Source organism: Marinococcus sp. LNHM5E3-2.1 (assembly GCF_056034365.1).
In genome coordinates, this window is sequence record NZ_JBQLIB010000011.1 from 1 (window position 1) to 56739 (window position 56739).

The following is a 56739-nucleotide window of genomic DNA, read 5'->3' on the forward strand; positions in this document are numbered from 1 at the left end:
GGAGGCTTCTTTCTCCCTCAATGGCACAAACAAAGGCCTCCGAAATTCATTTTCGGAGGCCTTTGTCTACAATCTGAAACATTGTTATAAATGTTTTTTTACATTGATTATGATACCGCCCCTTCGGCACCACTAAAGGAAAAAGCGATACAGGATCCTCGATGACAGCTCAGTCCAGATCGTAAATATTTTTCATCATGCCTGTCGCGATGACTTCAGACGGCGTTCACTTGTCACTGGTCGCCTGAGAGCTCTTCAATGTTCTGGCCCAATGTTCATCGTCTCCGCGAGTGCCTGATAGTCCTTCAGGATCCACCCTTTCAAAAACGGCTGGCGGGGACTTCGGCGGCAGTTCCAGTGTTCGTATCATAATGAAAGTAAATGAATTTAATCTAACAATTTTAACAAGCGGCAATCCGAGCAGCTCGGATTGCCGCTTGTTATTTTATAAATTTCGATAAGATTAAAATGTCTCCTTAACTCTTGATTGCTAAATAACTATTCATACCAACTTGAAGTATTCCATTTTCTATACAATGGAATCTGCTTAATAATCGTGATTAGATATGATAGACTCCCAATGCCTGCAACAATGCTAATTAAACTGATATAATTTAAACTCATGGAAGCGCTGAGAACAGCAGAATCCAAGAAAAACTTTGCTATTAAGAAGCCTGGCACTATGCAAAGCATCACTATAACAGAAGCCTTTACAGATCTTTTTAAACAAAACAGTAAAAATGACAATGAAACTGGTACTATACATTTTTTATTTCCTAAAGCATATTGAAAAATGCTATAGCATAAAGTCATGCCAATAATCTTCAAAGCACTTATAATAACTTTATACCAATGTTCTTTAATAAATATAATGCTTTCCATACTAAACGTGTTTAGTATCAATAAACCGAAAACACTAACTCCTGCAATGAAACCGGTTAAGGTCAATGTCTGTTTCAAAATGATTCGAATAGCGTCGAACATACACTACAGCTCTCCTTAAATCAATAACAAAAGCAGTAAAGGGATAGTAAAAATGCTGCTGAGCGTTGTTATTAAAGTAACTGCCGATACATGATGAGGATCTGTTTGAAACTGCACAGCATACAAAGTGGTATTCGCTGCTGAAGGCGCAGCAGCCATAACTATCATAATATTGCTTGTCAAAGTACTTACTGGAAGTACCGCTACCAGCAGCCATGCCACAGCAGGAGAAATGATTAACCTGACTAACACCGCGCTTATCATTCTCGAAACGTTTATATGAACAAAAGATATATTTGCCAACTGCATACCTAAAAGCAGCATTATGACTGGTATCGCCGCGTCAGCTATCGAATTAATACTTCCCGTCATTTCCTTTGGCAGTGTCACAGAACTAATGTTAAACATAAAGCCTACAAGGGCTGCATATAAAAGAGGTAGCTTCAATACTTTCCAAATCACGCTCCGGCCTTCAGCCACTTCAATAGGAGATCCTTTCGCAGCAAAATAAACCCCCACCGAGCTCATTAATAACTGCTGCAGCACCATTAGCATTACGGCAATATTCAGAGCTTGATCTCCAAATATTGCCAACACTAAAGGGACTCCAAAATTGCCATTATTCATAAAAGCCGAAGATAAAATAAAACCGTAATGTTTTTCTTTATCTTTATTACAAAAATAAGAAAAAAAAGAACCGACGAAAACCAGTAATAAACATAAAGCACCGACAAAGACTGCATAATAAATAATTTCTTTATTAATGCCTTCCTGGTAAAATGTCCTGAATGCAAGAAATGGCACCAGCAAATAAATTGTGAACGTAGACAATGGCGCCAGTTCTATATTTAAAAAACGTTGAGCAGTAAAACCCACCATAAAAACTGCTATCACTGGCCAGACAATATTGAAAATGTCCATACTGTATCTTCTTTCTTAATTAGTAAATGACTGTTATTTAGTCCAGACGATAAGCTTCTCCTCTGTCATTTCTTCGATGGCATATTTCGGACCTTCTTTACCTGTGCCGCTATTTTTCACTCCGCCATAAGGCATATGGTCCACTCTGTAGCCTGGCGTATCGTTGATAATTATCCCGCCCACTTCTATATCTTCCGCTGCCTGCAAAGCAAAACTCAAATCGTTCGTAAAAATACCTGCCTGCAGCCCATATTCAGAGTTATTCACTTTTTGTATAGATTCTTCTGCCTCTTCATAAGATTCTATGCATACTACGGGGCCGAATACTTCATCGTAAGATACCCGCATTTTCTCAGTAACATTTGTGAGCACAGTCGGATAAAAAACAGCCTCTTTCCGCCGGCCTCCAACTTGAACTTCTGCCCCTTCCTGTACTGCTTCTGATACCCAATCTTCTACACGTTGTGCCGCTTCTTTTGAAATCATCGGGCCAACATCAGTAGTTTCTTTTCCCGGGTCGCCGACTTGTATACTATCAGTTGCTGCCTTCAAATGTTGGACAAATTCATCATGAATAGAGTGGTGTACAAAAACTCTTTGAACAGAAATACAAACTTGCCCTGCATTATTAAAACTTTTCTGAGCTATAGCTTTAGCAGCGGCTTGAATATCTGTATCATGGTGAACAATGGAAGCTGAGTTATTCCCAAGCTCTAATGCGACTTTTCTAAGCCCTGCATTTTGTTTAATATACTTTCCTACACTTGCACTGCCTGTGAATGTAAACATATTAATTTTATTATTTTCTAAAAGCCAGTTTCCAATTTCCGCTCCATTTCCGGTCAACACCTGAAGCCTGCCGCTTGGCAACCCAGATTCTTTAAGTATTTCAGCTAACTTCAAAGCAACCAGTGGAGCAGCATCTGAAGGCTTCAATACAACGCAGTTTCCCGATGCTAATGCCGGTCCGATTTTATGGCAAACTAAATTCAATGGCACGTTAAATGGGGTTATCGCTGCTATTACGCCTACCGGCTTCCGAACAGTATAAGCCCGTCTGTTTTCAGATCCAGGGGCTGCTTCAATGGGTACCCCTTCTCCAGCTACACGCTTTCCTTCTTCCGCAGCGATCTCCAAAGTTAATGCCGAACGGGAGACCTCTCCCCGAGCTTCATTGATTGGTTTTCCTACTTCTTTTACCAGCAAATCAGCAAACGTTTCTTGCTCCTCTCTTAACCTCGCAGCCGCTTTTTGGAGTATTTTATATCTCTCATAAGGGCTAAGGGGGCTCGTAAAAGCTTCTAACGCGCCTTGGACAGCTTCTTCAACATCTTTTTTACCCGCGTAAGCTACTTGTGCTATTGGCTTCAAGCTGTATTTGTCTAAAATATTTAGTTTTTGCTCAGTATCCTTGATTTTATTATTAATAAAGAGCCCAAATTCTTTCTGCTGTTCAAAAGTTTGCATTAAAATACCTCCCAATTCATCGTAATGTTACTACCTTTTCATTTTCGAAAAATGCTTTCGCATAGTTTTGACTGCCGAATACACGGATTTTTTCTGCAACTTTCTTTTTTAATTTCTCTTTGCCTGCTTGGGTAGCGTTTGCTAATACGATGTCGTTACTGTTAGTTTTCCAATAATCCCGCATGCCATTGATAAATGCATGCCTAAGCTCTGTATCGACGTTTATTTTTGAAACTCCTAACTGAACGGATCTTTGTACTTGCTCATCCGGAACATCGGATCCACCATGAAGAACAATTGGCCGGGAAACTTCTTCAGCTATTTCTGTTAATCTTTCAAATCGAATATTAGGAGTTTGTTGATACATACCGTGAGCAGTACCTATAGATATAGCCAAATAATCTACATTTGTAGCTTCAGCAAACGTTTTGGCTTCTTCGACGGAAGTAATAAGCGCATCTTTTTCATCTACGGTGATATCATCTTCCGTTCCACCTATTTTGCCAATTTCCCCTTCAGACCCAATGCCTAATTCTTTTGCCATTAAGGCTATGTGGGCGGTTTTTTCAATGTTTTCTTCGACCGGCAGCGAGGAGCCATCAAACATTACGGACTGAAAACCCAACTGAATCGCTCGCGCTGTTTGTTTTAACTCCCGACTGTGATCCAAATGAATCGCAATTGGTATACTTGCTTCTTTGCCGTACCAGTCAATCAATGCTTTCATTGGTTCCAACCCTACAGTTTGGATAACTTTTTGGCCAACCTGAATCATAATCGGGGCCTGCATTTCTTCACCTGCTTCGATGATGGCCTGGATAGTTTCTACATTATGGGCACTAAAGGCTCCTACACCATAATTGTTTTTAAATGCATGTTCAAGCATGGTCTTCCCATCAATAAACGCCATTCTTTCGGCCTCCTTACCGTTCTAAATCAATATCGTAATGATACTGATCGCTTCGGTATCTAGTTTTTGTATATTCTATTGGTCGGTCATGTATGCCAAAACTAAGCCTGGTCATTTTTAATAATGCTTCACCTGCCCGAATACCGAGCAAGTCTGCCTCATCGATCGTAGCATTGATAGCTATAATACTTTCATTAGCTTTTTTTAGATAAATACTGTGCCTTTCCAGAATTTCATAGTATTTGGCTTGGTTTAAATCCTCATTCATCAACAATTCACCAAGATCTTTGGGCCAGCATGTACGCTCTAAAGCTACAGGAATATTATCTGCAAAGCGTATACGCTCAAGCAAAAGTATCTCTTCTTCAAACCCTACCTTCAACATGCTTTTTTCATGGTATAAATCATCACGAAATTCCGCTCGTATCAGTCGGGAAGTTGGAATTTGGCCTTTTTCAATGACTTCTTCTGCGAAGCCTTTAAGCCTCCCTAAACTGCCCACCAATTTTTGTGGCTTAACAATTGTGCCTTTACCCTGTCGTCTTTCTAAAAGGCCAGTCTGGACAAGAATAGAGATTGCCTGGCGGATCGTTGTCCGGCTAACATCGAATTCTTTCATTAATTCTTGTTCGGTTGGAATTAAGTTATTCTCCTGCCAAATATGGCGGTCTATTCTATCAACTAAGACATTTTTCACCTGTAAATAGAGAGCTTCTGGTTTACTTTGATCTATCGATGGATGAGGCATAAATATTGTCTTCCTTTCTTAAAGGAGGGGGATAAGAGAGGGCATCGCCGATTAATGGGCGAAGCCATTCATAATACAGCTTTCGGTCATTAATGAATTTTACTGGCAATACTCTTTCCCCTTCCTTTATCACGTTTTTAAATGAAGTAGTATTTATTTTAACATGATAAGGAAGATTACTAATGCGTTCTATGCAAACCATCTGACCACTGATATTTTCATTTATTAAATGAGCAGCTTTCACACCAATTTCTATTGCTTCTTGCTTATCTGATTCAGAAACGTACAGGGAAGAAGAGCGTTGGTTCATGCCCAACACCTCAGCTCTTGCACTAATTTTAAAATATTCCTCTAAGCTGGATTTAATTTGAGCAGAAACCCCTCCCAGTACGGCTCTGCCATTTTTTTGTTCGGCATTCAGGCTGTCTTTCCACAGCATGCCCTCACTCACTACGAGTAACGCCTGACCGTGGGACTTCAGTGAGGCTTCTACAAATTCAAATAATTGTTCATTCGCATTGGGTGTTTCGGGAAGTCCAACAAAGTGGGGCCCTTCTTCTTCATACTCTTTTAAAAAACCTGATGCTCCAGCAAGCCATCCTGAATTTCTTCCCATAGTTTCCAAAATCCTGACCTGCTCAAAATTTCTCATCGCTATTAAATCTCTGCTGGAATCTGCGACAGTTCGCGCCACGTATCTGGCAGCACTTCCAAAGCCAGGCGAATGGTCCGTGCCTCCCAGATCATTGTCTACAGTTTTAGGGATACCTAATACTTGAAGGGAAACTCCCATGTTAGCTAGTTCTTTTTCTATAAGATGCAGAGCATGTACAGTGCCATTTCCGCCGATCATTATGAGAGCATCAGCCCTAATATAATTCAATTGCCGGCACATCTTTTCTATTGCTTCCATACTGTTCTCAAAACGTCCCGAGCCAAGACAGGCTCCTGGAACATCTTTATACATCTGTATAAGCCCAAGTACATCCACATTTCCCTCTAAAAAATTGCCTTCAGCTAATCCTTCATAGCCATTGAACACAAAGGTTATATCATGATTTGGGGTTAAAGCCTCTGCCAAACTGGCTAAAGAAGCGTTTATAACAGCTGTAGGCCCTCCTGCCTGACCGATTACAATACGTTTTTTCATATGCACCTCCTCACCTTACTATTCTATATAAACAGTTGTTGGGATATTTAGTTTACGACCTAGCTCTACCAAATCTTCGGTTACATTCGCATAAACTAAACCGTAATGAGGTTCATAACCGGCCTCCATCAACTGCTGTACTGTTTCAGTTACTGGCGTACTTAACGCAACTTCTACACTTGTACCATTAAACCGCTGCGGTGTGTCTAATGCCTGCCCCTTCATAATTAAAAGCCGGAAACCCTCCATGGGCAAATAACTCACCCGAAATATTGTGACTTCCCCTGCCTTCAAACCAAACTCCATTGTCATGCCAGTTTTTCTATTCGGATGGATTCCTGCCTGAGCTCCTTGTTTTTCATTTGCCAGTGAGTAGGCTCCAGCGCCGCAATGCCAAAAAACTACGGAGTTGCTGGCTTCATTTACGTGAACCATGTCTCCAAGGTATGGCGAAGCTCCCAAAGATAGATGATTTAGTATATGCATTGATAAGGCTCCGTGAATATCCGTCTCACAGGCTGAAGAGATGCCGTCCTCGGTTAATTGGGAAAGCGTCGAACATGCTGCTGCTCCAAACTCTGTAAAAAACTCAGGAAGACATCGAATCGCCAATGCCGATAGATTTTCCTCCCGGATTTCCTGACGCATATGTGCGCAAAACTCGGAGAACTTTCGGGTGGTTTCTTCCGAACGCTGGAGACCAATTACTTGTGTTTCTGCCCTGTCCAACTCCTGCTGCTGCATGGAGGCAGTAGTTTGTTTCGCCTGTTCAAAAGCTTTTTCTAATTGCATGCTGTGTATTTGAACGCCAAACCGTTTCTGTAGGAGTTCTTCGTCTGTATCCGCAAAGAAAAAACCTGGGGGATGCTCTCCTACGACTCCAATTTTCGTGCTTTGAAGATTTTTAATCATTGACTGTACATTCAAACTTACTCGTAATTTGTTAAGAACCTGGCTTTCATCACTATTACCAAACACAAAGTCGTACGGATGATTAGCTGCACGCAAAACATGGGAGGTGCTGTTTCCTCCTGTTAAGGAATTCAGCCTGAGTCTTCCGCCTATTTCAGGCTCCCTGATGGACCAAACCATGACCGGAACGGGAAACCGATTAATAACTTCCCGAATGTACTCACCGTCAGTAAAAGTGAGGCTCTGATAAATAACATAATCTATACTTTCAGCCTCTAATGAGTTAATAAATTCACTCACTTCGTCAACAGAGCCTAAAACATCTTCTGGTTCATACAAATAAGCACTTACACTTTTGAGTACTTCGCTAGTCTGCGAACGCTGTTTTCTTGCCGTTTCCACATCAAAGGTCTTTTTAACTGCTGGAATATATAATACCTTCATGCCATTCATGTCATACCTCCGTCTTGTAAAGGTTATTATGTTTATTTAAACATAATAACCTTTAGTTATTCAACTTATTTTCGTTCAGCCGTCTGTTTAGATTGACTTAACAGTTCATCAATATTGATCACCGCGTTGTGTTTTATGGATTCTTCTGCAGCTACCCCTACTACAATGGACCAAAAACCCTCTGCTACTGTAGCGGTGTGTTTGTGATCACCTTTAATGTTGTCTACGAAATACTTATGCTCGTAGTACGTTCCCCCATGATGCCCGCTATTTTGAATAATTGCCGGGTACATAGGAGTCGAAACTTTGGAGGTTCCATTTTCTCCTGTTAAAATTTCAAAGTGAGTATTGGCTCTGTTGGATGGTAAAAAATCATCGTTTTCGTATGTCTTAATTCTTCCTTTATTACCACAAACAGTCATTTCTTCATAAAACATTGGAGCAAACATACACAAATTAAAGTTTCCTTTGATCCCGTTTTCATACTCGACTGTAACAAAGGCCTGATCGATAATATCAGAAGACTCTCCCTCGTATTCAAAATCTTGATAATTGACTGCTAAACTTCCACTTGCATAGACGGATACGGGTTTAGAATCTGCCACCACATTCATTAAGTCAAAATAATGACAGCATTTTTCCACTAAGGTACCACCTGAGAACTTAGAAAATTTATTCCATTGATCGACTTTGTCCAAAAACGGAACTCTATGTTCCATCAAGCTGATATTTTTCACTTCCCCTAAAGACTTTTTTTGCAATATTTCATATAAAGCTTCATCATAGATAGGCTTATGCCGATATTGAAGTCCGATTTGAAAAACACTCTTATAGTCTTTAACTAATTCTTGAATTGCTAAAACGTCTGGTATAATGGTAGCCATCGGTTTCTCTAAAAGAATATGTTTTCCCGATTGGACAGCCGTCTTCATAACTTCCAAATGAGTATAGTTTGGCGTGCATATAATTAGCCCATCTACCTTCGGATCAAAACAAGCTTCTTCCAGACTATTGTATAGGTGCAATGTATAATCAAATTCTTTTTCAAAAGCTTCCTTCGTCCATTCGGCACTCGATTGATCCAGGTCATAAACGCCATTAATAGCAGCCCTTCCTTCAAGCATTGTCACTCTAATATGCTCCATGCCTATCATACCAGCACCTATAACATTAAATTTGAATTCAGGCTCTGCTTTAGAAAACACATACTTATCTTCAGGCTTTAAATACTCAGAGTAAAAATTCTGTTGAAAATAATTGTTGTTAGCCATCATAATGCTCCTTTTATAATTTTGTCAGAGGTTTATCATTCGTTTTTTCCACTGCTTTATCATGCTGAATTTGAATTGCTTCTTCATATTTTTTGTTCCATGATTTCAATGAAACAATGTAGATGATAACGGTTACAACAAGAAGTATTAAAAACATTGGTAAAAACATAGATGACACGATCCCTTCTGTATAAGCAACGCCCCAGGGAGAAAACACTAAATAAGTGAAGGCAACTGCGCTAAGCAATACTGTGGTTACAGGCAGAGCGTATTTCCACGGGGTCATGTTAACTTTAGGATCAGCATGAAATTCAAAATCCCGCGGCAGAGGTTTGAGTTTTCCTGCACTTAACATTATGCCTACTTCAATCAAAAACAATATAAATGAGATGTAAATAAAGTTAATGTCAATATTGTAACCGAATAATTGATTGACGCCGTACAACAAGAAGTAATAGGTTACCACGTGAAAAATAATGGCAATTTTTGGACCTAACGGGGGCACACGTTTTGTTAAAATTCCAACCAGCACAATGGCGATAATAGGAATGTTAAAAAACCCGGTAAATTCTCTAATCAAATTCCATAAACCATCGGGCGCCCGAAGTAATAAAGGCGCGATGAAAAAAGTAACCATAGCCAAGAAAGTACCGAACCATTTGCTAATACGAATCATTTGTTTGTCCGTGGCATTTCTATTCATCCAAGCTTTGTATATATCGTAAGCGAACATCGTAGAAGCACTGTTTAATAAAGAGTTAAAACTTGAGAATACTGCTCCCAGCAAGACAGCCAGAAAAAACCCATTCAAAAAGGTAGGCATGACATTTGCAATCAATGTTGGGTAAGCTAAGTCAATTGGATTTAATTGATCTCCGTACAGATGGAATGCAATGATACCAGGAATCATCATCATTAACGGAACAAGCAACTTATAAAATCCCGTGAACAGAGCACCTTTTTGGCCTTCCGCAAGGCTCTTTGCCCCTAGTGTACGCTGAATTACATATTGATTCGTTCCCCAGTAAAATAGGTTCATAAAAATCATACCCGTGAAAATGGTTCCGACTGGTACAGCATCATCCGACGAGCCTATTGCATTTAGCTTCTCTGGATTTTCTAAAGTAACGGTACGCATGCCTTCAAGCATACTGCCATTACCAAGAGCAATAAACCCTAAAATCGGTATCAGCAATCCTACGATTATAAGCCCGATCCCGTTCAGCGTATCGGAGATTGCTACTGCGCGCAAACCGCCAAAGATAGCGTAGCAGGCACCAATAATCCCAATGGTCCACACTACCAGCCAAAGACCTTGTTCTAATGAAATCCCAAGTAATTCCGGAATCTCAAACAATTGAAGAACCGCCAGACCACCGGAGTACAAAACACTTGGTATTGTAACAAAAGCGTAACCAAGCATAAACAGCATAACTACGTATGTTTGAACGCCGCTGTCAAACCTTGAGCGCAAAAACTGCGGTAAAGTTGTAAATGCTCCGCCTAAGTATTTAGGTAATAAAAATAGCGCCAGAATGATCACCGCAAAGGCTGCCGTTACTTCCCATGCCATATTGGAAAGATTAGCACTGTAAGCCTGGCCATTCAATCCGATTAATTGTTCTGCGGAAAGGTTTGTCAATAGCAGGGAACCGGCTATGAAACCACCTGTAAGCCCACGGCCTGCCAGGAAATATCCATCTGAGTCGGATACTTGATTTCTGGTTTTTTTATAAGAAATCCAGGCAACTAAAGCCATGAAAAAAATACAACTGGTAATTGTTAAGAACATTTGTTTTCCTCCTTCTCCTTCTATTTATAATTTAATTTCAGATTTTCTCCCACTAGCCTTACCGGTACGTTTTGGTCTACGAATTTTTGATTTTCACGATGGGCGATAGCCCACTTGTTCTTTTTAAAGAGAAGTTCATCAGCCTTGCTTTCATCTCTTAGCTCCTCATTTGTACCTTTAGGCAAAATAATCATACTATTAAAACCACCTTCGGTTACTTTACACGGAGCTAAATGAAGAGTAGTAGAATAAATTTCAACAGCCTTAAATGCAGGGATGAACAACCCTACAGAATTTTCGGATAAAACTTGTTGATAAAGATCTACTTCATGCAAGGTTTGGATTAATAATACTAACGGAGTAGCAGTAACAATAATTTCAGAGGTTTTATGGAATTCAAAACCATTCAGATATTGATTATGACCTTTACATAAGCCTAGTTGTATTGGCAGCTGCCCAAAAAACTTATTTTCAACTTCCTGTTTAAATTTAGTGTTCTCCCAATCGCTAATAGAAGGAAGATAAGTTGTGCTGTTTTCCGGTATTTCATCTTCTAGAAAACCAGCAGGCAAGTCGTCTAGCGGAAAGTCTTTGAGCTCTTTACCATACTTATTAAATGCTCTGTCCTGTAATTGCATCAACTCTAATCCGGGATTCTTTTCTTTTAATTGTTCAATCATTTAGCGCCTCCTTAAAAGGTTACTATCTTTAATTATTGATCATTATCTTTGTTCTTATTATACATTTTTTAAAAGCGCTTTCAATATGTTTTTTGAATTTTTAAAAGTTAATTTTCACAAAAAAGAGAAAAACAGCAGTAAGCCGATTTTCTCAATCTTTAACTAAGAAACTATATATGCTAAAAATTAGACTGATTTTCAACAGCCGTTATTGTATAAAATCCCGCAGCAGGAAAGGAGCATCCGGTCACATGCATGCCCGTCCGTTCAACTGCCTCTTCCATCTGTTCCGGGGAAATGCGGGGCGCCTGATGCGCGTTGGATGGGTAATCTTCCAGTTCCACAATCGCCAGGCGTCCGCCCGGCACAAGTACTCGCTGCACTTCCTCGAACACCAGCGCAAGAGACGAAGCTTCATGCAGCACCAGGGAGGCCAGAACTACCTCAAAAGAAGCGTCGGGAAAAGGCAGCCTCTGCATCTCTCCCTCCGTGGTCCGTATGTTAGCAAGAGAGCTCTCAGTTGCTCTTTGTTTAATAATGTCGAGCATCTCCGGGTCACGATCGAATGCATAGACATCTCCCTTTGTTTTTTCCGCCGCAGGGAGCGTTAAATACCCTGTGCCGGCTCCTAAATCCAGTATGCGGGCGGAGGATTCAGGAGCTAGGTTCTCAAGTACTTTTTCGGGAGGCAGTGCCTCCTGCCGCTCCTTTCCGTCCAAATAGTCTTTTTTTCCAGATGATGAATGGTGGTGAAAATGCGTCATTATTATGCCTCTTTTCGTATTATTTAATAAAGATATTAAAGAGTTTTTTTATCTTTAATTAAACCGAACATAGCACCAGTACCACTGTTTGTCTATCCTCATGCTTAAATGAGAGGCTGCCCGGTTTCCCCCGGACCCTGCCACTTCATTTGTCTCGCTGAAGGCACTGTACGTTTGTTTACCTGTTTTCATCTCTGCTTTCTGTTACAGCGGACGATTCTCGCAGAAATCTTTCAAACAGCGAGAGGTTCGACATAATAGTAACAATCCATTCATTTGCCTGAAACTCTTTTACACCTTCGTACAATTCCTCTTCATTACTGCATTCTACGATCGTGTATCCTTTCTGCTTCCATCCGTCTATGTTCATGTCCTCACGCCGGCCGGCAATTACTTCGCGTTCTTTTGAGCTGTAGCAGTATATAAACGAAGGAGCAGTCATTGTTTCAGCCTCTTTTCTATAAAATTTGGTCCGGCAGATAAAAAGCCAGCACTAAGAAGCCTTCTTAGTACTGGCTGCGAAGAAAAGCGTTCTTCTTTTCAACTACTGCCGATGTATTATATTGTATGCTGGCAATCGGACTGGTCGGTCTTTAATACATATGAATATAAAAAACCACAGAGAGGTATTGATCTCTGCAGCTTATCTGTCAGCGCTAATGTCTGAAGATTCCCGCCCATTCTGTCTTAAGAAGTATTTCTAATTATTCAAAGCTCGGGTCGCAGAAATACAGACACAGGCTTTTCAGGCTCTCGTTTATCGTATATGATCATTCGTATAAGCCAAAATATCGCTTCATCTGCATGCAGCGCATTGAATGGCGCTTTTGTCCATAATGCTGACCGCCTTGAGCTAAAATCCAGTTTCCATTTTTATACTAAAGCTATTTACTGATACCTTAATCATAACATAGTTTGTATAGCGCGCAAATTAAGCGTAAAAAAATGATAATATTAAGCACGTAACGGCAGAAAAAACACCGTTGGAAAAGGAGTGAAGGCTATGCAAACTATCGGGCTGCTCGGAGGCATGAGCTGGGAGTCCTCCGCCCTGTACTATCAGCTGGTTAATGAGGAGGTAAACCGCCGGCTCGGCCGCCTGCATTCGGCCCGGTGTCTCCTATACAGCGTCGACTTTGAAGAGATTGAACAAATGCAGAGCGTGGGGAACTGGAAAGCTGCCGGAGAACAACTTGGGAAAGCTGCCGAAGCTCTTGAACGGGGCGGCGCCGACTTTATCGTTCTCTGTACCAATACGATGCACAAAGTCATCGAAATAATCGAATCGTACATACATGTGCCGGTACTGCACATTGCTGAAGCAGCCGCTCGTGATATCCGGCGGCAGAACCTCACCCGCATTGGGCTGCTCGGCACCAGATATACGATGGAGGAAACGTTTTACACGGGCGGCCTTCAGGCAGCAGGGCTCGGGGTCACGGTCCCCGGTATCGATGCACGCACAGAAATCAACCGCATTATTTTTGACGAGCTCTGCCACGGTATCATCCGCCCAGCATCCAAAAGCTATATGCTCGAGGCGATGGCACATCTGCGGGAAAACGGGGCAGAGGGTATCGTTTTAGGCTGCACGGAGCTCGGCATGCTGATCACTTCGGAGGATACGGATCTGCCAGTGATCGATACGACCCGCGTCCACGCCCTCGAAGCGGTGAACAAGGCACTCGACAACTAAACGCTATGGAGGAATGATCATGGAATGGTTTCAGCATTACGGCGTAATGGGCGCAGTCTTTTTAACCGCTGCGCTTCTAGTTGTATTCAGCCGGCTGCTCGCCCGTAACCGACGGCGCCCAAAACTTGTCGTGACTATTTTTTGTGTGCTTCTTCTGCTGGCTGCTGCCGTTGCAGCTGCCTACGGCTGGTGGGAAGCTTCAAACCCCATCACGGCTCTCAGCTTCGTGTTTCTCGCTGCCATGGTATGGCTCGGTGCCGGCACTGGTATATGTCTCCTTGGCATCCAAAAAGCATTAAAAACTTCAAAGGGGTGAGTTTTCATGCAGCACTGGAGCTTAACAAAAGAAATCCACACCGCGTATGGAAATATCCGTTACGACGTGCAGGGGAGCGGCCCGCCGCTCGTGCTCGTCCACGGCACGCCGTGGTCGTCGTTCAACTGGCGCCACCTGATCCCTGCCCTCGAGCGCTCATACACCGTCTACTACTATGACCTGCTTGGATACGGACAGTCGGAAAAGCTTGACGGGCAGGACGTTTCGCTCGGCGTGCAGAACCAGATCCTGGACGAGCTGCTGAACACCTGGGGCCTTGATGACCCTATTATTATCGGCCATGACTTTGGCGGCACGACCGTGCTCCGTACTCATCTGTTAAACGAACGCCCGTTTCAAAAAATAATTCTGATCGACCCCGTCGCCGTGGCACCATGGGGCTCTTCGTTTTTTACCCACGTGGCGAGTCATATGGAAGCCTTTCAGGGCATTCCGGCCTTCATTCACGAAGCGATGACTGAAGCCTATGTGCAGGGCGCTGCCTATAAACCGATGCCGGCGGAAACGCTCGCGGGCATTAAAGCACCGTGGCTCGGTGCTGACGGCCAGCACGCCTTTTACCGGCAGATGGCGCAGGCTGACCAAAAATACACTGACGAGATTGAATTCCTATACGGTGATGTTTCTGCTCCTGCTTTGATTGTGTGGGGCGAAAACGATGCCTGGATTCCGGTGGACCGCGCCCATACGCTGCATGCTGCCATACCGGGCTCCCGCCTGGAACTCATTCCGGGCGCCGGTCATCTCGTGCAGGAGGACGTACCGGCGCACCTGCTCGCATGTATCACCGACTTTCTGCGCGAGGAATAAAAAGATCCAGCATACTCTCCCGTGAGAGCGTGCTGGATCCTTTGTTTACCACTCGGCAATCGTGCCGTCTTTATGCCTCCACACCGGATTTTTCCAGTTGTGGCTTTCCTTCGCGCGCTCGCGCACGTAGTCTTCGTTGATCGTGATGCCAAGACCCGGTCCCTGCGGCATTTTCACCGCGCCGTCCTCATAGGCAAACACGCTCTTGTCTTCAATGTAATCAAGCAGGTCGTTGCTCTGGTTGTAGTGAATGCCGAGGCTCTGCTCCTGAATGAACGCATTGTGGCTCGTCGCGTCCACCTGCAGGCAGGCCGCAAGCGCAATCGGGCCGAGCGGACAGTGCGGCGCAAGCGCCACGTCGTAGGCTTCTGCCATAGTAGCGATTTTTTTGCCTTCGGTGATTCCGCCGGCATGCGACAGATCGGGCTGGATAATATCGACCCATCCGTTCGCCAGGATATTTTTGAAATCCCAGCGCGAATACATGCGTTCGCCGGTCGCAATCGGAATGTGCGTATGCTGGCGCAGCTCCTGCAGGGCCTCCATGTTTTCGGTCAGTACCGGCTCTTCGATAAACATCGGATGGTACGGCTCAAGCTCCTTGGCGATCACCTTCGCCATCGGCCGGTGCACGCGCCCGTGGAAGTCTATGCCGATGCCGACGCCCGTGCCGACCGCTTCCCGCACAGCCGCCACCCGGGCAACCGCTTCTTCAACCTTATCGAATGTATCAATGTACTGCATTTCCTCCGTGCCGTTCATTTTAATCGCCCGGAAGCCGGAATCCACTGTTTCCTTCGCTGCTGCCCCGACGTCGCTCGGACGATCCCCGCCGATCCAGGAGTAGATGTTGATGTTGTCGCGGCAGGCGCCGCCCATCATGTCATAAATCGGGGCGTTATAAAATTTGCCTTTAATGTCCCAGAGTGCCTGGTCGATGCCGGCAAGCGCGCTCATATGAATCGGTCCCCCGCGGTAGAAGCCGGAGCGGTACAGCTTGTTCCAGTGGTCTTCGATCCGCATCGGGTCCTCCCCGATCATGTATTCCATCAGTTCATCAACGGCCGCTTTGACCGAAGCTGCCCTTCCTTCCACAATCGGCTCGCCCCAGCCTTCAAGGCCATCATCAGTCGTAATTTTTAGAAACAGCCACCGTGGCGGCACCTGAAATAGTTCGTAGGATCGGATTTTCATCGGGATTCCCCTTTCGTCTGTTCGATATTTGCCAGCTGCAGAGCTCCCTGCAGCGACGCTTTTTCAAGATCGTGCTTCGTAAAGACGTGGACCGGACGTTTCTGCTTCTGTTCGAGCACGTGCCGGTACGCCTCCTGCATCGCTCCGTGACCGCCGAGATATATCCAACCGGCACCGGCAGCGGCGCGTTCGAATGCTTTCATATCCTCGTACAATACCGCGCCGAGCAACAGGTTTGCCCGGGCGTTTTCGGTGTAATCAGCAAACAAATGGCGCAGACGCACGTAGTACGCCGCCCGCGTAAACCCTTCCGTTTCCGCGAGATCCCAGCCCTCCATCAGCACCTCCGGCTCGAGCGCTTCCACAAGCTTCGGTCCGACCGAATCGGATAAAATCGTGGAGGCCCGCAGTGCCGAGAGCGTTTCTCCGGCCAGGGTGGACGTGCAGCTGAGCAGACGTGAGCCGTCTTCGACGCAGATGTATTTGGTATGAGAGCCCGGCAGAATGATCAGGCCGCTGCCTTCGGCCGGCGTATGGCGCAGCATGCCGAATGCTTCAACCTCTTCGCCCCGCATCACATCCACCGGCTCTTCGCCGTTTTTCATACCGGTGATCCAGTGCCAGCGCCGCGCATAGTAGCGCTCGTGCACCGTACGCTCGGCGAGTTCCTCCATCGTAAGCGGCGACGGGGCATGGGGCACTTCGCGCATGCCGATGTTTGCCGTCAGCATGCCGTAGCCAATCACATCCCGGAACGTAAACTGGGCGGTCAGCGTGTCGAGCTCGTTATCAATCAGCCGCTCGAGCAGCGAAAAGTCCTGCTCCATCGCCTGGTTGCGCACGCCCTGATCGAGCGATATGCGCTTTTTAACCTCAAGCGTTTCGGTATCCACGACCCGGAGGCGGGTGTTGGTCGTGCCGCCGTCAATGACAATGACGTTCATCGGCTTCCGCCTCCTTCGCGGAGTAGCGCCCGTGCCTGTTCCATGTTACGGGTCAGCTGCTTCATCTCTCCGCGTTCAATAGCCTTCGGATCCACCACCTGGCTGCCAAGACCAACTGCGTGCCAGCCGTGCTGCAGGTACTCCTGCATGTTATCAAGCGACACACCGCCGACTGCCATCGCACGTACGTGCGGAAGCGGCCCGTGCACATCCTTCAAATAGGACGCACCGAACGCGCGTATTGGGAAAATCTTCACCATTTCCGCACCGGCTTCAGTTGCCTGCAGAATTTCGGTCGGCGTGAGCACTCCCGGAATGACCGGAACGCCGTAGCGGCTGCCCGTTTCAATCGTTTTGGCGTCCAGCGTCGGCGCAAGCAGAAATTCCGCCCCGGATAAAATCGCCGTGCGCGCGGATTCCGCATCGAGAACCGTGCCGGCGCCTATATGCAGATCGCTGTGGGTCGCTTTTGCCCATTCAATCGCCGCAAGCGCTCCCGGCGTATTCATCGTCACCTCGAGTACGCGGGCCCCGCCCGCATATAACGATTCAATTACCTGCTGCAGCTGCGTTTTATCACTGCTGCGGATGATCGGCACTATTTTCTCCTGTTCAATCGTCTGAATAATACTCATAGCCGTTCGGCCTCCTTTTGTTCCTTATTAAGGAACAATGTTCCGTATTATGATTAAAAAGAAATTTTCTTACGGAAATTACTGCTTTCAGTGTAGCAGAGCGCGCAGTAGATTGAAAGCGTTCTTTTTAATGGCCGAGCTCCCGTGATATGGCTGCCGCCGCCCGCTGCACCTGCTGTACGGTCGTTTCCCAATCGATTGTTTCTGCATTCATGTGCGGCATCGTTACACTCACCGCCGCTACTGCCCGGCGATGAAAATCAAAAATTGGAGCCGCCACACAGGTGACGCCAAGCTCGTGCTCCTCCCGGTCATAGGATATACCCTCTTCCGCGATTTGTTTCAGCTCGACCGTCATCGCTTCTTTAGACGTAATGGTGTGCGGCGTATGACGGACCATGTCCTGCTCGTCCACCAGCTTTTCCTGCACGTGCGGAGGCTGAAACGCAAGCAGCGCTTTGCCGACGCCGGTGCAGTAGAGCGGCGCTTTGCGCCCGACACGGGAAAACAGGCGCAGTCGCGCGTATGTTTCCACTTTATCAATATAGACGACCTGAGCGCCTTCAAGCTGCACGAGGTGTACGGTGCTCGCCGTCGCCTGGGCAAGATCGTGAAGGACCGCCGAAGCAGCTTTTCGCACGTCAATGGATTCCGCCACCCGTTCGCCCATTTCCATGAAGGCGAACCCAAGCGTATACACGTCGCGCCCGCGTCCCTGCTTCACGTAGCCCTTCTGCAGGAGTGACGCCAGCAGCCGGTGCACCGTGCTTTTAGCCACATCGAGGCGGTTCGCAAGCTCTGTCACGCCCAGCCCCTCCGGCGCTTCGGCCAATAGGTCGATGATCTGGAGCGCTCGGTCGACGGACTGGACTCCGTTTGTGTTCATGCAGCCTTCCCCCTTTCGGTACTGCAATCATCGTAGCACATTTTCCCAGTATGTTAGTATAAAACTACACGGTAAATGGAAAAGTAAGGAAGGAGAATTGTATGTATTCCCGCATGTTTGTGGATGAGCACTGGAATTTGATCTCGAGTATTCTTGGCAACTTTGCTGTGATGTTTGCGATGCTGATTGGTATTGACGGTCTTTCTGCCGGTAAGCCTCCAAGTATGGCAAGCAAGGTAAGTGTGGCAACAGTAATTGCTCTGCTTCTTTGTGTTAATACCGTACGGAAGTTTCAGAAGTTTCGGGAAGAGGAATGAAAAGCGCCTATCCTGGAGGATAGACGCAGTTGATTTATACATATTATTAGTTGTACACAATCCCGCCGTCGATCAGCACTGCCTGGCCGGTCATGTAATCTGAGTCCGGCGACGCGAGATAGGAAACGAAATTCGCTACGTCCTCCGGCGTCTGCGGGCGTCCCAGAGCTATTCCGGCGGTAAATTTCTCAAATGCATCGCCTGGTTTTTCGAGCCCCATTTCTTTGACCATCCGGGCATCGATGCGTTCCCACATGCTCGTTCCGACCACACCTGGGCAGTAAGCGTTAACGGTAATGTTGTCCGGCGCCAGTTCCTGCGCGGAGGCCTGCGTTAAACCTTTAACCGCAAACTTGGTGGCCGAGTAAATACCAAGCATTGGAAAGCCTTTATGGCCGGCAATACTGCACGCGTTAATAATTTTGCCGCCGCCCTGCTTTTTCATCTGCTCGGCCGCTGCCTGTATGCCGAAAATAACGCCGTTCACATTCACCGCGAAAATTTTCTCGATGTCTTCTTCTTCTACTTTTAATAGCGGAGCAACATGATCAATACCAGCATTATTTACGAACACATCGACGCTTCCGAAGTGATCGGCGGCTTTTTTCACAAGATCGTTAATGTCCTGCCTGTTAGTTACATTGGCTTCCACAGCCAAGGCTTCACTGCCACTATCTTTGATGGCCTGCACCGTTTCCTCCATTTTCTCTTTATCAATATCGCTGATCACAAGGTTGAATCCATCTTTCGCAAGACGCGTCGCAATGCCCTTTCCAATCCCCTGCCCCGATCCCGTTACAACTGCCGTTTTTCCCATTTAACCTCACCCTCCATGTAATAGATTCAAACTAATAACCCTTACCTTTTCGCTCCTTTCCATAAACCTTAATTATGACTAAAGAATCAAAACTTTTCTCATAAAATTAAAAAACGCCTCCCCGAAGGAAGACGCTTTTCATTCATCCTTTTTCGTTTACCAGCAGCCCGGCCTGGCGAAGGATCGAAGCGTTAAAATCAAGAAGCGATTCGGGCGGAATTTCCCGCACAACCTCTTCTGTCTCGCGGTCGATTACCTGCACATACACCCGGTCGGTGTCTTCGTGCACGTTGAACTTCAACCGTGTTAAATGCGGGTCGAGCATCGCACTCAACGTTTCGACTGATTTTTCCACTTCCTTCTTTGTCACGTGAAGCGCAGAATTGGTTTCTGCTGCCACCAATTCATTCGGCGTTACTTTTGAAGCATCCATAACGCCCGTCTCCCGCTTCGACGAAGCACCTTCACCTCCGGCTGATCGAATAGAAACATCCATCTCCCACCTACCTCCTCCTGGGATGATCCCTATCCCTTTACGTCGATCGACTGGCCTTTGCCCGAAACGACGCTCTGCATCGTCCCGGCCTGGTTGCCGCCAGCCATGTCATCGAGCAGTTCGGCGCTCTGCTTCGACGCCGTTTCCATCGACTGGCGCATGAGCGATATGTTCGCCTGCTGCTGCGCCTGCAGTTGACTGCTTATAATTGAAACACTGCCGACATCGATACCATCACCTCCTTTCCATAAAAGTATAAAAAAGGTCCCGGGGTACCGGAACCTCTGGATGTATGTTCTTGTGGTGTAAAAAGCGCCTCAGTTGTTTATAATATCGGCAGAAATCTATAGGAATACAGGGTTTCGATTTAAGATACTACGTAAGAATAAAAATCCTGTTCCACCTTTGTCCGCTCAATTGTTTTTATAAATGGATTATATTAAACTATTATCATTTTATCATCATTTCGATAATACCAATTTTTATTTCATGGAGAGCTTAAAATATTTTGTGTAAACGAGCGATCACCAAAAAAGGAAGTCCTTTTTTAGTAGAATGAAGTTACCGACCACATCCACAGAAAAGAGGACTTCCCTATGAATGATTTTACTACAGATTTGGCTCACGCTCTAGTCCAATATCAGGACGTGAATGAGATCTTTCGATCTCACCTGGAACACGCCGTCTATCCGAAGGCCCGGCATCAGACGTGCTGTGTGCATGTCTCCCTCACCCTTGCCCGTAAAGTCCGCGTGCAGGATCGTCCGGCGGTCTGTGCCGATTTTAAAACCGTCTACCGGGCCAACATCCGGGAGGAAGCTGCCGAGGCTCTTCAAGCGTTTATCGCTTCGTGGTCTTCGCGGTATCCATCGATTCGCCGGGTGCTCGACGAGCATCCCCCCCTTACTCACGTTTTATGATTCCCCCTCCGCCATCTGGCGGAGCCTGTACTCGACGAATCTGATCGAATCATTCAACAAGCAACTGAAAACGAACGTCAAACGCAAAGAACAATTTCCGAATGAAGCGTCCATCGAACGATTTTTGGTCAGCCGCTTTGACGCCTACAATCAAACATTTTCGACCCGCTGTCATCTGGAATTCGCCCAGGCTCAACATCAATTGGAAGATATGTTTCAGCGGCAGGATTAACTTCACGATTGGAAAAGGACAGCCGTTTACACAAAATTATTGACGGTCCCATTTCATGTCCTCTAAATAATTTTTATAGGAGATCTGTGTTGTAAGATAGGTTAATTATTTAAGTTCAATAGACACTTTCTATGTAAAGAAAGGGATTCTAGCATTAACACTAGAACCCCTCTCTGGTAAAAATAAGTTTTATTGTAGTAACTGAAGAACCGATTGTGGCTGTTGATTTGCCTGCGCAAGCATGGACTGCGAAGCCTGAGAAAGAATATTGTTTTTAGTCATGTTCATCATTTCTTTCGCCATATCAACGTCACGAATACGGGATTCAGCAGCGGTTAAGTTCTCTGCAGAAGTACCGAGGTTATTAATCGTATGCTCTAAACGATTTTGGTTAGCCCCTAGTTCAGAACGTTGCTTAGATACTTGACTTATTGCTTTCTCAATTACATCTATAGATTCTCTAGCATTTTCTGTGGTATCTACTTGAATATCATTAACTGTCCAACTTGCATTCGTAGTAGAGCCACCCTCTCCTAAAGCAGAAGCCGTCATATCTTCAATTTGAAGATTAAGCTTTTGTTCAGCAGAATTGTTAGAACCTATTTGGAGATCAATGCCTTGTTTGGCTACTGTTATTTCTTCTCCACTGGTACTACCAACATTTGCATTAAGTCCACTATTAACTTCTAACTTAATGCCAAAAGCATCAAAGTTTAAGTCGGATGTTTCGCCTGCTCCTGGATCCGGAACATCGCTCAGCGTTTGACTAACTCCGTCCGAATTAGTGATAGTAATATCTGTATTGCCACTATTATCGGCTACTGTTAAAGTATAAGTATCAGCTTTAACTCCCGTAGTTTCTACATTTGTTATACCATTAGCTACTGTTAGCCCAGCATCTAATGAAGTTTGATTACCTAAATTACCATTCAAAAGTTTTTGGCCATTAAACTCTGTTGCATCACCAATTCTTGTAATTTCACCTTTTAGTTGGTCTAATTCTTCTTTGATAGCAGTGGTATCCTCATCTACGTTAGTGCCGTTAGAAGCTTGCACTGTTAACTCACGCATTCTTTGTAAAATACTATGTGTTTCGTTTAATGCACCTTCAGCTGTTTGAATTAAAGAAATACCATCTTGAGAGTTTCTTTCAGCCTGCTCCAAACCGCGAATTTGCCCACGCATTTTTTCACTGATCGCGAGACCCGCTGCATCATCGCCAGCGCGATTGATACGAAGCCCGGAAGACAGTTTCTCCATCGAGTCGCTCATATTGTTCTGGTTTGTGCTCATTTGACGCTGAGCATTCATTGCACCTAAGTTGTGGTTAATAATCATTGTAAAATTCCTCCCTGAATGTGTAAGTACTTTCCACGTCCTTGTGGTAAGCCTATATCACAGAATTTGCTTTCACGCCCGTACGCTGCGTTTTGGCATTTCCTGCTTACACTCTTTATATCGGCTGTTCGGTTTATGTATTTAGTATTTTCTTTCATTCTCTTAAAAATATTCTTTTAGTTATATTATGCAAAAAGTACTAGTTATTTTCACATAGCCTTCGTATACTTATTTATGGAGAAGGGCAGTGTGGAATAAATTGAACAGAGGTGTTAGGTTGTGCAGAAGACAATGGTATTAGACGAGTATGAGATAAATGAAAACACGATGGCGATTGTGCCAAATTTTGAAGGAGAAGCGAAAAGTATTATATGGGAAAAAGACGGGGCCCGCATTCCGACTTCGTGTACGCCGACGGCTATTATTAAAAGAGGATGCCTGCGGGGAGGATCTTCTTTTGAAGGACGGAGCGAAGCGGTAAAGCATTACTTACACATCCGCAAGAAGCTCCCGGTGCCGGTGAATCCATCAGAAGGTATTTATGCGTTTCCGATTTCATCGCTGCGCGATCCGGAAAACATCTGGATTTTTTATAACCATGTGCAGCCCGGGCAGTTTATTACTTCAGATGATGGCACTTTAATTCAGTTTACCGACGGTGCGTCGCTTCCGACAAAAGCGAGTACTTTTATGATCCAGCAGCAGCTGTTCCGTACCGGCCACTGCCAGAGCATGTTTACCGCCTAAAAAGCAAAAAAACAGAGCAGGGAGTATTGGGGACTCCCGCTCTGTTGATGTTTGCTTGGTTAGAAAAGTATAATGTCTAAAAAGTTCAGCGACGTTGCTCTCTAGCTATGATGCCATAATTCTAAGAAGTAATTTCAAGGCTGCGTCAGCATGTTCGCTAATAATACTAAAAGTCATGCCGTGCTGAAATATAGAGCACGGCATTTTTTGGTGCGTGAATTCCGCTGCTTGAGCCCTCGGGTTATTTAACATAGACTCAAGCGGTAGATTCGCGCTGTCCAGCTCCGAGCGTTACCACCCGGGTCCATTCGCTGTTTCGGAGGCTTTCAAGAAGAAAGTCAGTTCGGCATTGTTACAGGATGTAACGAACTTAGTCGAACTTCAAATTCAACGTCTCAAGCCGACCGAAAGCCGCGAGCCGTCCCGGATGGTAAACAAACGCTCTCCGCTTTTCATGATGTCCAGCTACGCCACCCAGCCGTCCAGTCCATTGGCTGCACCCTGGCTTCACCGTCTGTCGACGCTTCCAGCCAGGTTTTCGCCAGCCGTCTGGAACGGCTGTTCAGGGTGGCTTCGCTTTTCGATCACGTAATAAACTCGACCCAGTTTTCTTCGATCGCACGCTTGATCGTGTGCGTGCGGTCGTTGGCCTGCATCTTTTTCGTCAGGTGGCTGACGTGGTTGTTCACGGTGGCTACTGCCAGAAAGCATTCCTCGGCAATTTTGCGATTGCTTTTGCCTTCTAGGATTTTTTCCAAAATCCGGATTTCTGCTTCGGACAGCGTGCCGCGTGCTTTATGCACGTCGAGTTCGAGCTGCTGTTCGGGTGGTTCTTCCTGCAGCTGGTTCATGCGGCGGTACCGTTCAACGACCTGCGGCTGAAATACCGGGTCGATGTACGTCTGAAACTGCGTGGCGCGCATAAAATGCTTGCGCCAGTCGCTTTCTTCGCGCTCGGCGGCGAGAAGCATCGTCACCTCCTGGCAGATGAATTCATCCACCAGGTGTCTGAGCCGCTCCGGCAGGTTCACACCAATCCTGCACGCGGACCCGACCCGTTTTGCTTCCTGCAGACGCACAAACGCATCCAAATCACTGCACGCTGTGTAATAAAGCGTGTCCTTCTGCAGACCGCGCTGCATGAGCGTGGTCCACTCTTCCCCATTCGTGCGCACAGCCAGCTTCCCCATTGATTCTGCTGCCTGTGGCAGTACTTCTGATCCCTGCAGGTCGATAAATAAAATCGGTACCCTGCTTCCCGGGATGTTGCGACTGTAAGTCCTGGCCATTATGTATTCCTCCTGAGACCTCACCGAAAGTGATGTTTTTTTTGTTGAACACACTTTCCCCAAGCATGCCCTCTGCGTTTTTGTCTGTTGATATCTCTCTGTAAACTGCAGCAGGACAACCAATCCCCTGAACTCGAACGACCGTATACAAATTCTACCTTTTTTTCACAGGTCCCGACAAGAAGCCCTATGACCCTAGGCATTTTCCACTTATCGTAAATTAATTATATCATAAATATGAATAAAGAACTATAATATTTCCTTATTGTTCATTTTTTAGATACATTTCCATATTTTTTAGTATTTTTATTAGTTCGTAAGTTGTATGTAGTGAATGAATAGCCATTTAATTATTTTTTGATATTTTCCGATAATTTCTGCAAAAGCGTAATATCGCCCGCAAGTGACTGCCGGTTTTCCTGCTGAATAGAAACGTATACTTCCTGGCGGTGTATATCAATATGCTCCGGGGCATCGATACCCAGCTTCACCTGGTCTCCTTCTATTCCGAGTACAGTGATCGCGATATCATCCCCGACACGAATTGATTCTTTTTTCTTTCGTGTGAGTACTAACATGATCCTGTGCCTTCTTTCTGCGTCCGCTGAAACAGCAGATGCTTCGTCTCGTACGGCGACTGTGCCATCGGCCACTGCTTGCCGAGCTTTTGTTCGACGTTAATAATAAGCGGTGCCTGCAGATTCGCCGTACTTTCTTCTAATGTGTTCGCAAGCGTCAGTGTGACATAGACAAGTACCTGCTCCGGGTTTTCGATATGCAGCTGTTCCGTGACTGTGTCCGGTACTTCAAGCTCATAGTCCGGGAAAAACACGAACGGGTCGGCGGTAATAAACGCAATGTGCGCGTGTTGCACGGACTGCATAATAAACAGGCTGCCGCTGTCGTCGAACGGAAGAAAAACAAAGTCCCGTTCGTCTTCAAACGCCGGAATGCCCTGCGGAAAACGGGTAATATCCTCTTCTTCAATTGTGACAGCACCTAAATGCTTCGTTTCGATTTCCACTCCTCTGCCTCCTTGTAAATTGAATGCCTACGCGAAACAGATGACAGTCACAAAGACCAGTATACTGAATCGCTCTTCATAATAAAACAGATTTTCCCACATTTTATAAAATTTTATCTTAAAAAGTCCATAAGCGTCGTCTGCATGATACGTCCGGCCGAAGCGAGAGCTGCCTGGTGCACGGTCTGCTGGTTCGTTAAATTGGTAATGACTTCTTCCAGATCGGCGTCTTCGTTGTTGGACATGATTTTGTTGGAAATGACCTTTTGATCGGCAAGCCGGCTTTCAATCATTTCAATCCGGTTCGAGCGCGCGCCGAGTTCGGCTCGCTCATTCACGATGGTGTTCATCTGTGTATCTAGCTTACCCAGGTATTCCTGCAAATCCTCACCGGTCGTATCTGGATTTTCCAGATCGGCCTGCAGCTGTTCGAGTTCGGCAAACAGCTGCTCGTTAAACACCCCGCCCGGCGTGGAGCTCACCTCGATGTTAATGCCCTTCATCAGCTCCATTTCCACCGCATCGCCGTGGCCGGTAAAGCTGTCCGCCGTTACGCCGTTTTCAGCCGTATTCGTGTCAATCGGCGGATTCGTCGTATTGGAGCCGTTAAAAATGTATTTGTCGCCGACCTTCGAATTGGCGGAGCTGATCAGCTGTTCCTTCAGCTCGCTGATTTCTTTGGCTATATTGCCGCGCTGTTCGCCTTCATATGTGTCGTTCGACGCCTGAGTAACGAGCTCGCGCACCCGCTGCATTACCTGGGTCGCTTCCCCAAGAGCGGCGTCACTCGAATCAAGCCAGTTGTGAGCTTCACCGACGTTCCGTTCAAACTGCTCCACCTCCCCGACCTGGGAGCGGTACCGCATCCCATTCATGGCGACGACCGGGTCCTGGGAGGCACGGGTAATTTTCTTGCCGGTGGACAATTGGTCCTGCAGGTTCATCATCTGATCGTAGCTCTGGCTGATATGGCCGTTGGACCGCTGGGTCATCATCTGCTGGGTGACTCGCATACTCGTTTTCCTCCTTTTTTAACGGCCGACCAGACCCATGTTGTTGATGATACGGTCGAGCATTTCGTCAAATGTCGTCACGCTCCGGGACGCCGCGTTATAGGCGTGCTGAAACTGGATCATGTTGGCCATTTCCTCATCCATGCTGACCCCGCTCACCGACATGCGGCGCTCATCGGCGCTTGAGGTCAGCGACTGGGTAATGTTTGTTTTCTGGTTCGCTTCGCTGGCATCGACGGCCATCTGGCCAATCACGCCCTGGTAGAACCGCTGCACACTGGTGGAGTTTTCATTTCCTGCACCAAAGTTCAAATCCGCGTCCTTCACGTTGGCCAGGTTCAGCGCGTTGCTGCCGTTGCCCGCGTAGCCGGTGCCGTTTTCCGAGGCAGAGGCTGCGGCGATATTGTTCAGGTCCGCTTTTACATCGCCACTGACGCGCAACGCACTCGCTGCTCCCTTCGATTCAAGAACATTTGCATCAAATGTGAAAAAGTCTATGCCCACGCCCTTCGTGCCTGCTTCCACGTCGTTCATCGTCCACCCTTCCCGGTGGACATCGTTCAGCGCGTTCGCGAAGGTCGTAACCATTGTATCGATGTTATTCAGCATGTCCGGATACAGGCCTTCCACCTCCCCGGAAACATCGTTTCTGTAGCCGTATGCCTCATGCAGCCCCTGCATGCTGCCGCTCGACTGCATAAACGCGTTGGTATTTGCAGACGGATTGTCGATGTTCGTTCCCGCCTTGCCATTTGCCCACTCGAAGCCTGCTGTTTCCACATGCCCGTTCCGGCCGGCGGATTTTTCCACACTCACCTCCTGGTACGCAAGCGCATTGCCGTCCACGAGCTTCTGCAGCCGGTCCCCGGTGTCGCTCGTCATGAAAATATCGACGGTGCCCTCAGCGTTGCTGTTGGCCTTGCCGCCGCTCGGATTGCGCTTCACTTCCACAGTCGTCATCGACGAAAGCTCGTCAATCAGCCGGTCGCGTTCGTCATACAGATCGTTTGGCACCTTGCCGTGCGGCTCCACGCCGGCGATCTGTTCGTTCACGCTGCTGATCTGGCTGAGAAGCGAATTAAACTGGCCGGTTTCGTTATCAATCTGCGCGTCCAGGTCGGTTTTGTTCGCCTGCAGCGAGTTGGATATGTAGGAAAAGGTGTCGACCATCGCCTCCCCGCGCTGGCGGACGACCGAGCGTGCGCCGGAATCTTCCGGATTGGACGAGAGGTCCTGCAGCGACTTCCAGAATTCGTCCATCGCGTTGGCGACGCCTTCATCAGTCGGCTCGTTCATCAGATCCTCCATCCGGGAGAGGTTTTCGTTTTTCGTTTCCCAGTAGCCGAGCTTGGCATTTTCGCCCCGGTACTGCACGTCAAGGTACTGGTCGCGGATGCGCGCCACCGTGTTGGAGTCCACGCCGGTCCCCATCTGGCCCGGGGTGCTCGGCTGGTTCATGCCGGCTTTAGAAAAAGCATCACTCTGCTGCAGGTCGACCCGCTGACGTGTGAACCCCGGCGTATTGGCATTGGCAATGTTATGTCCCGTCGTCTGCAGCGCGTGCTGCTGGGCAGTGAGTGCCCGTTTCGCTGTTTCAAGCCCCATGAATGTCGAAGTCATGCGTGTTCCTCCCCGTTTCTATGTACCTGCTGCTTATGCCCGTGAATCAAAAACCGAGTATTCCCGCTTTGAGCGCTGCGGCGTCTGTCCCTGCCGGCCGTACTGGACCGATTCCTGCGGCTGCATGGCACTCAGCATCACCTGCGTGTATTTCATTGCATCCTCAAGCATGGCGCGGTTCAGCTCCTCCTGGTTCTGCAGGGCGGCCATCACCTGAATCAGTTCGTACTGCAGCGCTTCGAGCTGCGTTCGTTCCTCCGCGTCTGCAAGCGGCTTTAAGGCGTCAATGGATACAGATTCCTCAGGGCTCGCGCCTGCAAGCGCTGCGGCCTGCTGGTGGCGCTCACGCTCGATCCGGGTAATGCGCTGCACCTGCCGGCGTTCGTCGCGGACAAGCTGCTGCAGGGTTTCTGCGTTACCGTTTTTCAGCATCTGCGTCTTCTGTCCGGACATGCCGAGCAGCACCCGGTGCTCTTCGATCAGTGCGTTCAGCTGTTCTATTACTATCTGTACGCTCATGCGGTCGCTCCTTTATGTATATGTATCAGCAGGCCGGAAATAGGCCTGCTACTGATTATTCCAGTAATCCTGCATTTTCTTTGCCGTCTCCTGCGGCCGCACCTCGTACGTGCCGTTTTCAATCTGGGCCTTCAGCTGTTCAACCTTTTCCTTCCGGGCCGGGTCAATGGCCTCTGACTGCTGCAGCTGTTTGGCTGCGCTCGAAATTTCGACGGAGTCTTTCTTACCCCCCTGCTCGCCCTGCGGCGGCTTCTGCTGCTGGGCGGCCTGGCTGCGGTATATGGCATTAGCGGAATGCGCGGAATGAATTTTCATCTGTTAAGTCCCTCCCATCCGGACGTTACGCTCCGGCTGATTTGTTACTCTTTATATCGGCCAGATTGTCGTCGTTTTCCTTGGTACTTAAGACTTAAATTTTAACATACATACATGCTTTTTGACTCATTCATTATTCCCACGCCCGGTACGTCGCCCGTGTGTCTTTAATTTTTTTGGCTTCCCACTCTTTCTGCTTCGCCTCCGCCTCCAGGCCTGAGGAAATACGGCCGCTGCACGTGCGGCAGAGCCGGTGCTCACGGATCGATTCGCCGCACCCCTCGCACGGATAGCTGAAGTTCGGCAGATGCGCCAGATTCAGACGCCCTTCGCGGATGTAGCGGAAAATATCTTCCTCGCTGACTCCGGTGGCCTCAGTGACCTCAAGAATCGTCGACTGGCGGTGCCTGCTTTTTCTTACGTGCGTGTATACTTTTTGGAACCGTTCTTCCTCCACCCGGTGGCATTCGGGGCAGACCGAACGAAGCGCCTGTACAAACAAATTGCCGCATGACGGACAGTTTTTTAATTCACCCATGGTTCGTTTCTCCTTTGACTCATTGTTGCTTTTTATATCGGCACAACCAGCCCGGAGTTTAAGCACGGATTAACGTAAGCGATGCCGTCGAAGCAGCTCCTGCTGCTTCAAGCACGCCTGCTGCTTCGCGGACCGTCGCTCCTGTTGTATAAATATCGTCAATGATCAGAACGTTTCGGCCAATAATCTTTTCAGGAGCAGGGACGGTAAATCCGCGCTCGGTTTTCAGCCGTTCCTGTTTCGTCTGCTTGCTTTGCTTTTCTCCATCTCCTGCCGCCCGTTCGAGTGCTGAAACGTATGGAATTTTAAGACCGGCAGCGAGCACCTCCGCCTGATTAAAACGTCGCTCCTGCAGCCGCTCTGTAGCAAGCGGAACCGGAACCGGCATAAAACCCCGAAAATGCTTCCGGTACGCGCGGCGAAGGTCGTCATAAAACGCAGCGGCCATCACCGCGTCCCCGCGGAATTTCCACCGGGTTGTCCACGCCTTCATCCAATCATCGTAATGAAACAGCGAAACGTTTTTCACCCATCTCTCAGCATTTCCCCGCCGGCGCCACCCGGTGCAGTCGGAACACAGATCCCCATTTCCGTGCACCGAGCACTCCGGACACACCGCCCCGGTAATTACAGGCAGCTGCCCGGAGCAGGTGTCACACAGCTGCGCCTGTTTCCACGCAAACAGATTATTGTACGTCCACGACGTCTGCAGCCGTTCCCGGCAGGAAAGACAGTAGCCTCTCGTAAAGGATAAAAGTGGGCCATCATCATTCATTGGGCGCCGCCTCCTCCCGGTTCATCGCTTCAATATGATGAATCGTCTGCTGGATCGCTTTCGTACGGCCGTAATGGAAGAAAACGACATCACCCTCCGGCCTTTCCGGGTTCCGTCCGGCTCGGCCGGCGATCTGCACAAGAGCGCTTTCGGTGAAAATATCATCATCGGCACCCAGCACTGCCACGTCCGCCTTTGGAATCGTGACGCCGCGCTCCAGTATCGTCGTTGTTACTAGAATATCGAGATGCCCTTCCCGGAAAGCAGTAATTTTTCCCTCACGCTTTTCATCTTCGGCGTGCACTCCGTCGCAGCGGAAGCCTTCTGTCCGGAGGGCTTCCACCGCCGGCCGTATAACCGCCACCGATGGAACAAATATAAAGAGCGGGAAAGCCCCGTCCCGCCTCCGGCACCACTGTATCAGCGCATGCGGCAGCCGCCCGCGGGAGAGCTGCAATCTCCAGTTTCCAGCCCACCGGCACACAGGCACCGGAAGCGGCTGCCCGTGAAACCGGCGCGACACCCGCACATATGCGAGACTTCCGCTTTTCATCCGCCGCTGTTCGTTCTTTCCGGGGGTCGCGCTTAAATACACTACTGCCGCCTGTGGGCGGCATGCTGCCCGTACAGCCATTTGGAGACCCGGGTCAAACACATAAGGAAACGCGTCCACCTCGTCGATTATCGCCAAATCAAAGGCGTGCTTAAACCGGCGCGCCTGGTGGGCCGTTGCGAGCACAAGACGCGTCCCCGGACGGGCATCGGAACTGCCGGCATACCAGGATGCAGCCGGCACATCTGGAAACACGCCGGAAAGTCTCGGATACAGCTCGCGCACGACGTCTGTCCGCGGCGTCGCCCACAGCACCCGTTCACCCCGGGCAAGTGACTCAGCCACTGCCTGAAACATCATTTCAGTTTTGCCCGCGCCGCACACCGCCCAAATGTACAGCTCCTGCTTCCGCCTTCCGGCTTCAACAGCAGCAAGGGACGCCTGTTCCTGTCCGGAAGACAGCCGCCCGTTCCATGCCAGCGGATCAGAAAATACCGGGGCCGCTTCGGCTCCCGTCCAGAAGTAAAGCGACGTACAGACCGACACCCGCCCCATTTCGAGACATTCCCGGCAGTAGACGCACCGCTTGCGACCGCAGGCACATGCATGGGCGCCGAACAGGCCAGGGGTTTGATTGCTGCAGCGCAGGCATCGCCAAAAAGAGCTCTGCTGCGTGATGCCGGGCACCTTCTGCAGCATTCCTGTCTGGACATAGGTATCAATGATTTGTTGATCGCACGGCAGCTCCTGGGCGAGAAGCGCCCGACCGCTGCAGTGGGCCTGCATCTGTTCGTGTTCAGGTAAGGATAAAGCAGAGGATTCAGAAACAGAGGAAACGGAAGGAAAAGTTGGATCCGGCCTTCTGCTGCCGGTAAACCAGTTGGATAGCATATTCATGGGAGGTGGTTCCTTTCGCGGGAGGGTTATAAGAGGAGGCGGCCTGGAGGGGCCGCCGGAATTAATTGGAGAGGGTTTCAGGACGGTACCAGGCTAGCCCGATGGCGTTTTCACCAAGATGCGTGCCAATCACCGGCCCAAGGTGTTCGAGAACGACCCGGGACTCCGGCGAAGCTTCCTGCAGCTGCCGGCGGAAGGCTTCCCCGGCCTCTTCGGCGTTTGCATGGAGGACGCTTGCTTCAAGCGGGCCTTTGGCCGTTTCCTCCAAAAAGAGGGACTGAATACGGGCGAGCGCTTTTTTGGATGTGCGCACTTTTTCATATGGCACAATCTTTTTGTCGGTAAATTCGAGGACCGGCTTGATGCGCAGCATACTGCCAACCATTGCCTGCGCCCCGCTCAGCCGGCCGCCCCGCTGCAGGTGACGCAGATCTTCGACAATAAAATAGGCCCGCATCGTTTCTTTGATTTTATCAAGCTCGGTAAAAATATCCGCTACATTGTATCCTTCAGAAGCCATCCGGGCGGCAGTCAACACATAATAGCCCTGGGCCCGGGCACTGATCTCCGAGTCGTAGCAGTGCACGCGAACGGTATCTTCAAGGTCCGCAGCAACAGCCACTGCTGTCTGGTGCGTCCCGCTGATCCCGCTGCTTAAATGAATGGAAATAATGTCATCGGCCTCCCGGGCGATCTCCCGGTAAAGGTCCTCCATTTTTCCCGGCGACGGCTGGGATGTGGTCGGAAGCGTTTCCGAATTTCTCATCGTCTGAAAATACGTTGCAGCCTCCCACTCCGTCTCCGGCATCGTTTCTTCATTTACCACCACATTGAGCGGAATTTCGTGAATGTTCCACTGCTTAAGTTCTTCAGGGCTCAGGTACGAGGTGCTGTCAGTAACTACGGCGATATTTGGCAAACAGGCCCTCTCCTTTCGTTCTGTCTATAATATGCATGTATGAGTTCGTTTTCATTTTACGGACTTCCCGCCGGAAGTCAATGCCAAAGCGCAAAAAGGGCTGCCGATATTCCACCGGCAGCCTTTACTTATTTAGCGGACTTTCACCCAGCCCTTTTTGATGGATTCGACAACCGCCTGCGTCCGGTCGTTCACATTCATTTTCTGCAGGATATTACTCACGTGGTTTTTCACCGTTTTTTCACTGATATAAAGAGACTCACCGATCATCCGGTTGCTGTAGCCGTCCGTCATCAGCTGAAGCACTTCGCACTCGCGGCGCGTCAGAATGTGGAGCGGCTTACGGTACTCCACCTCTTTGTAGCCGATTTCGGTATCATCTGCGCCGTGATCGTCACCTTCATGGGCAAGCCGGCGATATTCGTTAATCAGATTCTGCGTTACCTTCGGGTGAATGTAGGCGCCGCCGGAGCCGACCACCTTCACTGCTTCAATCAGGGCGTCGGCATCCATTTCCTTCAGCAGGTAGCCGGAAGCTCCTGTTTTCAATACGTGCGTCACGTACGACTCATCGTCGTGAATGCTCAGAATAAGCACCTTTAAATCCGGGTGGCGTTCGATCAGCGTCTTGGTCGCTTCAACGCCGTTAACACCCGGCATGTTGATATCCATCAGCACAACGTCCGGATGATAATCGTTGACAAGAGCAAACGCTTCTTCTCCGTCACTGCCTTCTGCAACAATCTCAAAGTTTTCTTCCATATCCAGAATGCGTTTAACGCCTTCACGGAAAAGCTGATGGTCATCAATTAACAGCAATTTGATTTTTTCATCGATACGTTCTTGCATACGTTCTCATCCTTTCTTCGCTTCACTTATCTTTTGGTTATTTAATGCAGTCTTTTGTTTTAATGAACCGGTACAAACACTTTCACTCTCGTGCCCTGGCCGACCACGGAATCAATCGTCAGCTCCCCGCCCAGCGCGTTCACACGTTCTCTCATGCCGAGAAGGCCGAACGATTTGTCCCGTTCCTTTTGTACGTCGAACCCTTTGCCGTCATCCTTGATTAAAATCGTAATGCTCGTCGGCCGCTGTTCGAGCTGTACCCGGAGAAGATCCGGTTTGGCGTGCTTGTAGGCATTCTGGGCTGCCTCCTGGACAATGCGGAACAGTCCGATCTCAAGGTTCGGGGCGACCCTTGCTTCTTTCCCCTTCGTGGTAAACTCTGTCACCATGCCCGTATTGTCTTCAAGGTGGCGCAGATACTTCTGTAGCGTCGGCACGAGGCCAAGGTCATCAATCGCCATCGGGCGCAGGTCGTAAATGATCCTGCGTACTTCCCCGAGGCTCGAGCGGATCAGCACACGCAGCTCCCGGAACTCCTGGATGGCTTCCTCCGCGCTTTTTTCACGGGAGATTTTCTCGACAAGCTCCGAGCGGAGCAGTACGTGCGCGAGCGTCTGCGCCGGGCCGTCGTGAATTTCACGAGCCACCCGCTTGCGCTCGTCCTCCTGCGCTTCAATGATCTGCAGGCCGAACTCATGCTTTTCCCGGGCATTTTCGACAAACTCCCCGACGTCCTGAAGATCGCCGGCAAGAAAGTTATACACAATGCCTACCTGGGAAACAAGCGTTTCAGCCCGTTCAATGGTTTCATCCAGTTGAATCAGGCGGCGTTCGATATTGTCCCTGCGGTCGCGGAGGCGTTTTTCCTCCTGGCGCACCACAGCGAGATTTACCTGCGATTCGTTAGCTTTTTCATACACCTTCTGCACTTCTTCATCACTGAACTGCCGAAACCGTTTGCTTACCTCTGCTAACTGATTTCTTGCGACCCTGGCTTCAACCTCGAGCTGATCGGAGCGTTCAATCGTTTCCGAAATGTGTTCCTGTATTTCCTTCAACTCTTCCTGGAGTGTGTGAAGTTCTTTTCTGGAGGTTTCACTGATCTCAAAAATTTCTTCTTTGCTTTTCTCTACTGTCTGAAGCATTTGGTCAATAATTTGATCTAAGTCTGCTGCATTTCGCAAGGCTACCATCACCCTCTATACTTGCCTGCGAATTTTCAATACCGTTTGGAACGGTTCATGAATAGTTTAGCATATTCGTTTGGACCTATTCCGCTATGTAATGAAAAATCACAAATTTACATATTTACCTCTAATTTTGTTTCATTTTCGCCCGTTTCCTGTTATATACTGGCCAAAATGTTGCAACCATTACAATCATATTATACGGTAATAACATTACCTAGGAGGAATGTTACCGTATGCTTACTTCATATCGTACCATTAAACAGAGCGGACATCATGAATTTACCATAAATAAATCACGCTTTATTACCCATATTACCCGCGCAGAAGACGAAGTAACCGCTCATTCATTCATAGAGCAGATAAAAAAAGAGCACTGGAACGCCGCCCACAACTGTTCGGCGTATTTGATCGGCGAGCAGGACCATATTCAAAAAGCCAATGATGACGGTGAGCCGAACGGCACTGCCGGAGTACCAATGCTCGAGGTGCTGAAAAAACGGGAGCTGAAAGATACCGCCGTCGTTGTCACCCGCTACTTCGGCGGAATAAAGCTCGGCGCTGGCGGACTCATCCGCGCCTACGGCTCATCGGTTTCCGAGGCGCTGAATCACATCGGCATCGTGCGCCGTACGCTGATGCAGGAGCTCATTGTCTCTGCCGACTACAGTCTGCTCGGCAAGCTGGAATATGAAGCCCGGAAGTCCTCCTATATTCTTGATTCGATTGACTACGAAGAGCAGGTGAAGCTTCATCTTTATACCCCTGCCGAAGAAACGGAAGCGTGCCGGGAGTGGCTTGTGAACATAAGCAGCGGCCAGGCCGGGATAGAAGAAGGGAAGCAGGCCTTCGTGGAAACCGACGAACCCTCGTAGCCTTTCATTTATTTCCCCGGTAATACGAAGCGGCCGCTGTCAAATACGTTCCCGGCCCAGAAATAGTTTTCGTACCGGGTGTTTATTTTGTTTACTATCGTTTCTGCCTCGGATACAATGAAAGAATACAATATTTTTCAAAATGCTCCCATTTGAGCTGATTTTTATATAATAGCGTATCTGCAGACGCTTTCTGCCGTTTTCTATACTAAGATCATTATACAATCTAAAGGAGAAGTGCCGACATGCCAAGCTCAACGTCTCAACGGAGAAATCTTCGTAAAAGAAGAAAGAAATCCTTCATCTGGAAAACCACAGCCATCGTGGCATTACTTTTTCTTCTGCTTGCCGGAGGAGCTTCTGCCTACTTTCTCCAGCAGTTGAACAGCGTGTCCGCTGATACAGAGGAAGAGCTCGAACGCGGCGAAAAATCGAATCTCCGGGACCAGGCCGTTGATCCCTCAGAGGACAGCTTCTCGGTTTTATTCCTTGGAGTGGATGACCGTGAAAATGGATCCATGGATGGACGCTCTGACGCAATGGTCGTCGGTACATTCAACAAGGACTCCAAAAAAGTAAATCTTGTGAGTATCCCAAGAGATTCGCTCGTAAATATTGAAGGAAACGGCGAAGACAAAATCGCACACGCCAATGCTTACGGCGGCACCGACCTGGCCGTCCAGTCCGTAGAAAATACACTGAACATCCCAATCGACTATTATGTAAAATCAGATTTCGCTGCTTTTACCGACATTATCAACGACCTTAACGGCGTCGACGTCGACGTGCCATTTGATTTCACGGAGGAAGGAACAGAGTTTGAAGAAGGTCCGGCAACGCTTAACGGCGAAGAAGCGCTGAAATACGTGCGGATGAGAAAAGAAGACCCGCGGGGCGATCTTGGGCGCGGCGAACGTCAGCAGGAAGTGCTTGAAAGCCTGATCAAAAAAGCCGGCTCCATCGAATCCATCGATAACTACGATGATGTATTTGACAGCGTCAGTGAAAATGTAAGCACCAACTTCACGTTCGGCAACATGATCGCTCTGCAGCAGTACGCCGATTCGTTAAACGAAATTGACTCCAGCCAGCTGCGGGGGTCAGATACAACGATCAATGGCATTTATTACTACCAGCTGGACCCGGAGGAAACGCTCGAAACGTCCAATAACCTGCGCAAGCAGCTCGACCTTCCGGCTTCTGAAGAACCGCTGGCACTCCCCGGCACGCAGGTGAACAATGAAGCACCTGCTGTTGAAGAAGCTCCGGCTGAGGAACCCGATGAGGAGCCTGCGACTGAAGAAGAGGCACCGGCTGAGGAATCCTACGAAGAACCTGCTGCAGAGGAGGAAGTGCCTGCAGAGGAAGAATCGTATGAAGAAGCGCCAGCGACAGAGGAAGAAGCTCCGGTGGAAGAATCCTATGAAGAGCCGGCAACAGAAGAAGAGGCGCCGGCTGAGGAGTCCTACGAAGAGCCTGCTATGGACGAAGAAGTACCGGCTGAAGAGGAGTCATACGAAGAAGCGCCAGCCGAAGAGGAAAGCTACGAGGAAACAACACCTTAAACCACAAGTTTTTCAGCATAAAAAAAGCCCGGAAGGAGCATCTTCTCCTTCCGGGCTTTTCTATAACTATTTCCGGCCGATGCCGTGATAAATAAAGCCGGCTTCTTTAAATTCCCTGGCTTCAAATGCATTTCTGCCGTCAATCATGACCGGCTTGTTCATAATGCTTTTTAGTTTCTCCGGCGTGACCTGCAGGCATTCATCCCACTCTGTCACAAGCATCGCCGCGTCTGCGCCTTCGCAGGCATCCAGCGCGCTTTCTGCGAAATAGATGTCTTCCTCGAGCAGCTGCTTGGCATTGTCCTCTGCTACCGGGTCAAAGGCACGTACCTTCACACCGTACTCCTGGAGCGAACGGATGATTTTCAGCGACGGGGCTTCCCGCATATCGTCTGTGTTCGGCTTGAACGCCAGTCCGAGAAGCGCCACCGTAATATTGCGGATGTCTTCGTTAAAAATCACATTCAGGTGGTCCACCATGCGCAGGCTCTGCTTTTCATTCACGTCATTGACAGCCTGCAGCAGCTGCGGATAGTAGCCTTTGACCTCTGCCAGGTGCTTGATCGCTTTGACGTCTTTCGGGAAGCAGGAGCCGCCATAGCCGATCCCCGCGTTCAAAAATTTCGGCCCGATCCGGTTGTCCATCCCCATTCCGCGTGTAACCGCATTGATATCTGCACCGTAGTAATCGCAGATGTTTGCCACTTCGTTCACAAAAGAGATCTTCGTGGCAAGAAAGGCATTGGAGGCGTATTTGATCATTTCGGAGCTGCGCGGATCTGTCACGACGATGTTGTCTGTAAGCGGCTGGTGCAGCTCAGTTAAAATGCCCGCTGCTTTGTCGGAATTTGTACCGATAATGACACGGTCAGGATTGAATGTGTCCTTCACAGCTGATCCTTCCCGGAGAAATTCCGGCACCGAGCATACTTCGATCTGCGCATCCGGATTTTTGTCTGCAATCAGTCTGCGCACGCGGTCTGCAGTTCCTACCGGTACCGTCGATTTATTCACCACGACGCGGAATTTATCATCATCCACCGCTTCCCCGATTTCGTCCGCCACGCCGTACACGTAGGACATGTTCGCTGCTCCTGTTTCCGACTCAGGCGTGCCGACAGCAATAACCACCACGTCTGATGCCTGTACGGCAGGCTTCAGTTCTGTTGTAAACTGCAGGCGTCCGGCTGCCCGGTTTGAGTCCACCAGTTCTTTAAGCCCCGGTTCATAAATCGGGATCTCCCCATTGTTCAGCCGGTCCACCTTCTCCGGAATTTTATCCACACAGATTACGTCATTGCCAAGTTCTGCAAAGCTTGTGCCTGATACAAGGCCTACATAGCCGGTACCTACTACTGTTAGCTTCATACATCTCCCCAACCTTTAATTTATGTATTTTCGTTCTTTTATACGCGTGAATGACCGCTTATTGTTTAAGCGTTATTGCCAAATTTTATTGTATCATATTTTGCCATTTATTCTACATTCACTTCTGCATACATATTAAAGGTCCCGGTCTTCGACCTGCGAACGCACTGGCATGCCGGTCTGGGCTCCTTCCTTTTCGACAGAAAGCGCTGAGGCGGCATTGGCAAACCGGCAGGCCTTTTCAAGCGGCATCCCTTCTGCCACTGCTGTCGCAAACGCCCCATTAAAGGTGTCACCTGCCCCTGTGGTGTCCCGCACGTCCGCCGTCCGCACTGGAATGACGGCCTCGCGGCCATCTGCCCGGATAATCGATGCTCCCGCCGCTCCCTTCGTGATCACTACATTTTCACGGCGGCCGGCAATCGCCGGGTACGCCTCCCGCAGTTGTTCAAACTCCTGTTCGTTTGGTGTCAGATAGGAGGCTTTCCCCCAATACTCCGGGGACAGCGGCTGCATTGGCGCCGGATTTAAAATAACCGGCGTCAGCTCCTCCTCAGCGGTTTGAAGCACCTTCTCCACCGCCGGCGCTGGAATTTCAAGTTGTACGAGCACTGCGTCTGCCTCTCTCAAAAGCGACCGGCTTTCTTCAATATCATCAGGGCTGACCGTGGCGTTCGCCCCCGGGGTCACAATAATGCAGTTGTCTCCTTCAGATACAATAATTACAGCCACACCGCTCGCAAGGTCTGGACGCGTGCGGACATGGTCTGTATTGATGCCTTCTGCGTGTAAATGCTCCAAATATTCTGTGCCGAAAGCATCGCTTCCAACCGCTCCGACCATTGACACCCGGGCACCGAGGCGGGCAGCGGCCACTGCCTGATTGGCCCCTTTCCCGCCAAAATATGTATGAAAGCCTTCCCCGAGGATCGTTTCTCCCCGGGAAGGCATACGTTCCGCTGTGGTAACCAGATCCATGTTAATGCTTCCAACAACCACTATATTTGCCGGCATTCATCTATCACTCCCTGCTTGGACTAACAAAATTCTGCGTATAAAACGGACGGTTTTCGTCGTCAAATGCCACGCCGACACCAAGACCATCGTAATTGCCAAGCATCGCTTCGCGGTGCCCTTCATACGAATTCATCCATCCGGCTGTAGCATACAGCGGCGCCCGCTGCCCGGAGGCGATATTTTCGGCAGCCTGGACGTAGCGGATGCCGTCACTTTCGAGGCGGTCAAACGGCGACTGGCCTTCCGGATTCACGTGATCGAAAAACTGATTTTCAGCCATGTTTTCACTGTGCGCCCTTGCAACATCTGCCACCGGCTCATTGTAGGCGAGCGTATCCCGGCCGAGCTGCACACGCTGCGCATTGGTTAAATGCCATACAAGCCGTTCATACGACTCCCGTACTTCTTCGGACTCTTCGGTATAAAACGACGAGTTTCTTTCCACCTCTTTATCCACCAGCAGCAGAGCATTCACCCTGTTTTCTTCATGGACATCATAGAAAAAGGTCGCAAAGCCTTCCTCCACTTCGTAAACGCCCTGCTGCTGTTCATCCGTTTCCGTGCGGATGTTTCCGCGGGTTACCGTCTCCATCGATTCACCGTACGTATCTTGAATCACATTGCGCCCGGTGCCCCAGCCGTTTCCTTCACTGTCCTGCCACGTCTGCTGGTTGGAATAAAGTGCCACTACACGTCCGTCCTCAATCCCGTACTGGGCGTACTGTTCATAATCATCGTCGTAATAAATATGCCAGTCGAACGAATAGCTGCCGGCCTGCACGTCCTTCGCTTCCCCGCGTGCCGTTTCCACTTCTTCAAGACTGTCTCCAAGACTCACGCCTGCAACCTCCCAGTCCCCTGTTCCTTCAGGCACTTCCGTTTCTACAGTGCCAGCCTCTGGAGCGCCTCCGCTCGTTTCATCCGCCTGCAGGTTTTCCCCGAGCAGATTGGATAAAAACAGGGCCATTCGTTCGCCCTGTGTCTCCGTTCCTTCGTATGTCGTGCCGCCTGCTTCCTCGAGACGGTCTTTAACCCCGCTCCAGGGAGAATCCGCCGGGCTGTAAACTACGAACGCTGCCAACAGAGCCAACAACACCGCCGTACCAACCAGACTCTTCATGTGCATAACTCCTCTATTTGCTCATTTATTGTTTGTTTTACTCGTATATTTTAATTGTACAGGAAAAAGGCCCGTGGGAATATTAACTTGCATTTGGATATTCCCCTTAAAAGTCCTTCGGCAGAATGATATACTATAAGGACGTACAGACTATCTTTAACGCCGGTGCATGTATATAACAAACTTTATAACTATGACATTTATAAAAGGGTGAAAAAGTATGGCTTTATTCGGTAAAAAAAAGCAATCGTCCCAGGGTGACGCTGTTAAACCAGAAGAACTGGCAGACCAAACCCCGGCGGATGAGGAAACCATAGACGAAGCACATGATGACAGCGGACGGACCGTAGAAACGACTCTCAGCCTGCATCCGGACGCCGAAATTCCGGAAGAGGATGAATACTACCTCCGCTTTTTAAACGGGGAAGCACCCCGGCTAAAGCCGGGGCAGGTCGCTCTATCGGGCATAAGTGCACAACGGGATGAAAACGGACTGATGCTTGTCACCGCCTTTATCCGCAACGGCGCAGAAAAAGCCATCCGTTTGAAGCAGTCCACGGTGCTTCTGATGAGTAATGACAACCAGGTGATCGCGAAAAAGAAAGTGGATTTAAGCGGTGTCGGCGACATCCCGCCAAGAAGCGCCCGGCCGTGGAACTTTTATTTCGCGCCTAAGGAACAGCTTCAGCAGGAACTTCCTAAAGACGGATGGAAAATCGGCTTTCACGTGGAAAAACCAAAGCGCGAGCACCATCTTGACCTTGCCGACAGCTGGAAAAGTGCGCTCAGCGACCAGCAGGTGGACAAGCTGAAGGACATGATCCGTGACATGAAGCCGCCGCGTCCCGGTGAGGTCAACTTCATGGGGATGCGCGCCGTGCAGTCGGAAAACGGTGACCTGCATGTAACGCTTCTCATCCGCAACGGGGGCAACAATGAGCTCAAGCTCGACAACGTGCCGCTGCAGGTGGAGGATGCGCACGAAGAGGTCATTGCCCGGGGCGGATTTAAGCTCGACGATTTTGCCGTGCAGCCGTTCTCAAGCCGGCCATGGACGTTTGTTTTTCCGCATCGTCTTCTGAAAAAAGAGGAAATTGATCTTTCCAAATGGAGAGCATATCCGATTAAAAAGAAACAGAATGAAGACAACGCGTAACGAAGGAGCCCAAACCGGGCTCTTTTTTTACGCAAAAAAAGCCGCCGTGGCAGCTTTTCTCTACAATGACTACTTTTTATCCGTTTCGGTTTGCAGAATATTGTTCTGCAGGTAATCCTCAAGCGGCTCACGCAGATCTTCCCGGTCGAGCGCAAAGTCGATCGTCGCTTTAACAAAGCCGAACTTATCGCCAACATCGTAGCGCACACCGTCAAATTCATACGCCAGCACGTCCTGGCTTTCATTCAGCTTCGTAATGGCATCCGTCAGCTGGATCTCATTGCCGGATCCTGGCGGCAGCGTTTCGAGAATGTCGAAGATTTCCGGTGTCAGAACGTAGCGTCCCATTACCGCATAGTTGGACGGAGCATCTGCAAGATCCGGCTTTTCCTTTAAGCCCTGGACTTTATGCACGCCGGCTTCTTCCTCGCTTTTCGGATCAATGATGCCGTATTTGGAAACGTCCTGGTCCGGCACCTGCTGGACGCCGACAACCGAGCTCTGGTATTTATCAAACACGTCTGTCAGTTGCTTCATGCATGGCTCGTCCGAATGCACAATATCATCCCCAAGAAGCACAGCAAACGGCTCGTCTCCGATAAAACGGTGGGCGCACCAGATGGCATGGCCGAGGCCCTTCGGCTCCTTTTGGCGGATGTAGTGAATATTTGCCATATTGGAAATCTGCTGGACCTCCTCGAGCTGCTTCGTTTTGTTTTTCTTTTCAAGCGTCTGCTCGAGCTCATAGGAAACGTCGAAGTGGTCCTCGATCGCGCGTTTGCCGCGTCCGCTTACAATAATAATGTCTTCAATGCCGGCAGCAATCGCTTCTTCTACTATGTATTGAATAGTGGGTTTGTCCACGATCGGAAGCATTTCCTTTGGCTGCGCCTTTGTCGCCGGCAGAAAACGCGTTCCAAGCCCTGCGGCCGGGATAATAGCTTTACGTACTTTCATCTTTTTTCCTCCTTGATAACTGTGATGCGTGCCCTGCACGCATGTTAAATATAAGACAAATTAAGCTGTATTCAACATACCATATCGAATGGGAAATACAAATACATGGGATAAAATCATACTGCTTGAATTTTCCAAAAGCAGGGCAGGGCTCCCAAAGTGTTGTCACATTCTGCTTCTTCCTTTTGTTGGAATATATGGTATAGTAGTTATATTCTAACACGAAAGGAGGCGCAACCGCGTTTTTTTCTGCTCCCAAGGTCCTGTCTGCGGCCTTATTTTCACCAACCCCCTCCTCTTGGTGAAATACTCCCTACAAATTTTTAACGAAAGAGGTGTATGCCCGTGCCCCGGGAAGAACGCCTTTGGTTTCCTGGCACCGTCTATTACATTACTGCAGCTGGGGCTTCCAACCGCACCTTATTTCCCGACGAAAAAGACTATAAACAATACGTATACTTATTAGCCAAAGTAATCAATACTACGAAGCTCGATCTTCATGCCTACTGTCTGCTTCCGGACAGCATTCATCTGCTGGCCGAATCCACGTACGTCTCCATCTCCACAATTATGCGGGAGCTGCATGCGTCCTATGCCATGCACTACCGGCGCCATTATGACACCGGAGGCCCCGTTTTTCAGTCCCGTTACCATTCCGAACTTCTCCCTGATGAAACCTCCTTTTTTGAACAAAGCCGCCGGATACACCTGCTTCCTTCTGAGAAGCTGGATCATCCCTACCCCGGATCGTACCGGTGGTGCAGCGCACGGGACTACCTTGCGCCCCAGCCCGAGTATGCCCCGAGGCATCCCTTTTTATCCCTCGAACGCACTCTTGCCTTTTTTCCTTCTCCAAGACATGAATACTTTCACCAATTTTTATACCACACGTCTGTAACCCAGACCCACTAACTATTCAGGAGTGATTACATGTTTAACCAAGTGACGCTTGTCGGCAGATTCACCCGCGATCCCGAATTAACCTATACGAAGGACGGGACCCCGGTATGCAACTTCACCCTTGCTGTTCAGCGGTCCTTTCGCAACCAGGAAGGGGAATACGATGCCGATTTCGTTCCCATTACCGTATGGCGGCGCCAGGCGGAAACGACGTGCGAATACTGCCACAAAGGCGCTATGGTCGGTGTGAAAGGAAGAATTAATACACGTCTGTACGACAACAAGGACAATAAACGTGTGCAGGTGGTTGAAGTAAACGCTGAAGACGTGCGGTTTTTAAAGCTGCAGTCAGGCGCTTCTGACGCACCGCCGGAAAGCATCGGCTTAAGCACTGAGCCTTTTCCCGCCGGTATGTAGCAGTTCTCCCCTTGCTTTATCCCCCGCGTTACCCCCTCTTTCATAAACAAAGTCCCCCGCACTCCTCTGCAGGGGACTTTTTACATAAAGCGCGATCCGTATCTCCATAGCCAGCATAAAACAACAATCACTGCCGCAGCGGACACTCCGGCCATGTCGAGAGCAACATCCTGCCACATGCCGTGCCTGTCCGGGCTGAAGTGCTGCCGGAACTCGTCAAGCATGGCAAACATCAATACAAACCCGTACGCCCCGGCGAGCTTTCCCCAAAACGGCAGGCGGTACGGGTAAACTGCGAGCAGAGCTGCCAGAAATATAGCGGTGAACATAAACACGTGGCTTGCCTTGCGGATGAAAAATTCTACATAGCCTTCCACGCCGGAGGCAGCTACACTCACCGGCTCTCCTCCATAGGAAAAGGACGGTACGGATACATACGGCTGCAGCCGCTCAAACGGGATGTGCTCGAGCCACGGACGAATGTCCTGCTGCTGATATGGCATGGAAGTTGAAATGAGAATAGTTAGTACAGCACCTGCAAGCGGCAGTGCAAACAGCCATTTATGCGCGGACAGACTTTCTGCACGTATATCCAAGGTGCTTACCTTCTTTCTTCTTTATTTTCAGTATAAAAAACCTGATGACGCTTTTCCAGCTTTTAACCCCATACTGCCCATGTAATACTGATGGTAATAACCATAACAATCAGACTCACTGGCGCACCGATTTTCATGAAATCCGTGAACCGGTAGCCGCCCTGCGTATACACAAACAGATTCGTCTGATAGCCAATCGGCGTAATAAAGCTCGCGGAAGCTGCAATTGCGACAATTACCGCAGCTGCCAGCGGAGAAACAGACAAAATATCCGCTGTTTCCAGTGCCACCGGCAGCATCACGATGGCCGCCGCATTGTTGGTCACCACTTCGGTAAACACATTTGTCAGAACATAGAGGGCTGTAAAAACTCCGAGCACCCCAAACGGCATAAACCAGTCAATCATCCGTTCTGCGAGAAGCGGAGCCGCCCCCGTACTCATCATCGCTTCTCCGAGTCCAAAGGCAGCAGCAATGACGATCAGCACTTCATATGGAAGATACCGGTGGGCATCCATCAGCGAAAGCGATCCTGTCAGGAGCAGTCCGGCGACGGCGATCAGCGCTGCATAGAAAATAGGAATGATCTGCAGGGCAGCGAGCCCCACCATCAGCATCATCATGACGAGCGGCAGCCAGCTCTTCCACCTCGGCCCCTTCAAAAAAGGATTCACGCTGTTTTTCAGTACGTGAAAGTCATTGTGGGCGCTCGTTTTTTGTTCAAATTCCGGCCCAGCCAGCAGGAGTAGTGTGTCCCCCGGCTTTACCACCATTTCTTTCATTTCGGACGAATAGCTCTCATCATAACGATGAATGCCGATAATCGCAGCATCAAATCGCTGGTCAAAGAAAATGTCCTTTAGCTTTGTAAATAGAATGTTGGAGTAGTGGGTTACCATTACTTCCATCAGCTTGCGGTCATTCGGCTCTTCAGCTGTTTTTTTCTCACTCGTTTCCGTTCTAATATCAAGGCCATCCGTATTTTCGAGCACCGCTATCTGTGCCAGGTCTCCGTATACCACCAGACAGTCACCCGATTCAAGAATGTGGTGTTCGCCGGCCTCCCTGCTTTCCGCTTCCCCGTTTGGCAGTAAAGCCAGCAGCTGCAGAGACGGATCATTAATAAAACCCGCCCGTTTCAGTGTATCTCCGAGATGCTTATAATCAGGTGTGATTTCGAGCTTGAGCATGTATTTCCGGCGGCCCTCCTTCTGGTAAAACAGCGGAGGCTTCCGGTCCGGCAGAATCTTTATGCCAATCGTTAAAATAAAGATGGTCACAGCAATTGTTGCAGGTATGCCGATTAAAGCGAGCTGAAAAAAATGAAACCCCGCGTATCCCCGCTCAAGCAGGAGCCCGTGCACGACAAGGTTGGTGGACGTTCCTATCAGTGTAATCGTGCCCCCGATGATCGTGGCGTAGGACAAGGGAAGCAGGAATTTGGACGGCGCCAGATCATATTTTTCGCACCACCGTTTCACAAGCGGCGAAAACGTCGCTACAATCGGCGTATTGTTCAGAAAACCGCTCATAAGCGCCGAGGGCACGAGCATTTTCATTAGCGATCCTCTAGGGGTACGGCCTTTACTCAGTACTCCTTCAACGAACCGGTCCACGATGCCGGTCTGCTGGACAGCACCTGCAACAATACAAAGAAGGCCCACGGTCAGCATGCCCTGGTTGGCAAACCCCTTCAGCCCCTGTTGTGGTGTAATAATCCCTGTGATAAGCAGCAGTGAAAGAACGAATAAAAAAATAATACCCGGCCGCGCTATTTCTTTCATCAGAGCACCAATCATCGCCAATACGATAATCAGCACCCATACAATCTCCCAGGACACGCCGTCACCTCCCTTTTTTATAATTCATAGTATTTTAATATGTTTAATCAATTTTAGACTCACAACCTATTATACTTATCGCCAGGTAATTGTAAAGGAACACTATATGTTTTACACTAGAGAAAGAGAGGTTTCTTACTAGGCGCTGGCTTTCTTCAATGGAGAGACAGTTTTTCGGCGCGTAATCATAAATCTCTTGAAATACTTTGAAAAGAGGTGAACCAAAATGGCATTCGTCATTACATCGCCATGTATAGAAGAAAAAGCAGGGGAATGCGTGGATGTTTGTCCTGTAGACTGTATTGAAGAAGGAAAAGAGCAATTTTATATTGATCCAGACGTCTGTATCGACTGTGGTGCCTGTGTAGTTGTCTGTCCAGTAGAAGCTATCATCGAGGATACTGAACTGACACCGGAAACAGAACCTTATCTGGAAAAAGCAAAACAATATTTCGGTACAGAATAAATCGAATCCCGCTTTCCATCAGCGGGATTTTTATATTTTTACAATTAGGCAGATTAAATCGGGGGAAAACGGGTATACCATTACTACCCCACCCCATACCTCGATTATTGGACCATCTGAAGCCAGTTATATCTGCTGGCCCGGTTCATAATTGTGCCACTTCCTGATGCCCGCAGGCAGATGCCTGCGGGCATTTGGTATGTATAAAAACAAAAATAAAACCGAAGCTCCTGAGAGCTCCGGCTTATCATTATACTTATTCTTCCGCTTCAAGGTCTTCGATGGATTCAATGTCCATGTATTCCGGAACGACCAGGCCGGTAATAGCGCCTTCAAGGTTCGCACCAAGGTCTTCATAGTCATCGCCGTATTCTTCCATCTGGCTTGCGTGCGTGTTCGGGAACCAGCCGGCAACCATGCCGTCTGCTTCGCCGTCAGCAACAGCCGCAAACATTGGTCCAGCTTCAAGCTGTGTTAATGTTACGTCGTAGCCAAGATCGGTAAGCACTTCTCCGACTACGTTAGTGGAAGCAATTTCAGAGTCCCAGGCCACGTAGACGAGTTCAATCGCTTCGCCGTCGACCTCTTCCACGCCGTCGGTCCATTCAGATACCATATCTTCGTTTTCATCGACCCATGTAGCAGCAGCTTCAGCCGGCTCGGTGCCATCCTGAATCTCTACCATAATATCTTCCATGTTAGAAGCTTCCCACTGGAACTGGTCGAGGAACTGATACGCTCCCGGCATATCCTCTTCAAGTCCCTGGCGTACGACGGTATGAATATCGTCACCTTCGCCGTAGGAGCCTTCCGGGTCCTCGAGGTATTTCAGGTCATATTCCGAAAACATCCAGTGCGGGGTCCAGCCGGTAACAATAATCGGCTCTTCGTTTTCAACAGCATCGCCGAGTGCACTAGTCATCGCCGCACCGGAGCTTGACTGCAGATTCCAGTTGCTAAGGCCGTAATCTTCGATGGCCTGTTCACTTTGAGACATAATACCAGCACCGGCATCAATACCGGTAATCGTGTAGTCTACTTCTTCACCAAAACCGCCGCCGGAAGAGGATTCTTCACTCGATCCGGAATCGTCAGAGCCGCCGGATTCCTCTGAATCCCCGCCTCCTCCGCCACCGCAGGCGGTCATCACTGCTGCCATTGAAATCCCGGCTGCGCCTAAACCAGCTTTTTTCCATAATTTCTCCATGTGAATTACTCCCCTTTTGTTCTTAATTGTATGGATACTCCCTGTTCCGGGAGGTATACCTATTTTCGTTTACTTGCTCCAATGCCCTGCGTCAGCCGATCCAGAATGATCGCTACAATCACGATCGCAAGGCCGGCTTCAAAGCCGCCGCCGACATCGTTCCGGCCGACCGCAAAGTACACCGCCGTCCCGAGGCCGTCTGCCCCGATCATCGAAGCAATAACAACCATCGAAAGTGCCAGCATGATCGTCTGGTTAATCCCGGCCATGATCGTTGTTTTCGCCATCGGCAGCTGTACCTTAAACAGCTTCTGGTTTCCTGTCGATCCGAAGGCCTCCGACGCTTCGATAATTTCGGTCGGCACCTGCCGAATCCCGAGATTCGTAAAGCGGATCGTCGGCGGCATCGCAAAGATGACCGAGGCGACGACGCCCGGCACCATCCCGATGCCGAAAAAGGCAACTGCCGGGATCAGGTACACAAAGGCGGGCATCGTCTGCATAAAGTCGAGCACCGGCTTGATCGTGCCCTCGACTGCAGAACTCCTGGACATCCAGATGCCGACCGGAACCCCGATGACAATGGAAATTACTCCGGCGGTCAGCACAATCGCAAGCGTCAGCACCATGTCCTCCCAGTAGCCCAGGTTCCAGATGAGCAGCAGCCCAAGCAGGACAAACACGGTAAGCCCGATTTTTCTGCCGGCAAACCAGAACGTTAATCCAACAATAATAATCAACAGCAGCCACGGCGGAAAGATGCCAAAAAACCATTCAAATCCACTGATAATATAGCCTATAAAATCGGTGAGCGGCCCAAAAATAAATTCGGCCTGGGTCAGCCAGTCGACAAACGCATCAATCCAGGCAGCAAGCGGCAGCGGTGTAATGTTACTCAACGGCTGACACCTCCTTACCCGAAAGCAGCGCCATAACAGCGCCTCTTACAACTATGCCTACAATCTTATTATCTTCATCAACGACGGCTACTGGTGTGTTTTTGTATGTAAGCAGCTCGATCATTTCCTTGACTACTGTATCCCTTTGTACCGTAGGCACATCTTCATGCAGAATGCTTCGCATATCTTCCGATCCCTGCTCCACCAGGCGCGATACTTCATCGGCATGGACAATACCGAGCAGCGTCCGGTCTTTATTCGTTACATACAGGCTCGAAATACCTTCCTTTTTCATGCGCTGAAGTGCGGCTCTCGGCCCGTCCTTATCGATCGTGAGCGTCTCGGGCCGCTTCATGACGGATTCGGCGGTAAATACCTTGGAGCGGTCCACGTCTTCCACGAACTGGGCGACGTAATCATCCGCCGGATGCTGGAGAATTTCCTCCGGCGTACCAATCTGAACCACCCGTCCATCTTTCATAATCGAAATGCGGTCCCCGAGCCGAAGCGCTTCGTCCAAATCATGGGTGATAAACACAATTGTCTTTTTCATCCGGTCCTGAAGCTCCAGCAGCTCATCCTGCATTTCCTTCCGGATCAGGGGATCAAGCGCCGAGAAGGCTTCATCCATCAGCAGAATATCCGTGTCTGCCGCTAGTGCCCGTGCCAGGCCGACCCGCTGCTGCATTCCGCCGGACAGCTCATCCGGATACATGTTGCCGTAGCCGCCAAGCCCGACCAGCTGCAGAGCTTCGTCTGCTTTTTTCTTTTTTTCCTGCTCCTCGAGTCCCTGAATTTCCAGGCCGTACGCGACGTTGTCGAGAATTGTCCGGAACGGAAATAGTCCGAATTGTTGGAAAACCATGCTCATTTTTTCCCTGCGCACCGCTCTCAGCCCTTTGTCGTCCATACGGGCCAAATCGTCACCGTCCACCCAGACGCTTCCTTCGGTCGGATCAATTAACCGGTTCAGAAGTCTCACAAGTGTAGATTTTCCACTCCCGGAAAGTCCCATGATCACAAATATTTCTCCGGCCTCCACCGAAAAGTTGGTCCGGTTCACGCCAACCGTGCAGCCGGTTTCTTCCAGGATTTCGTCTTTCGATTTCCCCTGTTCCAGCAGTTTAATTGCACGATTCGGGCGTTTGCCGAAGACCTTAGTTAAGTTTTCCACTTCTATCTTCGCCAACGTTTCACACCCCGTTTACTATGTCTCTGTCTAAATTTATTATCACTCTTATACTATATATTATTAGGCTAAAAGTTACAAAACTTTTATCATGCCATTTAGGGCCGTTTGAGGCGTAAAGTATATACTGTACATACATTATATACTTATATCTATTAATATCTGCTGATTAAAGGACTTAACGACCGAATATTCAATTTTTTTATTTCACAGCCATTTGCTAAACTTTAACCATACATGCAAAAAGGGGGGTCCGTATGGAAAAGAAGCAGCATATTCAGAACAAGCTGGATGAAGCAAAAAACCAGTTCATTTCCACGATTGCCCAGAATATGGGCCTATACGGTGTTTCCGATACAAACGGACGCCTGTACGGAACCATGTTGTTTGCCGAGCGTCCAATGACACTCGATGACATGAGCGAGGCACTGGGCATGAGTAAAATGAGTATGAGCACCGGTATACGGGCCCTCATGGATGCAGGCATGGTCGAACGGGTATGGGAAAAAGGGGTACGCAAGGATTTGTACCAATCCAACGACGACTGGTATCAATCATTTACCTCTGTTTTTGTCAACCGCTGGCGGGAGGCCTCGGATAATAACCAAAATGCAGCCCGCCGTGCCAAAGAGGAATTTGAATCCTGTTTAGAGGAAGCGGAGGATCCCCTCCTTATCGAAGAGCTTCAGCACGATCTTGAAAAAATCAATTACGCCCTGAGCTATTATGAATGGCTTGATGAAGTGATCCGCATTTTTGAAAGCGGTGAAATTTTTGCGAAGATCCCCCCAAAGTAACTCCCGCTTTCAAATTTCCAGCAACGGCAGCCGGTGCTCAAGCCGGATCTGCTCCCTTATTCTGACTGCTGCCTCTGCCCCCGTGGCATCTTTTTGCCAGAGGAGAGCATACTGATACAGGTCGTGCCATTCCAGAATATTCGCAAACTGTTGCAGCGAAGAAAGCGGTATGCTTCGTACACTGTCATAGCCGGCGAGCAGTTCATTAAAAACCATCCGGGCAAAGGGCTGATAGTCCTGTTCTCCGGAAAAGGAAAGCAGAATGTCCCGCAGCAGCGCAGCAAGATCATATAAGCTTACATGAACTCCCGGCATCGCTCCCGGGGACAAACCCTCTCCCCCTGCATTTTGCTCCCTATTTATTTCTCTGAAAACAAAACCTGTGTTCTCCAACTGAAGGGCTGCACGTTCGATCACGGGAAACAGCGCATCGATGCTTCGCCGGATCATCATCTGGCCTTTTGGAAGCAGCAGTTCCATCTGCTGGTATTCTGTCTTTAAAGTCTGCTCCGCCAGCCAAACGCTGTCTTTATCGTTTAGCGGCAGTTTCTCTTGCCAGCTGCGGTGCTTTTCTGCCAGACAGGCGCCAAGCTGCCGGTAATTTCCCCCTTCCTTACCAGCGTGGCCACGGCTACCCGGCTTCTTCTGATACATATAGGCCCAGCCTGCCTCCCCGGCCTCTGCCAGTTTTTTTCCCTCTCTTGTCTTTTTGATGCTGATATCGTTGTCAGCTTCAAGCCACCGGACCGTATCGTTTTCCGGAAGCGCAAGATCACCGGTCACAAGCTCCCACACTAATCCTTCTTTATCACTTACACTCCAGCATCTGGCTCCTTGCTGCCCGGACGAAGCTGCTTCTATACCGTATACCTGTTGAATCCAACGACGGATCGATTCTGTGTTCATTGGTCTTCCCCATTTCATTTACTGTAGATTTTTTCGTTTTTCTTTTACACTGGACTAGCATAGAAAAGCATTCTGTTTAGCTGGAGGAACGCAGATGAATATCAGTATTCTTGATCAATCACCGATTGCAGAAGGCGAGACCCCCGAAAAAGCCTTCGAACACAGCCGCGAGCTCGTTCAAATGGCGGAGAATTGGGGATTTCACCGCTTTTGGGTAGCCGAGCACCACAGCACCAGCGGTTTGGCCGGCTCTTCGCCAGAAATTCTGATGTCACATCTCGCAAGCGTCACCACAAGCATCCGCATTGGCTCGGGAGGCGTCCTGCTCCCACAGTACAGTCCGTACAAAGTAGCCGAAAACTTTAAAGTGCTTGAAGCTTTATTTCCGGGCCGGATCGACCTTGGCATTGGAAGATCTCCCGGCGGAGGTAATACGATCCGGGAAGCCCTGACGGATGGAAATAAAAAGAGCATGTCCGCCTTTCCCCGCCTTCTTCAGGAGGTCCAGGGGTTTATTGACCGCTCTCTTCCCGGTGACCACCCCTATGCGTCGATCAAAGCCTCTCCGATGAGCAGCTCCCTGCCGGAAACCTGGGTACTCGGTTTGTCCGAGCGCGGCGCCCGGGATGCCGGCAAACAAAGCGCCGGCTTCATGTTCGGCCAGTTTATCAGCCCGGACCAGGGCGTCGAGGCTGTCCGTAAATACCATGCCTCCTTTGTACCAAGTGACCGGCAGCCCCGGCCGGTCGCCGCCGCCTGTGTATTTATCGTCTGTGCGGCTACCGATGAAGAGGCTGACCGCCTGGCGCTGAGCCAGGACCAGTGGCTTTTAAATATCGAAAAGGGCACAAATACAAAAGTCCCTGCTCCGGAAAGCGTAAATCCTGCTGCCTGGACGCAGGAAGAACAGGAAAAAGTGCGGGAGAACCGGCGCCGGGCTGTTATCGGCTCCCCGGCCACCGTGCAGAAACAGCTGCGTGAACTGCGGGATAAGCTCGGGCTCGATGAACTGATGGGCATTACCAACATTTATGATTTTGAAGCAAAAAAGAAATCCTTCCAATACGCCGCCGATATTGCCGCCAACCTTTAAACGAAAAAATCCGCACGCTCATTTTCCGAGCGTGCGGATTTTTTGTTTTCCTAGTAAGAATCTGCTGCCGGTACTCCCTGGCTGCTTTCCTGGGATTCTTTTTCGCTGGAGCGGAAGGAGAGCCACGAAAGCATCAGACCTAACAGCGTAATGAAAGCGCCGGCCATCCCGATCATCGGCAGGCTGAGACCGAGACTGATGACCACACCACCAACCCAGGCGCCAAAGGCGTTCGCCAGGTTAAAGGCAGAGACCGCGGACGCGCTTGCGATCGAAGGCGCCCCTTCCGCTGCCCGGATAACCGTTGTCTGCAGAATTGGTACTGTACCAAAGGCTCCCATCCCCAACAGAAGCACCGATACCGGGGCTAGCCATGGGATGGTACTCGTTAAGGTGAGCGTCGACAGAATCACGGTCAGTGAAGCCATCACGACCATCAGTGGCTTCAACAGAGATTCTGCATTCAAACGCCCCGAAAGCATGTTACCCAAAACGCCTCCGACCCCGAATAAAAATAGGGAAAGCGTTATACCTGCCGGACCAAAGCCTGTTATATCCTGAAGCAGGGGCTCAATATACGTGTAGGCGGTAAAAACACCTGAATAGCCGAATACTGTAATAGCGAGTGCAAACAACACCTGTTTTCTTTTGAATACGCCAAGCTCTTTTCTCATGGACGTTGGTTCTTCAGCATTCATATTCGGCACGAAAAAGATAATTCCGAGCAGGCTGATCACGCCGAGTCCGGCAATACCGGCAAACACTATGCGCCAGTCAAATAAATCTCCGATATACGCACCGAACGGTACGCCGATCATTAAGGAAATCGTCAGACCGCCATTAATGGCAGCCACCGCGCCGGACTTTTTCGACGGAGGGACAACTTCGCTTGCCATAACCATCGCAATGGCAAAGAACGGACCGTGCATCAATGCAGAGAAGACGCGTGCCCACAGCAGCACCGTGTAATTTGGCGCCAGGGCGCTGGCAACGCTGGATCCGATAAACAAAAGCATTAACCCAATTAATACATACTTCCTTGGAAACTTCACCAGAAGAGATATAGCAATTGGCGAGAGCACGGCGACGCCGAGCGCATACATGCTGACAATCAGACCCGCGGCAGAAATCGTGATGCCAAAGGAGTCAGAGACATTCGACAAAATCCCCATGGCGACGTATTCAGTAGTTCCGATAGCGAACGTAGAAATCATAAACATGGCAATCATCACCATTGGGCGGAACGTTTGGCCATTGCGTACGATCATTGTTATCCCTCCTTGATACATTAGTTAATTAATTTTTCACTCTGTTTTATCTCACAACGAGTTCTTATTCTATAGGCTGGGCTTTTATACGTCTAGACTGTAAAACGCTTACGACACAAAATCGTCACATTTTTTCTGTTGATTTTTTTATTTTTATCATGTAAGGGTTATCATTTCCTTTTTATCAATATTTTTATTTATTTTACGTATCCATCGTTATGATGCTTTTTATACAATTCGCTGTTATCAGGGGTTTGCGCGGAATTTGGCAGGGGTAAACCTTTTTTCGTGCGTACTATTCAAAACGTTTCGATAAACTCATACAGCAGGAAAGAAGGGACATCATGTTTTCACTTTTTACATTCATACTTATTACTATTGCCATTGCCGTCTACGCCGCCTACCGGACGAAAAACATTAACATGCAGAGTCAAGAGGGGTATTTTCTCGGCGGCCGCAGTCTGATGGCACTTACCATTGGCTCATCCACCCTGCTTGCCAATCTCTCCACTGAGCAGCTCGTTGGACTTAGCGGGCAAACGTACACTGGCTCGATGGCTTCGATGGCCTGGGAGGTTACTACACCAGTGGCACTCATTTTTATGGCATTTATGTTTTTGCCTAAATACTTACGGGCGGGCGTAACTACCGTTACCGAGTTTCTTGAAAAGCGCTATGATCAGCGGACAAGGCAGATCGTTTCATTACTTATGCTGCTCGGGTTTGCTTCCTCGTTTCTGCCGACCGTGCTGTATTCCGGCTCCCTCGTGCTTGATCAGATATTTGATATTTCGGATGTGCTTGGCACGAGCCAGTTTTTCACCGTCTTAATCGTTTCTGCCGGCATCGGACTTGTCGGCATGCTTTATATTGTGTTCGGCGGCCTGAAGGCTATCGCTTCCGCTGATTCACTGTACGGCGTCGGACTAATTGCCGGTGGTATTCTTATTCTCGTACTCGGACTCATGGCACTCGGCAATGGCAATATGTTTAACGGGGTTGGAACGCTCACCTCGGAGCATACTGACAAATTAAACGCCATCGACGGCAGCAACGACGCCCAGGTGCCGTGGCCGACAATATTTATGGGGCTTTTATTTAACAATCTTTTTTACTTTTGTATTAATCAGGCCATCGTCCAGCGCCCGCTTGCGGCACGTAATTTAAAAGAAGGTCAGAAGGGTGTTATGATTACTGCCCTATTTAAATTGTTCGGTGCCTTTTACCTCGTACTTCCTGGCGTCATCGCCTATCATCTGTACGGCAGCAGTCTCGCTAATGGAGACGCCGCCTATCCGACGCTCGTGACTGACCTGCTGCCGCCGGTACTGACCGGTGTGTTCGCAGCTATTTTGTTCGGCGCTGTCCTGAGTTCATTTAACGGAGGCATCAACAGCGTTATTACACTGTTTACGCTTGATTTATATAAACCGTTGTTTCACCCGGAGGCCGATGAAGCAGCCCTCGTTCGTTCCGGGCAGCGGTTTGCCATGATCGTCGCTATTGTCTCCATCTTTATTTCTCCCTTTATTTTGTTTGCACCGTCAGGGTTATACAATTACCTGCAGGAAATGTTTGGTTTCTTTAATATTCCGGTGCTTGCCATTATGGTCGTCGGCTTTTATACAAAAAATGTATCACCGTTTGCTGCAAAGGTGGCTGTACCGGTACACATCATTTTGTACGGCGCAAGCAAAATCTTTATCGGAGAGCTCAACTTCCTTTATGTATTGAGTGTGCTGTTTCCGCTCAGCGTCATTGTGATGCTCGTTGCAGGGAAACTCAAGCCGATGGATAAGCCTTTCGAATTCAAAAACGAAGCACCGGTGGACATGGTGCCGTGGAAATATGCCAAGCCGGCAGCGGCCGGCCTGATTATCGGCATCGGCATTCTTTATGTAATCTTCTCTCCTCTCGGAGTCGCTTCCTAACCTCAAAAAAAGTGCACCGCGGCCGGAGTGGCTGCGGTGCTTTTTCGTTTACTCCCATTGTTCAAGGACAATTTTACCAATCGTTTTACCCGACTCCACCCGTCGATGTGCTTCTTTCATCTGGCCGGCATTCAGCGGGGTCAGCGTTTTGGTGAGCGTCGGCTTGATAGTTCCTTGATCAAACAGATCAGCCAGTTCACCCAGAATTACGTGCTGCCGGATCATATCCTCCGTCTGGTACATCGGCCGCGT

General features: G+C 48.9%; 60 protein-coding genes and 1 pseudogene (1 of these 61 only partly in view). 16 read left to right on the forward strand and 45 right to left on the reverse strand.

Annotation, left to right across the window (positions count from 1 at the left end):
• Positions 1-498: 498 nt before the first annotated feature.
• From ACTRXH_RS12105 to ACTRXH_RS12160, 12 genes are all read right to left on the reverse strand, one after another.
• The gene (locus tag ACTRXH_RS12105) at positions 499-984 is read right to left on the reverse strand and encodes a hypothetical protein (protein WP_474282284.1); all 486 of its coding nucleotides are present in this window, start codon (positions 982-984) and stop codon (positions 499-501) included.
• 15 nt (positions 985-999) lie between these two features.
• Complete coding sequence (locus ACTRXH_RS12110) at positions 1000-1905, reverse strand: AEC family transporter (RefSeq protein ID WP_474282286.1); 906 nt, start codon at positions 1903-1905, stop codon at positions 1000-1002.
• Positions 1906-1938: 33 nt separating this feature from the next.
• Positions 1939-3372 carry an aldehyde dehydrogenase family protein gene (locus tag ACTRXH_RS12115; protein ID WP_474282288.1) on the reverse strand — a complete coding sequence of 478 codons (1434 nt, stop codon included), beginning with the start codon at positions 3370-3372 and terminating at the stop codon, positions 1939-1941.
• A 16-nt stretch (positions 3373-3388) separates the two neighbouring features.
• On the reverse strand, positions 3389-4282 hold the full coding sequence (locus tag ACTRXH_RS12120; RefSeq protein ID WP_474282290.1) for a class II fructose-bisphosphate aldolase: 894 nt from the start codon (positions 4280-4282) through the stop codon (positions 3389-3391).
• A gap of 13 nt (positions 4283-4295) precedes the next feature.
• Positions 4296-5030, reverse strand: coding sequence for a GntR family transcriptional regulator (locus ACTRXH_RS12125; RefSeq protein WP_474282292.1), 735 nt, complete (start codon positions 5028-5030; stop codon positions 4296-4298).
• Positions 5002-6180 (reverse strand): diphosphate--fructose-6-phosphate 1-phosphotransferase, encoded by a 1179-nt coding sequence (locus ACTRXH_RS12130; protein WP_474282294.1) that lies wholly within the window; start codon positions 6178-6180, stop codon positions 5002-5004. Before ACTRXH_RS12130 ends, ACTRXH_RS12125 begins: the two co-directional genes overlap by 29 nt.
• Before the next feature lie 18 nt (positions 6181-6198).
• Positions 6199-7545, reverse strand: a complete 1347-nt coding sequence (gene sftI / locus ACTRXH_RS12135; RefSeq protein ID WP_474282296.1) for a sulfoquinovose isomerase — start codon at positions 7543-7545, stop codon at positions 6199-6201.
• A gap of 65 nt (positions 7546-7610) precedes the next feature.
• On the reverse strand, positions 7611-8816 hold the full coding sequence (locus ACTRXH_RS12140; protein WP_474282298.1) for a Gfo/Idh/MocA family protein: 1206 nt from the start codon (positions 8814-8816) through the stop codon (positions 7611-7613).
• Positions 8817-8829: 13 nt separating this feature from the next.
• Positions 8830-10608: a solute:sodium symporter family transporter gene (locus tag ACTRXH_RS12145; protein ID WP_474282300.1), complete on the reverse strand. Its 1779-nt coding sequence runs from the start codon at positions 10606-10608 to the stop codon at positions 8830-8832.
• A 20-nt stretch (positions 10609-10628) separates the two neighbouring features.
• On the reverse strand, positions 10629-11288 hold the full coding sequence (locus ACTRXH_RS12150; RefSeq protein WP_474282302.1) for a DUF4867 family protein: 660 nt from the start codon (positions 11286-11288) through the stop codon (positions 10629-10631).
• A 179-nt stretch (positions 11289-11467) separates the two neighbouring features.
• Positions 11468-12052: a class I SAM-dependent methyltransferase gene (locus ACTRXH_RS12155; protein WP_474282304.1), complete on the reverse strand. Its 585-nt coding sequence runs from the start codon at positions 12050-12052 to the stop codon at positions 11468-11470.
• 178 nt (positions 12053-12230) lie between these two features.
• Positions 12231-12494, reverse strand: coding sequence for a hypothetical protein (locus ACTRXH_RS12160; RefSeq protein WP_474263144.1), 264 nt, complete (start codon positions 12492-12494; stop codon positions 12231-12233).
• 561 nt (positions 12495-13055) lie between these two features.
• On the opposite strand from ACTRXH_RS12160, the gene ACTRXH_RS12165 reads away from it, so the two are divergent.
• From ACTRXH_RS12165 to ACTRXH_RS12175, 3 genes are read left to right on the forward strand one after another with little or no spacing between them, the layout of a single operon-like run.
• Positions 13056-13748 carry an aspartate/glutamate racemase family protein gene (locus ACTRXH_RS12165; protein ID WP_474282306.1) on the forward strand — a complete coding sequence of 231 codons (693 nt, stop codon included), beginning with the start codon at positions 13056-13058 and terminating at the stop codon, positions 13746-13748.
• Between the two features lie 19 nt (positions 13749-13767).
• Positions 13768-14064 (forward strand): hypothetical protein, encoded by a 297-nt coding sequence (locus tag ACTRXH_RS12170; protein ID WP_474278308.1) that lies wholly within the window; start codon positions 13768-13770, stop codon positions 14062-14064.
• 6 nt (positions 14065-14070) lie between these two features.
• Positions 14071-14895 (forward strand): alpha/beta fold hydrolase, encoded by an 825-nt coding sequence (locus ACTRXH_RS12175; protein ID WP_474282308.1) that lies wholly within the window; start codon positions 14071-14073, stop codon positions 14893-14895.
• A gap of 45 nt (positions 14896-14940) precedes the next feature.
• On the opposite strand, the gene dgoD is transcribed toward ACTRXH_RS12175, so the two are convergent.
• The 4 genes from dgoD to ACTRXH_RS12195 all read right to left on the reverse strand — a co-directional run bounded on the left by dgoD (position 14941) and on the right by ACTRXH_RS12195 (position 18554).
• Entirely contained in the window at positions 14941-16089 is a 1149-nt protein-coding gene (gene dgoD, locus ACTRXH_RS12180; protein ID WP_474282310.1) for a galactonate dehydratase, read from the reverse strand.
• Positions 16086-17033, reverse strand: a complete 948-nt coding sequence (locus tag ACTRXH_RS12185; RefSeq protein ID WP_474282312.1) for a 2-dehydro-3-deoxygalactonokinase — start codon at positions 17031-17033, stop codon at positions 16086-16088. Before ACTRXH_RS12185 ends, dgoD begins: the two co-directional genes overlap by 4 nt.
• Positions 17030-17668: a bifunctional 4-hydroxy-2-oxoglutarate aldolase/2-dehydro-3-deoxy-phosphogluconate aldolase gene (locus ACTRXH_RS12190; protein WP_474278300.1), complete on the reverse strand. Its 639-nt coding sequence runs from the start codon at positions 17666-17668 to the stop codon at positions 17030-17032. The genes ACTRXH_RS12185 and ACTRXH_RS12190 overlap by 4 nt, the downstream gene beginning before the upstream one ends.
• Positions 17669-17795: 127 nt before the next feature.
• Entirely contained in the window at positions 17796-18554 is a 759-nt protein-coding gene (locus ACTRXH_RS12195; protein WP_474282314.1) for an IclR family transcriptional regulator, read from the reverse strand.
• 101 nt (positions 18555-18655) lie between these two features.
• On the opposite strand from ACTRXH_RS12195, the gene ACTRXH_RS12200 reads away from it, so the two are divergent.
• The gene (locus ACTRXH_RS12200) at positions 18656-18871 is read left to right on the forward strand and encodes a hypothetical protein (protein ID WP_474282316.1); all 216 of its coding nucleotides are present in this window, start codon (positions 18656-18658) and stop codon (positions 18869-18871) included.
• A 46-nt stretch (positions 18872-18917) separates the two neighbouring features.
• Here ACTRXH_RS12200 and ACTRXH_RS12205 read toward each other — a convergent pair whose 3' ends face one another.
• From ACTRXH_RS12205 to ACTRXH_RS12215, 3 genes are all read right to left on the reverse strand, one after another.
• Positions 18918-19688, reverse strand: coding sequence for an acetoin reductase (locus tag ACTRXH_RS12205; RefSeq protein WP_474282318.1), 771 nt, complete (start codon positions 19686-19688; stop codon positions 18918-18920).
• A gap of 142 nt (positions 19689-19830) precedes the next feature.
• Positions 19831-20184 (reverse strand): flagellar protein FlaG, encoded by a 354-nt coding sequence (locus ACTRXH_RS12210; protein ID WP_474282320.1) that lies wholly within the window; start codon positions 20182-20184, stop codon positions 19831-19833.
• A 29-nt stretch (positions 20185-20213) separates the two neighbouring features.
• Positions 20214-20474 carry a putative motility protein gene (locus tag ACTRXH_RS12215; RefSeq protein WP_474282418.1) on the reverse strand — a complete coding sequence of 87 codons (261 nt, stop codon included), beginning with the start codon at positions 20472-20474 and terminating at the stop codon, positions 20214-20216.
• Positions 20475-20861: 387 nt separating this feature from the next.
• Here ACTRXH_RS12215 and ACTRXH_RS12220 point away from each other — a divergent pair.
• Positions 20862-21336, forward strand: a pseudogene (locus tag ACTRXH_RS12220) (transposase); the annotation flags it as partial.
• A 189-nt stretch (positions 21337-21525) separates the two neighbouring features.
• Here the strand turns inward: ACTRXH_RS12220 and ACTRXH_RS12225 are convergent.
• Positions 21526-22674, reverse strand: coding sequence for a flagellin N-terminal helical domain-containing protein (locus ACTRXH_RS12225; RefSeq protein WP_474282322.1), 1149 nt, complete (start codon positions 22672-22674; stop codon positions 21526-21528).
• 279 nt (positions 22675-22953) lie between these two features.
• Between ACTRXH_RS12225 and ACTRXH_RS12230 the strand changes: the two genes are divergently transcribed.
• Positions 22954-23421, forward strand: coding sequence for a competence protein ComK (locus tag ACTRXH_RS12230; protein WP_474282324.1), 468 nt, complete (start codon positions 22954-22956; stop codon positions 23419-23421).
• 349 nt (positions 23422-23770) lie between these two features.
• Positions 23771-24013, forward strand: coding sequence for a hypothetical protein (locus tag ACTRXH_RS12235; RefSeq protein ID WP_474282326.1), 243 nt, complete (start codon positions 23771-23773; stop codon positions 24011-24013).
• Here the strand turns inward: ACTRXH_RS12235 and ACTRXH_RS12240 are convergent.
• The 13 genes from ACTRXH_RS12240 to ACTRXH_RS12300 form a co-directional block, all read right to left on the reverse strand.
• The gene (locus ACTRXH_RS12240) at positions 24006-24710 is read right to left on the reverse strand and encodes a response regulator transcription factor (RefSeq protein WP_474282328.1); all 705 of its coding nucleotides are present in this window, start codon (positions 24708-24710) and stop codon (positions 24006-24008) included. The genes ACTRXH_RS12235 and ACTRXH_RS12240 overlap by 8 nt on opposite strands.
• Before the next feature lie 350 nt (positions 24711-25060).
• The gene (csrA, locus tag ACTRXH_RS12245; protein ID WP_022793397.1) at positions 25061-25288 is read right to left on the reverse strand and encodes a carbon storage regulator CsrA; all 228 of its coding nucleotides are present in this window, start codon (positions 25286-25288) and stop codon (positions 25061-25063) included.
• Positions 25282-25734, reverse strand: coding sequence for a flagellar assembly protein FliW (gene fliW / locus ACTRXH_RS12250; RefSeq protein WP_474282330.1), 453 nt, complete (start codon positions 25732-25734; stop codon positions 25282-25284). Before fliW ends, csrA begins: the two co-directional genes overlap by 7 nt.
• 113 nt (positions 25735-25847) lie before the next feature.
• Complete coding sequence (gene flgL / locus ACTRXH_RS12255; RefSeq protein ID WP_474282332.1) at positions 25848-26747, reverse strand: flagellar hook-associated protein FlgL; 900 nt, start codon at positions 26745-26747, stop codon at positions 25848-25850.
• A gap of 18 nt (positions 26748-26765) precedes the next feature.
• Complete coding sequence (gene flgK / locus ACTRXH_RS12260) at positions 26766-28367, reverse strand: flagellar hook-associated protein FlgK (protein WP_474282334.1); 1602 nt, start codon at positions 28365-28367, stop codon at positions 26766-26768.
• Positions 28368-28400: 33 nt separating this feature from the next.
• Positions 28401-28886 carry a flagellar protein FlgN gene (locus ACTRXH_RS12265; protein ID WP_474282336.1) on the reverse strand — a complete coding sequence of 162 codons (486 nt, stop codon included), beginning with the start codon at positions 28884-28886 and terminating at the stop codon, positions 28401-28403.
• 48 nt (positions 28887-28934) lie between these two features.
• Entirely contained in the window at positions 28935-29201 is a 267-nt protein-coding gene (gene flgM / locus ACTRXH_RS12270; RefSeq protein WP_474261123.1) for a flagellar biosynthesis anti-sigma factor FlgM, read from the reverse strand.
• Between the two features lie 133 nt (positions 29202-29334).
• Entirely contained in the window at positions 29335-29739 is a 405-nt protein-coding gene (locus ACTRXH_RS12275; RefSeq protein ID WP_474282338.1) for a TIGR03826 family flagellar region protein, read from the reverse strand.
• A gap of 58 nt (positions 29740-29797) precedes the next feature.
• Complete coding sequence (locus tag ACTRXH_RS12280) at positions 29798-30514, reverse strand: phosphoribosyltransferase family protein (RefSeq protein WP_474282340.1); 717 nt, start codon at positions 30512-30514, stop codon at positions 29798-29800.
• The gene (locus tag ACTRXH_RS12285; RefSeq protein ID WP_474282342.1) at positions 30507-31964 is read right to left on the reverse strand and encodes an ATP-dependent helicase ComFA; all 1458 of its coding nucleotides are present in this window, start codon (positions 31962-31964) and stop codon (positions 30507-30509) included. The genes ACTRXH_RS12280 and ACTRXH_RS12285 overlap by 8 nt, the downstream gene beginning before the upstream one ends.
• 61 nt (positions 31965-32025) lie before the next feature.
• Positions 32026-32883, reverse strand: coding sequence for a DegV family protein (locus ACTRXH_RS12290; protein ID WP_474282344.1), 858 nt, complete (start codon positions 32881-32883; stop codon positions 32026-32028).
• A gap of 132 nt (positions 32884-33015) precedes the next feature.
• A complete protein-coding gene (locus tag ACTRXH_RS12295; protein ID WP_462866373.1) occupies positions 33016-33732 on the reverse strand; it encodes a response regulator in 717 nt (238 codons plus the stop codon).
• 59 nt (positions 33733-33791) lie between these two features.
• A complete protein-coding gene (locus tag ACTRXH_RS12300; RefSeq protein ID WP_322526901.1) occupies positions 33792-34925 on the reverse strand; it encodes a sensor histidine kinase in 1134 nt (377 codons plus the stop codon).
• A gap of 230 nt (positions 34926-35155) precedes the next feature.
• Between ACTRXH_RS12300 and ACTRXH_RS12305 the strand changes: the two genes are divergently transcribed.
• Positions 35156-35794 (forward strand): YigZ family protein, encoded by a 639-nt coding sequence (locus tag ACTRXH_RS12305; RefSeq protein ID WP_474282346.1) that lies wholly within the window; start codon positions 35156-35158, stop codon positions 35792-35794.
• 245 nt (positions 35795-36039) lie between these two features.
• The gene (locus ACTRXH_RS12310; protein WP_474282348.1) at positions 36040-37359 is read left to right on the forward strand and encodes an LCP family protein; all 1320 of its coding nucleotides are present in this window, start codon (positions 36040-36042) and stop codon (positions 37357-37359) included.
• A 66-nt stretch (positions 37360-37425) separates the two neighbouring features.
• Here ACTRXH_RS12310 and ACTRXH_RS12315 read toward each other — a convergent pair whose 3' ends face one another.
• From ACTRXH_RS12315 to ACTRXH_RS12325, 3 genes are all read right to left on the reverse strand, one after another.
• Positions 37426-38727: a UDP-glucose dehydrogenase family protein gene (locus ACTRXH_RS12315; protein WP_474282350.1), complete on the reverse strand. Its 1302-nt coding sequence runs from the start codon at positions 38725-38727 to the stop codon at positions 37426-37428.
• Positions 38728-38862: 135 nt separating this feature from the next.
• Positions 38863-39741 carry a ribokinase gene (gene rbsK, locus ACTRXH_RS12320; RefSeq protein WP_474282352.1) on the reverse strand — a complete coding sequence of 293 codons (879 nt, stop codon included), beginning with the start codon at positions 39739-39741 and terminating at the stop codon, positions 38863-38865.
• Positions 39742-39748: 7 nt separating this feature from the next.
• Positions 39749-40864 carry a CAP domain-containing protein gene (locus ACTRXH_RS12325; RefSeq protein ID WP_474282354.1) on the reverse strand — a complete coding sequence of 372 codons (1116 nt, stop codon included), beginning with the start codon at positions 40862-40864 and terminating at the stop codon, positions 39749-39751.
• 220 nt (positions 40865-41084) lie between these two features.
• Here ACTRXH_RS12325 and ACTRXH_RS12330 point away from each other — a divergent pair, with 220 nt between their 5' ends.
• Positions 41085-42020, forward strand: a complete 936-nt coding sequence (locus ACTRXH_RS12330; protein WP_474261111.1) for an accessory Sec system S-layer assembly protein — start codon at positions 41085-41087, stop codon at positions 42018-42020.
• A gap of 69 nt (positions 42021-42089) precedes the next feature.
• Here ACTRXH_RS12330 and galU read toward each other — a convergent pair whose 3' ends face one another.
• On the reverse strand, positions 42090-42977 hold the full coding sequence (gene galU, locus ACTRXH_RS12335; RefSeq protein WP_474261110.1) for a UTP--glucose-1-phosphate uridylyltransferase GalU: 888 nt from the start codon (positions 42975-42977) through the stop codon (positions 42090-42092).
• Positions 42978-43322: 345 nt separating this feature from the next.
• Between galU and ACTRXH_RS12340 the strand changes: the two genes are divergently transcribed.
• Both ACTRXH_RS12340 and ACTRXH_RS12345 read left to right on the forward strand, forming a co-directional pair.
• Entirely contained in the window at positions 43323-43889 is a 567-nt protein-coding gene (locus ACTRXH_RS12340) for a transposase (protein WP_474261109.1), read from the forward strand.
• 18 nt (positions 43890-43907) lie between these two features.
• Complete coding sequence (locus ACTRXH_RS12345) at positions 43908-44294, forward strand: single-stranded DNA-binding protein (protein ID WP_474282356.1); 387 nt, start codon at positions 43908-43910, stop codon at positions 44292-44294.
• A gap of 80 nt (positions 44295-44374) precedes the next feature.
• On the opposite strand, the gene ACTRXH_RS12350 is transcribed toward ACTRXH_RS12345, so the two are convergent.
• A complete protein-coding gene (locus tag ACTRXH_RS12350) occupies positions 44375-44890 on the reverse strand; it encodes a VanZ family protein (protein WP_474261107.1) in 516 nt (171 codons plus the stop codon).
• Between the two features lie 62 nt (positions 44891-44952).
• Entirely contained in the window at positions 44953-46731 is a 1779-nt protein-coding gene (locus tag ACTRXH_RS12355; RefSeq protein WP_474282358.1) for an SLC13 family permease, read from the reverse strand.
• A gap of 226 nt (positions 46732-46957) precedes the next feature.
• Between ACTRXH_RS12355 and ACTRXH_RS12360 the strand changes: the two genes are divergently transcribed.
• Positions 46958-47197, forward strand: coding sequence for a DUF362 domain-containing protein (locus ACTRXH_RS12360; protein ID WP_022793374.1), 240 nt, complete (start codon positions 46958-46960; stop codon positions 47195-47197).
• Between the two features lie 256 nt (positions 47198-47453).
• Here ACTRXH_RS12360 and ACTRXH_RS12365 read toward each other — a convergent pair whose 3' ends face one another.
• The 3 genes from ACTRXH_RS12365 to ACTRXH_RS12375 are packed head-to-tail and all read right to left on the reverse strand — an operon-like array spanning position 47454 to position 50492.
• Positions 47454-48404, reverse strand: coding sequence for a glycine betaine ABC transporter substrate-binding protein (locus ACTRXH_RS12365; RefSeq protein ID WP_474282360.1), 951 nt, complete (start codon positions 48402-48404; stop codon positions 47454-47456).
• A 59-nt stretch (positions 48405-48463) separates the two neighbouring features.
• The gene (locus ACTRXH_RS12370) at positions 48464-49303 is read right to left on the reverse strand and encodes an ABC transporter permease (RefSeq protein WP_474261104.1); all 840 of its coding nucleotides are present in this window, start codon (positions 49301-49303) and stop codon (positions 48464-48466) included.
• Positions 49296-50492 carry a quaternary amine ABC transporter ATP-binding protein gene (locus tag ACTRXH_RS12375; protein ID WP_474261103.1) on the reverse strand — a complete coding sequence of 399 codons (1197 nt, stop codon included), beginning with the start codon at positions 50490-50492 and terminating at the stop codon, positions 49296-49298. The genes ACTRXH_RS12370 and ACTRXH_RS12375 overlap by 8 nt, the downstream gene beginning before the upstream one ends.
• 257 nt (positions 50493-50749) lie before the next feature.
• Between ACTRXH_RS12375 and ACTRXH_RS12380 the strand changes: the two genes are divergently transcribed.
• Positions 50750-51289, forward strand: a complete 540-nt coding sequence (locus tag ACTRXH_RS12380) for a GbsR/MarR family transcriptional regulator (protein ID WP_474282362.1) — start codon at positions 50750-50752, stop codon at positions 51287-51289.
• Positions 51290-51298: 9 nt separating this feature from the next.
• Here the strand turns inward: ACTRXH_RS12380 and ACTRXH_RS12385 are convergent, their stop codons facing one another.
• Entirely contained in the window at positions 51299-52195 is an 897-nt protein-coding gene (locus tag ACTRXH_RS12385) for a hypothetical protein (RefSeq protein ID WP_474282364.1), read from the reverse strand.
• 94 nt (positions 52196-52289) lie between these two features.
• On the opposite strand from ACTRXH_RS12385, the gene ACTRXH_RS12390 reads away from it, so the two are divergent.
• Positions 52290-53288 (forward strand): LLM class flavin-dependent oxidoreductase, encoded by a 999-nt coding sequence (locus ACTRXH_RS12390; RefSeq protein ID WP_474282366.1) that lies wholly within the window; start codon positions 52290-52292, stop codon positions 53286-53288.
• 50 nt (positions 53289-53338) lie between these two features.
• Here ACTRXH_RS12390 and ACTRXH_RS12395 read toward each other — a convergent pair whose 3' ends face one another.
• On the reverse strand, positions 53339-54556 hold the full coding sequence (locus ACTRXH_RS12395) for an MFS transporter (protein ID WP_474282368.1): 1218 nt from the start codon (positions 54554-54556) through the stop codon (positions 53339-53341).
• A gap of 341 nt (positions 54557-54897) precedes the next feature.
• Here ACTRXH_RS12395 and ACTRXH_RS12400 point away from each other — a divergent pair, with 341 nt between their 5' ends.
• Positions 54898-56487, forward strand: coding sequence for a solute:sodium symporter family transporter (locus ACTRXH_RS12400; protein WP_474282420.1), 1590 nt, complete (start codon positions 54898-54900; stop codon positions 56485-56487).
• Between the two features lie 48 nt (positions 56488-56535).
• On the opposite strand, the gene ACTRXH_RS12405 is transcribed toward ACTRXH_RS12400, so the two are convergent.
• Positions 56536-56739: the 3' portion of a zinc-binding alcohol dehydrogenase family protein gene (locus tag ACTRXH_RS12405; protein WP_474282370.1), read on the reverse strand. The gene runs 813 nt beyond the window's last position; only the last 204 of its 1017 coding nucleotides appear in the window; the start codon falls outside the window, past its right edge; it ends in the stop codon at positions 56536-56538.

Excerpts from the sequence above, each read along its gene's own strand:
- ACTRXH_RS12105 (WP_474282284.1), bottom strand. The coding sequence starts at position 984 with ATGTTCGACGCTATTCGAATCATTTTGAAACAGACATTGACCTTAACC.
- ACTRXH_RS12110 (WP_474282286.1), bottom strand. The coding sequence starts at position 1,905 with ATGGACATTTTCAATATTGTCTGGCCAGTGATAGCAGTTTTTATGGTG.
- ACTRXH_RS12115 (WP_474282288.1), bottom strand. The coding sequence starts at position 3,372 with ATGCAAACTTTTGAACAGCAGAAAGAATTTGGGCTCTTTATTAATAAT.
- ACTRXH_RS12120 (WP_474282290.1), bottom strand. The coding sequence starts at position 4,282 with ATGGCGTTTATTGATGGGAAGACCATGCTTGAACATGCATTTAAAAAC.
- ACTRXH_RS12125 (WP_474282292.1), bottom strand. The coding sequence starts at position 5,030 with ATGCCTCATCCATCGATAGATCAAAGTAAACCAGAAGCTCTCTATTTA.
- ACTRXH_RS12130 (WP_474282294.1), bottom strand. The coding sequence starts at position 6,180 with ATGAAAAAACGTATTGTAATCGGTCAGGCAGGAGGGCCTACAGCTGTT.
- sftI (WP_474282296.1), bottom strand. The coding sequence starts at position 7,545 with ATGAATGGCATGAAGGTATTATATATTCCAGCAGTTAAAAAGACCTTT.
- ACTRXH_RS12140 (WP_474282298.1), bottom strand. The coding sequence starts at position 8,816 with ATGGCTAACAACAATTATTTTCAACAGAATTTTTACTCTGAGTATTTA.
- ACTRXH_RS12145 (WP_474282300.1), bottom strand. The coding sequence starts at position 10,608 with ATGTTCTTAACAATTACCAGTTGTATTTTTTTCATGGCTTTAGTTGCC.
- ACTRXH_RS12150 (WP_474282302.1), bottom strand. The coding sequence starts at position 11,288 with ATGATTGAACAATTAAAAGAAAAGAATCCCGGATTAGAGTTGATGCAA.
- ACTRXH_RS12155 (WP_474282304.1), bottom strand. The coding sequence starts at position 12,052 with ATGACGCATTTTCACCACCATTCATCATCTGGAAAAAAAGACTATTTG.
- ACTRXH_RS12160 (WP_474263144.1), bottom strand. The coding sequence starts at position 12,494 with ATGACTGCTCCTTCGTTTATATACTGCTACAGCTCAAAAGAACGCGAA.
- ACTRXH_RS12165 (WP_474282306.1), top strand. The coding sequence starts at position 13,056 with ATGCAAACTATCGGGCTGCTCGGAGGCATGAGCTGGGAGTCCTCCGCC.
- ACTRXH_RS12170 (WP_474278308.1), top strand. The coding sequence starts at position 13,768 with ATGGAATGGTTTCAGCATTACGGCGTAATGGGCGCAGTCTTTTTAACC.
- ACTRXH_RS12175 (WP_474282308.1), top strand. The coding sequence starts at position 14,071 with ATGCAGCACTGGAGCTTAACAAAAGAAATCCACACCGCGTATGGAAAT.
- dgoD (WP_474282310.1), bottom strand. The coding sequence starts at position 16,089 with ATGAAAATCCGATCCTACGAACTATTTCAGGTGCCGCCACGGTGGCTG.
- ACTRXH_RS12185 (WP_474282312.1), bottom strand. The coding sequence starts at position 17,033 with ATGAACGTCATTGTCATTGACGGCGGCACGACCAACACCCGCCTCCGG.
- ACTRXH_RS12190 (WP_474278300.1), bottom strand. The coding sequence starts at position 17,668 with ATGAGTATTATTCAGACGATTGAACAGGAGAAAATAGTGCCGATCATC.
- ACTRXH_RS12195 (WP_474282314.1), bottom strand. The coding sequence starts at position 18,554 with ATGAACACAAACGGAGTCCAGTCCGTCGACCGAGCGCTCCAGATCATC.
- ACTRXH_RS12200 (WP_474282316.1), top strand. The coding sequence starts at position 18,656 with ATGTATTCCCGCATGTTTGTGGATGAGCACTGGAATTTGATCTCGAGT.
- ACTRXH_RS12205 (WP_474282318.1), bottom strand. The coding sequence starts at position 19,688 with ATGGGAAAAACGGCAGTTGTAACGGGATCGGGGCAGGGGATTGGAAAG.
- ACTRXH_RS12210 (WP_474282320.1), bottom strand. The coding sequence starts at position 20,184 with ATGGATGTTTCTATTCGATCAGCCGGAGGTGAAGGTGCTTCGTCGAAG.
- ACTRXH_RS12225 (WP_474282322.1), bottom strand. The coding sequence starts at position 22,674 with ATGATTATTAACCACAACTTAGGTGCAATGAATGCTCAGCGTCAAATG.
- ACTRXH_RS12240 (WP_474282328.1), bottom strand. The coding sequence starts at position 24,710 with ATGGCCAGGACTTACAGTCGCAACATCCCGGGAAGCAGGGTACCGATT.
- csrA (WP_022793397.1), bottom strand. The coding sequence starts at position 25,288 with ATGTTAGTACTCACACGAAAGAAAAAAGAATCAATTCGTGTCGGGGAT.
- flgL (WP_474282332.1), bottom strand. The coding sequence starts at position 26,747 with ATGCGAGTCACCCAGCAGATGATGACCCAGCGGTCCAACGGCCATATC.
- flgK (WP_474282334.1), bottom strand. The coding sequence starts at position 28,367 with ATGACTTCGACATTCATGGGGCTTGAAACAGCGAAACGGGCACTCACT.
- ACTRXH_RS12265 (WP_474282336.1), bottom strand. The coding sequence starts at position 28,886 with ATGAGCGTACAGATAGTAATAGAACAGCTGAACGCACTGATCGAAGAG.
- flgM (WP_474261123.1), bottom strand. The coding sequence starts at position 29,201 with ATGAAAATTCATTCCGCGCATTCCGCTAATGCCATATACCGCAGCCAG.
- ACTRXH_RS12275 (WP_474282338.1), bottom strand. The coding sequence starts at position 29,739 with ATGGGTGAATTAAAAAACTGTCCGTCATGCGGCAATTTGTTTGTACAG.
- ACTRXH_RS12280 (WP_474282340.1), bottom strand. The coding sequence starts at position 30,514 with ATGAATGATGATGGCCCACTTTTATCCTTTACGAGAGGCTACTGTCTT.
- ACTRXH_RS12285 (WP_474282342.1), bottom strand. The coding sequence starts at position 31,964 with ATGAATATGCTATCCAACTGGTTTACCGGCAGCAGAAGGCCGGATCCA.
- ACTRXH_RS12295 (WP_462866373.1), bottom strand. The coding sequence starts at position 33,732 with ATGCAAGAACGTATCGATGAAAAAATCAAATTGCTGTTAATTGATGAC.
- ACTRXH_RS12300 (WP_322526901.1), bottom strand. The coding sequence starts at position 34,925 with ATGGTAGCCTTGCGAAATGCAGCAGACTTAGATCAAATTATTGACCAA.
- ACTRXH_RS12305 (WP_474282346.1), top strand. The coding sequence starts at position 35,156 with ATGCTTACTTCATATCGTACCATTAAACAGAGCGGACATCATGAATTT.
- ACTRXH_RS12310 (WP_474282348.1), top strand. The coding sequence starts at position 36,040 with ATGCCAAGCTCAACGTCTCAACGGAGAAATCTTCGTAAAAGAAGAAAG.
- ACTRXH_RS12315 (WP_474282350.1), bottom strand. The coding sequence starts at position 38,727 with ATGAAGCTAACAGTAGTAGGTACCGGCTATGTAGGCCTTGTATCAGGC.
- rbsK (WP_474282352.1), bottom strand. The coding sequence starts at position 39,741 with ATGCCGGCAAATATAGTGGTTGTTGGAAGCATTAACATGGATCTGGTT.
- ACTRXH_RS12325 (WP_474282354.1), bottom strand. The coding sequence starts at position 40,864 with ATGAAGAGTCTGGTTGGTACGGCGGTGTTGTTGGCTCTGTTGGCAGCG.
- ACTRXH_RS12330 (WP_474261111.1), top strand. The coding sequence starts at position 41,085 with ATGGCTTTATTCGGTAAAAAAAAGCAATCGTCCCAGGGTGACGCTGTT.
- galU (WP_474261110.1), bottom strand. The coding sequence starts at position 42,977 with ATGAAAGTACGTAAAGCTATTATCCCGGCCGCAGGGCTTGGAACGCGT.
- ACTRXH_RS12345 (WP_474282356.1), top strand. The coding sequence starts at position 43,908 with ATGTTTAACCAAGTGACGCTTGTCGGCAGATTCACCCGCGATCCCGAA.
- ACTRXH_RS12360 (WP_022793374.1), top strand. The coding sequence starts at position 46,958 with ATGGCATTCGTCATTACATCGCCATGTATAGAAGAAAAAGCAGGGGAA.
- ACTRXH_RS12365 (WP_474282360.1), bottom strand. The coding sequence starts at position 48,404 with ATGGAGAAATTATGGAAAAAAGCTGGTTTAGGCGCAGCCGGGATTTCA.
- ACTRXH_RS12380 (WP_474282362.1), top strand. The coding sequence starts at position 50,750 with ATGGAAAAGAAGCAGCATATTCAGAACAAGCTGGATGAAGCAAAAAAC.
- ACTRXH_RS12385 (WP_474282364.1), bottom strand. The coding sequence starts at position 52,195 with ATGAACACAGAATCGATCCGTCGTTGGATTCAACAGGTATACGGTATA.
- ACTRXH_RS12390 (WP_474282366.1), top strand. The coding sequence starts at position 52,290 with ATGAATATCAGTATTCTTGATCAATCACCGATTGCAGAAGGCGAGACC.
- ACTRXH_RS12395 (WP_474282368.1), bottom strand. The coding sequence starts at position 54,556 with ATGATCGTACGCAATGGCCAAACGTTCCGCCCAATGGTGATGATTGCC.